Origin of the sequence: Streptomyces sp. NPDC102274, from assembly GCF_044766385.1 — a bacterium.
Lineage (GTDB): Bacteria > Actinomycetota > Actinomycetes > Streptomycetales > Streptomycetaceae > Streptomyces.
On the sequence record NZ_JBIWLW010000045.1, the window covers coordinates 1 to 51,181 of the forward strand.

The following is a 51,181-nucleotide window of genomic DNA, read 5'->3' on the forward strand; positions in this document are numbered from 1 at the left end:
GCCGCCTTGCGAAGCGGCGACACTGAAGGAGCCCGGGGTGTTCTCGACGAGCCAGCCCCGAGCTGCCAGGCGCTTCGCCTTGGACCGCACCCCTTCGATCTTCGCCGGGACCAGTTCGAGGTCCAACGCACTGGCAAGTTGCCGGCAGATCGCCGGCCCTTCGCCGGACCGCTCACGGTCGGCCAGGACGTGCATGATCCGCTGGTAGTCCGGCGACAGCACCGTCACGTCAAGCCCCTCCCGCCGCATCGGGACCGCCGGACGGGACACCGCCCCGGGCGTCGCCGGTTGCGGCTCAATCGGCCGGGCATCCCCGGAAACTTGCACGTCCTTGGGCTCGCCGGACTCGGACAGCACCTGGCTCACCGTCTCCCTCGCGATCACAAGACGATTCTGCGCGGCTTCGGCCTCCTCCAGTTCGGCAACGAGCCGGTCCAGCTCGTCCCGCAGCGACTCCACCCGCTGCCGGGCAGCGACCTCCCGCTCCTCCAGCAACCCCATCACCGATGTCACCGGTCATCTCCGCATCGCCGAGAACGAACTGATCGCCCGAACCCTCCCACCACGACACCAGAACCATGCCTGACCAGCGGAAACTCAACGATCACATCCGGAAAGACAACGACTTCTGAGAGATTCCCAGGTCAGGTACCGAGAAACGGGACTCAAGTACGCCCTCAGATCGAGGACTCACACTCCACCAGCGCACCGCCGGCCGTATCGGAAGCCTCACCCGACTCATCCGCCAAGCCGCCATCACCGCCATCACCGCCATCCGCCAAGCTCACCGCCGACAGGCTCGCGCAGCTGGCTGCCCTTGGCCTGGAGTGGGCGGCATGACGCGGCCGTGGGAGGTGGCGGGCGTCATCGTCGCGACGGTTGCGCTGGGCTATCCGGTCGGGCGTCTGCGGCCCTGGCGGCGACTGGGCGACTGGGCTGTCGATCAGGTCCGCCTCGCCGGATCGTGGGTCCGGGGAGGCCGCGGACGCCAGGCCGTCGTCGTCCTGGTCCACGTCGTGACCTCGCCGTGTACCAGCTGGCGCATCGTGCGCGCCCCGGCCACCGGGACCCGGGCGTCGGCCCCCGTGCGCGATCCGGACTGGGTCACCAACCGCACCCCACGAAACAACGGAGGAGCAGCGTGAACACCGAGCAGCACGACGCGGAAAGAGCTGGCCCGCATCAGCAAGCGCCAGAGCGACGCGGTGACCGCGCGGTTCACGGTGTTCAAGGCCCTGGCCGCTGCCGGGGTCTCAACTGAGCGGGCAGATGAGCTCGTGTCGCAGTTGGAAGAAGGTCCTGCTGGAGGACCTGTCCTTCGCGGTACGCCCGTCCTTGCGCACGTCCCTCCACGCTCAACAGCGCCCGGCTCCGCGGAAGTGTCCACAGGGCCCTTTCCGGCTCCCACCTGCGAGCAGCCCGGATACAACCCTCGCGACCCGTCGCGAGTCAGAGATGCCGCGATGAGGTGAGGACCTTCGCGCAACCGGGCCACAGGAATGGCATACGATGCGCGCGACCCTCATAAAGATCACATAAGAGGATGTACACGTCATGACAGTCCGTGCCCCGTATCGTTCTCGTCGCGGCATATCCGCCGTTGCCGCCCTACTCGCGATCGGCGCGGTGGGATGCTCGGGCGTCTCCGATGCCGTCGACAGCGCCAAGGACGGCGCGAAGAAGGTGGCTCGCCAGCGCTCGGTGTTCTCGCTGGACCTCGGCGACTGCTATAACCCGACCGGCAAGGCCGAGGGGACGGCGTACGCCGTCGAGATCGTGCCCTGCGACGAGGCGCACGAAGGCCAGGTCGTCGGCGAGTTCGCGATCGACAAGGGCGAGGAGTACCCCGGCGACGACGGGGTCTCGACGATCGCGGACAACCGCTGCCCGGCCGAGGCGCAGAAGCACGCCCCGGACACCTGGGCGCTCCCCAAGGGTGTCGCCCTCTTCTACTACACCCCGACCAAGGAGAGCTGGGCGACCGGCGACCGCGCGGTGAGCTGCACCTACACCGCGGAGAAGGGCACGTTCAGCGGCTCGCTGGACACCGCGAAGTCCCTCAAGCCCGAGCAGAACACGTACCTCAAGGGTTCGAACGCGGTCTATGAGGCCCTGTGGGCGAACCAGCCCGAGAAGGACAGCGTCGAGGACGACCTGGCCGGCTACAAGACGCAGGCCAAGGCCGTCGCGGCCGCCCTCGACGCACACGTCAAGGGCCTGGACGGCATCGAGGGCACCGAGGTCCGCAAGCTCCGCGCGACGCTGACGAAGGCGTCGGGGAACTGGAAGAAGGCCGCGAACGCCGCCGACGCCGAGGCGTTCTACATCGCCTACGACCCGGCGTTCAGCGACATCGACCCGAACAAGTCGGTCGCCGCCCGCAAGGAACTGGCCCTGGCCACCACCGTCCCGGCCGACGAGGCCGAGGTCTGGGCGGGCTGACGCTCCGTCGGATCAGCGGGGCCGTGTCCGTCAAGGACCCGGCCCCGCTTCCTAGTTATAGGATCACGAGCGTTGTTGGCACTTGTCGGAGGGGATCGCCGACGCGCTCCGGCTGAGCGGCGGGCCGTGAGTGTGCGGCCTCTCCACCCCCGCTCTGCCTCGATCCACGTCGCACGTGGTCAGCGAGTGATGGTCACGGAGCGAGGCTCGGTGTCCGGCCTGGGCGCCACCGCGCCCCGGAGCCGACCAGGTGCCGGTCGCGGGCAGCGGCATCTCCGTGGCGTACGGGCCAATCCCCCCACGCCCGGCTCACCGCGCCGGGCGGCGCGCGGCGCCTCGGTGGCCGGCGTCGGACGCGCGCCGCCCGCGCACTAGCCGTACGCGATCCGGAGCGACGCCCGAAGCCGCCATCCGGATCACCGCGAGCGGCCCTTCCGGTGATTGCAAGGCCCCTCGTGAGCGAGGTAGCTGCCGCGGGGGTACGGCACCTCAGCACAGGACGGACCCGGAGCCCGCGAGGAGAGCAGCCATGTACGCAGCCGTGCGGCGGTATGAAGGCGTGACCGATCCGCCCGAGGTGGCACGCCTCGTGAAAGAGGGGTTCGTACCGCTCGTGCGCCAGATCCCCGGCTTCGTGGCCTTCTACTGGATCAATGCCGGGAGCGGAGTATTCGTCTCGACCAGCGTCTTCCAGGACCGGGCCGGTGCCGAGGAATCAACCTTGAGGGCATCACACTTCGTGCGGGACAACCTCGCGTCGCGGCTCCCCAACCCACCCCAGGTCATGGCCGGCGAGGTTGGGGCTTCCGCATAGCGGGACTTGCCGGAACCGGCGGCGCCGATCATCGCGATCCGACGCCCACGATGAGCTGGACCAGCCCGGCTGCCAGGACCGGGTCGCCGAAGTAGCAGGCGGGACAGTCCGGCTCCGTCGTGCCCGCCGATGGGACGTCGAACGCACATGGGAGTGGATCATGCACGCCCGCCGACACACACGTGACGGACGAACGATTCATCCAGCACTCCGAAACCCTCATCACCCGGGCCACCGTCACACTCATGACGAGGCGCACCACCCACCGACGGGCCCTCCGTCTTCCCCCGCTGCCCGGCCCCGCATCGCTCCGGATGACCGCTCAACGCGACGGTGTGAGCCTCTGTCATCCCCCAGGGTTGTTTGGCTCACGAACGGCCCAGCAGATGCCGATTGTGAGTGCAGGAGCTCATGGGGGGGCTCCGTTCTGGGAGGAAACACGGACCACGCCGTGACGATTTGTGCTGGCGTGGGCTACACGAGCACCCCGACCACCATCCAGGCCGGTGGAATCGGCGAGCTCAACGGCGCACTGGAGGATTCGACCTCCTCCATCCGCATCCTGGACTAGCGCACCCGCACGCCAGGCGCCGGCTCGGTCACAAGGACAGCCTGCCGCAGTAATGGCCGCGGAAGGGTATCGGCGTCCGGTGAAGTGGCACTGTGACCAACTGGCAAAAGGGCGGGTGGGTCCTGACGTCGAATCGCTGACCCGTACATCCGGGGCCACCTTCGCCGGTGGCCCCGGACCGCGCAGGAGCCGCAGCTCGAGGCAGTGCCGGAAGCCAGGCACGGCCCGGTCTCGAACGGACGATCCGCTGAACCGCACCGGGCCTCCGTCATGTGCGGGACTGTGAAATCGACATCGGCAGAACCTCGCACGAGCTGGGGCACCCGGCCTCAGTCGTTCACCGCAGCGCTCACAGACCCGCCCCGAAGCCTCCCCGGCGTCCTCGGACACCCAGCCAGCCCAAGGCCCAAAACCCCCGGCCACCCCCTCGCCGATGAGCCAACGGTCGACCTCCGGAGACTCTCCGCGGAGGTGTTCGTGGACCTGTCGGCCAAGACAGCCGGACGCGTCCAGTCCGATCTGGCCTTCTCCGCCGCCGGCCTTACCCGCGACGTCGCCTTCGAAGTGACCAACGCGGACTTCCTGGCGCGACTGGTCGGGCAAGGGCTCGGCGTGGCGATGCTCCCCTCCGCGTACGTGGCTCAACTCAGCGGCGTCACCACCATCGAGGCCACCGACGCGCCCGCCCGCGTCGAATACGCCGTCTGGAGCCGCGACAGCCGTACGCCCGCCGCGACCGCCTTCCTCCGCATCCTCGACATCTCCGATGTGACCGACACGCGGTGACACCAACATGCCACGTGTCTCCGTGCGTCGGCTGCCCATAGCCGGAGTCCCTGTCCTGAGCAGGACGGCGACTCCGGTGCTGGGGTGCGGGACCGGCCCCTACCTCAGTAGCGGTAGCGGTCCGGCTTGTACGGGCCGTCGGCCTCGACGCCGATGTAGGCGGGCCTACTCGGGGCGGAGCGTCGTGAACTTGACGCCGAGCGAGTCGAGGTGGGGGCGGGCGACCTTCTCGTCCAGGTGCTCGGGCAGCACATGGACAGCCGTTGCCGCAGAGGCCGCCGTCGAACTCGCCGCCATGGAGAGTGCCGAGTTGGGCGACCCTCAGCGGCCGCGCCCAGCAAGCCGTCGTCCTCAGCCGTGAAGACGCCTCCCCTTTCCAGGTCGCCGCTGACACCGTCCTGCAGCAGGACCCCTTCGTCAGCGAAGAACTCTTCGTCGGCATCGATCCCACCGCCGCGGCCTTCGCCGCCGCCCACCGGCTCGCCGCAGCAGGCGACGTGGCCGACGAAGCATCCGGGCCCGAGGCCACCCAGGTGATCCTCGAAGCCGACAACATCCAGGCACTCCCCCACGAAACGCCGACCTGTGTCCTCGGCCTCATCAACGACGGCGCCACCCCGCACGAAGCCGTCACCAGCCTCGTTCGCCACGCCATGCACATCACCGACGGCCGAGCGCGCAATCATTTCATCCCTTATGTTGGCACTAGATGGCTTTTCGGGTATGTGCAGATGGTCGAGTCCCCCTCGACCAGCCAGAGCGGTCGGCCGTTCCCTGGGCCGCCCGGGGAACGCCACAGGCCGGCCGCCGAGCACAAGAAAGTTGGCTGACCGCGCCAACAACCTGCTGGTCTACTTCCACAACTGCGGCACCTGCCGAATCGGCGTGGACGACCTGGACGTCGTCGACCCGGAGCCGCGGCTACACGGCATCACCGGCCTGCGGGTGGCCGACGCCGCCACCTTCCCCTCCATCCCGTCCGCCAACACCAACGCAACCGCCTACGCCGTCGCGGAACGCGCGGCGGCACTGCTCAAGGCGTAGCCCGCCCGGCCCGCGTGAGCCGGCAGCCCGGCCCTGGAGGCCGCTGCGCCTGGTTACTGGGCTGGATGGCTGTCCGCTCGGGTGAACGTGGCCTCCAGGACGCGTATCGGGCCGTGATCGATGGTCGTGATCAATGGGTGCTCCAGGTGAGGTCTTTGATCCGGATCGCCGAGGGGTTCAGGTGGAGTCCGGCGAGGTAACTGCCCGGGGTCCTGTCGTCGGCGACCCTCTTGACTCTCAGGTCGTTTGAGATCCCATAGCGACGGGTGTGAACGAGCTCTGCTCCCTCGGGGACGTCGCCCGCCGCACGGGCCTGAGCGTGAGCGCGATCAGGTTCTACGCCGACGAGGCGTCGTCACGCCCACCGGCCTCACCGACGGCGGCTTCCGGCAGTATGACGTGACGCCATGGTGCCCGAACGTCTTCTTCCAGGTCGCCGCCGCGTCCTGTTTCTCGGAATGCGCGATGACGAGCACCCCGTCCAGGTCCACGATCAGCTGACCGTCGGCATCCGGGGCCGTCTTGCCTGCCAACGTCCAGACACGTTCGCGAACTTCGGCCCTGGCGGTGCGGATTGCTGCCAAGGCCCGCTTATCGCCTGATCCAGACCGGTCTTGCGGACCGTCTCCATCAGCAGCACGGCCCCCGCCTGCGAGACGACCCCGCGACCGCCGCCCTCGACGCGGACACGCGGGTAGGACCCGATACGCCGCTTCACCTGGAAAGTGCCTCCGGCGCCGGCGGGAACAAGGACCTCGACAATCCTCATTCTCGCTGGTCAGAGGCACTTTCTGTGTTCCTGATCACCAGCCGCCCGGAGGCTGCGGTGTCCAGCTGGCGACGAAGCTCTGCACCGACCGGGTGTGCCACTTTGCCCACCACCCGGGCCCGACGGACGGCCTCACCAGTGCGGCCGCCACGCACGGGGCGTGGCCGGCGCCGACCACCGCCGCATCATCCGCACCGCTCCGCTCATCCTCGGGAGGCAGCATCAGGCCACGCGTACCGCACCGCCCGCGGGCCGCAGTTGCTCCCGAAGGGTGCCAGGCGACGCCGCTCACCCGCCCTCCGATCGAGGAGACACGGTGACCGACTCCTTCGAGCAGGACCTATGGACGCTGCGATTCTCATGCACCGCAAGCGCGGCCGGCCAGGGCTGGGCGCTCCGGCCGGCGCGGGGGCCGCTTGTCGCGCAGGGCCGCCATCGGGGAGATCTTCCCGGCCCGACGGGCCGGAACGTACGCGGTGACAACGGTGACGACGACACCGAGCACCAGCCCGATCGCCGGCGTCGTCCACTTCACCGTCAGATCCCCGGTGGACCAGGCCGGCCGCTCACAGCCCCGGCAGAAGGTCCGCCCCGGCCCAGAAGGTCGACAGCATGACCGCGAACCGGCCCTTCGTCAGGCGCGGGGTCCGCGGTAGCCGGACGGCCAGGAGACGGTCCACTCGATCAGCCGCCTCCGACGCCCTCGGGGAGAGCGCGACGGCCTCCGATGGCTTTGCCGTTTCTTTACAACCCGTTCCGCCGCTGCCTCGTCTCTCCGCTCGATCCGTTACTCAGCCCGCCGAGCCACCGGGCGGGCGGACCAACGAAAGAGAGCGAGTTATGCGCCGCACCATCCTGAGCGCCACGGCACTTGCGTGCACCGCCGTACTGGCGAGCACCGTGCCCGCGTTCGCCGACGGAACGCCCCCCTCCCAGACGCCCCGACCGGCCACCACAGCCCCGGCCCCGGCCCCGACCCCGGAGCCGGCTCGGACTCCGGCCCAGGACGCCGGGCCGGCTGAGGTTCCGGCCCGGGACCAGGTGTCCGTCGTACCGAGCGGAGCGCCCGACACCGGTGTGGCGCTCGTATCCACGCGGTCCGGATCCGACACCGGGCTGATCGGCGGGGGCGCCGCCGCGGTGCTCGTCGCGGGCGGTGCGGCGGTCTTCGTCCTACGCCGCCGGAGGACGACCGGGGCATGAACTCGCCCTCCAGGCGCGCGTTCATCACCGTGGCGACGGCCTCGCTGGTCGTGAGCTGCGGCGGTCTTGGGGCGGGCCAGGGCACAACGGCCCGCCCCAGCAGCGCGCCACCGCCTTCACGTTCCTCCGGGTCCCCCGCAACGGCGGCGCATGCCCTCGGGCGTTCGGTCCCGGTCGCGTTGCGGATCCCGGCCATCGGGGTCGACACCCCGGTCATGGAACTGGGGCTGGCGCCGGACGGCAGTGTGCAGGTGCCACCGATCACGGCTCACGACCGGGCGGGCTGGTACCGGCACTCGCCTACGCCGGGTCAGGTCGGCCCCTCGGTGATCCTGGGCCATGTCACGGTCGGCGCCTACGGGGACGGGGTCTTCCGGCACCTCGCGCGGCTGCACCGGGGCGACCGGATCGTGGCGCGTCTGAGGAACGGCACGGAGGCGCTGTTCGCTGTCAGCGCCGTACGGACGGTCGCCAAGGCCGACTTCCCGACGGACGACGTATACGGGGACGTGGGCCGTCCGGAGCTGCGGCTCATCACGTGTGGCGGCCCCCGTGCCGGTGGCGAGTACCTCGACAACGTGATCGTCTTCGCCGCACTGAGCTCGGCAAGTCCCTGACTCGCCACCCGATCCTGGGTCGTTGGAACCGTATGCCAACGGCCCGGGATCCTTTCTTACGAGTGCGTCACGACCATGGAGAGCGTTGAAACGGTCCCGCGAGAAGGCAGCGTCCGAGCTGTTCGGCGCCCTCTACCCGCGCCTCGCGGGCTGGTGCCGCCGTCTCGTCGACGACGACGGGACGGCCCACGAGATCGCCTCCGAGGCGTTCACCAGGCTCTGGGCCCGCTGGACATCCGTGGAGGAGCCCCGCGGTTTCCTCTACGTCACCGCGGCCAACCTCGTCCGAGACCACTGGCGCAAACTGGAGCGCGAGCGGAAAGCCATGCACCGCGCCACCACCGAAGCCGCCGTCCGCCCCCACCCCGAACAGGAGGACCCATCGGTACGCCTGCTCGTGCAGTCACTGCCGGAACGACTGCGTGTTGCGATCCTGCTGCACTACTACGCCGACATGCCGATCCGGGAGGTGTCCGTACTGACCGGGCGCAAGGAAGGAACCGTCAAGGCCGACCTCCACGCGGCCCGAGAACTGCTCCGCGCCCACCTGAGGAGAAGCCTTGACCACACGCTGTGACGACGGCCCGGAGTTCGAGCCCGATGACCCCCTCGCGGTGATCCTGCGGCCCTCCTCCGGCAACCTCGGCCCGCCCGCCGGCCGATACGAAGCGATCCGCCGCGCCGCGGTCCGCCGCCGACTGCTGCGCACCGCGGCCAGGGCCGGCATGGTATGCGTGGTCGCCGCCCTCATCGTCCTTCCGCTCCGCCTGGCCGCACCGGGGTCACCCGCGTCCCCGACGGTCCCCCTCGCCCCACCGCCCATGCGCAGCCCCTCGCCCTCACCGCCCCCACCGACGCCGCCCGCCCTCGTCACTCCCAGCCCCGCCACCACGGCCGCGCAATCCGCCGGGCCGCCGTCAGAGCGAAACGGCCGCGACGCTACCCCTCGAAGCCGCCACCCGGCCGAAGTCACCCGCTCTTCTTCCCCCGCCGCTTACGGCCCCGGGGGAAATTGACGTCGGGGCGGGAGTGTCATGAACTACATGCGGGACCAAGACCCGCGAGAGCGGCCGGGACCATCGCGACGACACCGCATTCAACGAGGTCAAACCCGTCAAGCTGGGCGGCGACCACGGCGGGCGCGGCCTGATCATTGTGACCCTCACCGGCCCGTGGCTGGTCGAGTACCTGCGCAAGCTCGACTACGAAGCCCACGATGGACCGATGGCGAATGCGGATGACGGCCCTGTGGCCCGGCGCATGTGCACCGCGCTTGCCCCGGTCATGGACCGCATCAAAGCGGACCAGGCACCTCCGGATGTTCCCCGCCGCGTCGTCGACGACGCGGCGGTGTCCGCCGGCTCGACACCCTCGCCCGACCTGACCGCGAAGAGCTGACCCGGTCCCGGCCCCCGGCGCTCGCGGGGGCCCACACTCGTGGCCAAGTCACGCATACCGTACGAGACAGGGGGCAGGGCGTCGCAGGCGTCTTCGGCCGGCACCGTGCGAAGAGGCGGGCGTTTCGCGGCTCGGCAGTAGCCCTCTCCGTCCAGGTATCCGGCGAGAGCGTCTTCGGTGGCGATACTTACACGGCGTCTTCTGCGACAGGCAGCGCGTAGTCCCACAACCTGTCCGCAGCGGCCGGGTCGATCGACCACTCGGCGACGCCCGACATTGTCATTTCGGGACCACCAACGACGACCTCGGACTCGTGATTGTCTTCGAAGTGACGCCCGGTGACACCGTCGAGGAGCGGTGACGCGGCGAGCAGGACAGGGGTGGCAGCTCCCTGTTCGGGGGTCTTGAAGTAGTCGGGAGTGAGGAGGTTCCCCTCGTCGTCCATGGCCCCCATGGCCTGCATCGTCGCCTTGTCCATGTGGCGCGACAGGTTGGTGTGGATCCATCCCGGCTCGCAGGAATTCGCGATGATCCCCTCCGCAGCCCACCGGCGGCTGATCCCGACCGCGAGCAGCACGTCAGCCGTCTTCGACTGAACGTAGGCAGCCATGGGGTCATACGGCCGCCGTTCGAACTGCGGGTCGTCGAAGTCGAAGCCTCCCAGGCGCTGCGCGCCCGAACTGACGACAACGACCCGCGGCTTCTCAGCGGCCTGGAGGGCGCTGTGCAGTCCGAGCACCAGGGCGAAGTGGCCGAGATAGTTGATGGCGAGCTGCATTTCCCAGCCCTGTGCGGTGACCTCGCGGGTGGGCAGCATCATCACTCCGGCATTCGCGACCACCGCGTCAACCGGCCCCTCCCAGCCCTCGCAGAAGGCCCGCACGGAGCCCAGGTCCCCGAGGTCGACTGCTACGGCCTCGGTGTTGGGGAACTCCTCAAGAAGCGGCTTGGCGATGGCGGGGTTACGTGTTGCGATCGTGACGTGGGCTCCCGCACCGGCAAGAGCACGAACCGTCTCGGCCCCGATGCCCGAGGCCCCTCCCGTGACAATCATGCGCCGCCCGGCCAGGCCGACATCGGCCAGGACCTCTGCGGCCGTGGTGCGCATACCAAAAGGCGTACTGAAGAGTGTCATACCTGTTCCAACGGGACCGACCGCCAATGAGTTCACGCCACAACGTATTCAGGGATTCTCGTCACAGTCGGTAACTACCAGCCTCGCCCACGATCACTCCCCTCCGGAACGGATCCACCTCGCCGTCGCCGCCACCGGCGTCATGTACCTGGAAGCCTCCGGCATCACCCCGACATCGCCACCCTCCTGCGCACCTGGTCCCCGAGCCGACAGAACACCACGCAAAGCCGAACGCAGCCGAACGCACAGGACAAGCTGCCCCGCACGTCCCGCTGAGCGGAGAGCGGCTGCCGTACACCGCACATGAGAGCCACGCCTCATGGACGGTGTACGGACGGTGTGTACGGTGTTCCGTACGACCAGGCCCGGGCGGCGAGAATCAGCGCTGCGGGACGAGGTTGGAGATCTTCCAGAGCGAGCCCGTGCCGGTCACCTGGGTGGTGTAGGCGTTGCCGTTCCGGTCCAGCTTGAAGGCGAAGAAGCTGAGGCCGCGCACACTGGCGACCGGTGTGCCCACACCCGTGTCCGGGTCGAGGCGCGTGACCTCGTTGCCGACGGCGAAGTAGACCTGGCCGTCCGCCGCCACGGAGATGGACGTGGGCTCGTAGAACTGGGTGGCGACAGTTTTCGTCGCCCCGGTGGTGAGGTCCGTCCGCAGGATCCGGCCCGTGAACATGTCGGCGATGTACGCGCCGCCGCGTCCGTCCACCGCGATGCCCTGGGACAGGCCGAGGCCGGACGCGACGACACGCACCGCACCGCTCTCCTTCACCTCGTACAGCTTGCCGCTGCCACCGGTGGCGTAGATGGTGTTGCCGCTGCGGGCGATGGCGTGCAGCGCGCCGAGCCCGGAGGCGAGAGGCGCTGCTGTCCGGTGGCGAGATCGACCTCGCGCAGGTTGCCGTCAAAGTCTCCGACGTACGCGCTGCCGGTGCCGTCGAGGGCGATGCCGCGCAGATTGCCCAGGCCCCCGGCGACGGTGGAGCGCGCGCCGGTCACCAGGTTCACCTTGCGCAGTTCGCCGTTCTGGTACGTGAGGTAGGCGTTGTTGCCCGTGTCGTACGCGGCGTCGACGGGCTCGCCGAGGCCGGTCACCAGGCTCGTGCAGGAGGACGAGGGACAGGTGACCACGGGCACGGCAGCCGCTGAGGCTGATGTTCCCGCCAAGCCCGCGACGGTCAGCGCCGTCAGGAGTACGGCTGCGGTACGGGTGCGCCAGGAGGCGGCAGAAGTCACGGCGAGTTCTCCAATCGAGTACGACGGATCTGGCCCGGCCCGTCCCGGATCCGGGTAGGGGCTGGGCCACTTGTGAGTACGGAGCACGGCCAGGCACGTGTTCAACGCGCGACAAACTTGGCCTGAACGCGCCCCGGGCCGTGACGTCACGCCGCCGCGTGAATGCCGTGCTCTGGGCTATGACGCCGGGTATGCGCACCGCACCAGGGCATTCACGAACCTGGTCGACCGGGCGGCAGAGGCAGGCCCTCGCGCAGTGGGTGGAGCGGGAAGGCGCCGACCGGCCGTTGCGCCGGACCGTACGAGGCCGGTACCGGGGCCAGGCCCACGTGCCCTGGGAGCGGGCGAGGTCGGTGGCGGGCCGGCGGGCCGGAGTGGAGTGGACGCTGCTCTGGATCGAGAACACCGCCGGTGGGCCGGGCGGGCGAGCCGAAGTGGGATGGTTCTCCAGACGCTCGGATGTGTACCATGCCGGTTATTCCGTTGCCCCATAAGGTCGCACCTGTGATGATCAGCGGATGCTTTCGACTGTTCCCGACGGGCGCGCAGGAATCGACGTAGCCCTGGTGAAACGGCTGATCACCACGCAGTTCCCGCAATGGGGGCGTCTGCCGGTCGTCCCGGTGGCGGTGGACGGCTGGGACAACCGCACCTACCGCCTCGGTGAGGACATGACAGTCCGTCTGCCCACCGCCGCCGGCTACGCCCCCGCTGTCGACAAGGAATGCGACTGGCTGCCCCGCCTGGCCCCCTCTCTGCCGACGGCTGTGCCCACCGTCCTGGCCAAGGGGGCCCCGGGCGAGGGATATCCCTACTCCTGGTCGGTACGCCGCTGGCTGCCCGGCGAGACGGCCTCCCCCGAACGCATCGACGACATGTCCCAGTTCGCCGCCGACGTGGCCCGGTTCATTCTCGCCCTGCAGCGCTGCGACGCCACCGATGGCCCCCTGGCGGGGGCACACAGCTTCTACCGCGGCGCATCACCCGCCCACTATGACGACGAAACACACCGGTGCATCGCCGCCCTGGGCGGCCGCATCGACAAGGGGCGTGCCACCGAGGTCTGGCAGGCGGCACTCGCCGCCGAATGGCGGGGGAAGCCGCTGTGGTTCCACGGCGACGTCGGCGGCAACAACCTGCTCGTCGACGGCGGCAAGCTGTCGGCCGTCATCGACTTCGGCACCTCGGGCGTCGGCGATCCGGCCTGCGACCTCACTATCGCCTGGACCATGTTCCATGAGGACAGCCGTGAGGCGTTCCGCCAAGCGGTCGCACAGGACGACGGCACGTGGGCCAGAGCCAGGGGCTGGGCACTGTGGAAGTCCGCGCTGACTGTGGCCGAGTGCCCGGATCCCCGAGACGGACGGGTTGCCATCCATCTTCGTGTGATCGACGCAGTACTGGCCGACTACGAACGCTTCGCGTAATCGGGCCCAGGCACCAGCGCCGTCCTTCACACCCGCAGCACTCACCTGCCGATTCCGTGTCTCGTGAGACACACTGCTGTCTGGAGAGGACGCGTTCCGGGCACTGGTCTCCCCCGACGTGGGCCGGGTTGAGCCGTGCATGTCCGCCTCCCGTGGCGATCAGGCCGAAGCCGTGCTGATAGGCGCCGCCGAGGCTGGAGGACGGGACAGAGGTCAAGCTCGGATTGTTCCTGTCGAACAGCAAGAACCGACGCGCCAAGCTCACTGCCGACAGGCGCCAGGCGCTGGCCATGCTCGGACATGGAGTGGGCGGCGTGACCCGGGTGAGCGGGGCTCGTTGAGTGGTGACGCGGAGCATGGGACATGCCTCCGGGGCCGGTTGGCCCCGGAGGCATCGTCGTTCCCGCCGTCGGCCCTGTCCGCGCGGTACGAGCCCCGGGTGAACCGGTGAACCGGCCATGCTCGGTGGGGCGACACGTCTGTGCGGGGTGCTTGGAGAAGGCGAGCGGATCGCAGAGTCCGGTCTGTGTTCGCCGATCGCTGACAGCCTCCACTACTCGGTGATACCGTATAGTGGTACTCGGCAGTACGGAGTACCGATAGGACCGAGGAGGACTCGCGGTGGACGACCTGACGGAGATGCTGAAGGGCACGCTCGAAGGGTGCGTGCTCGAAATCATCGGCAGCGAGGAGACCTACGGGTACGCCATCACGCGTCGGCTGAACGAGCTCGGCTTCGCCGACGTCGTCGAGGGGACGGTCTACACCATCTTGCTGCGACTGGAGAGGAACGGACTCGTCCAGGTGACGAAACGACCATCCGGCGTCGGTCCGCCGCGCAAGTTCTACGCGCTCAACGACGCCGGACGCGAGGAACTCGCGAAGTTCTGGACGAAATGGCAGTACCTCTCATCACGCATCGACAGGCTCAAGGAGGGCGGGAGATGAACTTCTGGGAGACCATCACCGGCAGCGATCTCACCAGGGAATGGAAGGCGTTCGAAGCCCGGGCCGAGGCCCTGCCCGACGACTACCGGGCGGCGTGGGAACAGATCAAGGCCGGCCTCTTTCCCCATGGGGACTTCACCGGCCGCAACCTGATGCCGATCCTCGACGCAGCCCTGGGGCTGCTCGAAGAAACAGCGGCGGACGGGCAGCGCGTCCACGAGGTGCTCGGCGACGACATCCGAGGCTTTTGCACGGCGCTGGCCGGCGGAGAAGGGGCTCGAACCTATCGCGACCGGTGGCGCGAGCAGTTGAACAGGAACGTCGCAAGGAAACTGAGCCGGCTGGGAGGCTGACGTGGGCATCCAGGACATCATCGAAGGCAAGAAGCAGTGGCGGGCGCACATGGCCCGGGTCAAGGCGCTCCCGCCGGACTACCAGATCGTCTACAAGGAGATACAGAAGTACCTGTTCAAGGTCGGACCGGTCGACCTGCCCGACGGGCCCCTGCTCCCCGGGATCGTCGACTTCTTCGAGGAGGGCGTCGCCACGGGCAAGGGAGTCCTGGAACTCATCGGCAACGACGTCGCCGCGTTCTGCGACGACCTGGTCAAGGACTCACGCACCTACGCGGACATCTATCAGGAGTCCATCAGCGGGAAACCCGGCACGGCCGAGAAGTAGCACCCGTCGCCTCATGCCAGTGGGCATAGCCCGCACGCGCGGTTCGTTCGCCTCGGAGCAGCGCGAACAGGCGACGGGCCGACCCGGCCACCAGAAGCCGCCGCAGACTCTGTCCACCGAGGTGGCCGAGCCGGCCGCCGGAGACCTGGCCCGGCCCTGCCAATGCCCGCGGCGAGCAGGTCTCCGGCGGCGGGCCGCTCGACACCATTCCCCAAGACGACACGAGTGGCGTGTAGTCGCGGACGTTCACTCAATCCGAGTTCCGAGACAGCTCCCACTCCCCCTGTGTCTTCAGCCTTCGGAAGGAAGTCACCATGCCTTCATCTGTCATGCCCACGTCCAGCACAGGTGACGGTCACCCGTCGCCGACCGCGGTTTCCGCCGTCGGTCTGCGCAAGTCATACGGCGAAAAGGTCGTCCTCGACGGTATCGATCTGCGCATCTCGGCCGGGTCTGTGTTCGCGCTGCTCGGCCCGAACGGCGCCGGCAAGACCACCGCCGTGAAGATCCTGTCCACGCTCATCACCGCCGACGCCGGTGACCTGCACGTCGGCGGACACGACCTGGCCGCCGACCCACAGGCGGTCCGTGCCGCGATCGGTGTCACCGGGCAGTTCTCCGCCATCGACGGCCTGATCACCGGCGAAGAGAACATGCTCCTCATGGCGGACCTGCACCACCTGTCCAAGAGCGAGGGGCGGCGGGTCGGCGTCGAGCTCCTGGAGCGCTTCGACCTGGTGGAGGCCGCGAAGAAGCCCGCCTCGACCTACTCCGGCGGCATGAAGCGCCGCCTCGACCTCGCGATGACGCTGGTCGGCGGCCCGCGGATCATCTTCCTCGACGAGCCGACGACAGGGCTCGACCCGCGCTCCCGCCACAACATGTGGGGCATCATCCGCGGCCTCGTCTCCGACGGCGTGACCGTCTTCCTCACCACTCAATACCTGGAGGAGGCCGATGAACTCGCTGACCGCATCGCCGTGTTGAACGACGGCAAGATCGCCGCAGAGGGCACCGCCGAGGAGCTCAAGCGGCTCATCCCGGGCGGGCACATCCGGCTCCGCTTCACCGACCCGCTCATGTACCAGTCCGCCGCTGACGCCCTGCGCGAGGTCACCCGGGACGACGAGGCACTGTCACTGTCCATCCCCAGCGACGGCAGTCAGCGCGAACTGCGCTCCATTCTCGACTGGCTCGACTCCGCCGGCATCGAGGCGGACGAACTGACCGTCCATACCCCCGACCTCGACGACGTGTTCTTCGCCCTGACCGGCCCAGCCAGCGTCCCCAACCAGCCCAAGGAGACCGTCCGATGAGCGCCCTCTCCCTCGCCGTCCGCGACTCGAACACGATGCTGCGCCGCAACCTGCTGCACGCGCGGCGCTACCCGTCAGGGACCCTGAACCTGCTGCTCACGCCGATCATGATGCTGCTGCTCTTCGTCTACGTCTTCGGCGACGTGATGAGCGCGGGCATCGGCGGCGGCGGCGCCGACCGCTCCGACTACATCGCCTACATCGTCCCGGGCTTGCTGCTGATGACCATCGGCAGCACCGTAATCGGGGCCGCGGTGTACGTCTCCATGGATATGACCGAGGGCCTCATCGCCCGCTTCCGCACGATGGCGGTCTACCGCCCTTCGGTACTCATCGGGCACGTCCTCGGCAGCGTGCTGCAATCCGTCATGAGCGTGGTCCTCGTCGGCGCCGTCGGCGTGGCCATCGGCTTCCGCTCCACCGATGCCACCGCCCTGGAGTGGCTGGCAGCATTCGGGCTCATCGTGCTCTTCGCCCTGGCGCTGACCTGGATCGCGGTCGGCATGGGCCTGGCCAGCCCGAACCCCGAGGCGGCCAGCAACATGGCCATGCCGCTGATCCTCCTCCCCCTCATCTCCAGCGCCTTCATCCCGGCCGACACCATGCCCGGCTGGTTCCAGCCGATCGCCGAGTACCAGCCCTTCACCCCTGCCATCGAAACCCTCCGCGGCCTCCTCCTCGGCACCGAGATCGGCAACAACGGCTGGATCGCGATCGCCTGGTGCGTCGGCCTGATCGCGCTCGGCTACCGCTGGTCGACGGCGCAGTTCAACCGCGACCCGAAGTAGACACGACCTACCACGCCGGCCGCCTCCCGCAACTCGTCCCACCCCGTCCGCGTGCGGATCCGCACCCGTATGCCCGGCCGGAGGCGCGGCTGATCGACATAGCCCATGGCGGGCTGGCTCTGGCCCGCTCCCGCCACACCGACGGTCGTGAAGCTCGGCGCATGGGTCTCCAACACCAAATCGAGGCAGGACAAGGATGAGCGTTCTGGCCCCGGACGATGCATTGGTAAGGCCCGCCACGTACGAATGGGGTGCGCATGTCGGCCTCGTTGATCCCGCACGCCCGCCTGATGAGCATCGACGCCCGGCTGGAGCACGCCGCGGCCAAGCCGGTGATCGTCCCGGACACGATCGTCGTCGACCGCAGGAAGGCCTTCGTCTCCGGCACCTTCATCGCGGCCTGCCGGTCGCTGGGCATCTCGGTCCAGCCCGCGCGGCCGGCCACCCCGACCGACAAGGGTGTGGTCGAGCGCACCTTCTCCTCGATCAACACCCTGTTCTGCCAGCACGTCGCCGGCTACGTCGGCTCCAACGTCACCCGGCGCGGCCAGGACGTCGAAGCCGTCTGGACGATCGCGGAACGCGCCGACCTCTTCCAGGAGTGGGTTATCGCCTGTTGGCAGACCCCGCCTCACGACGGGTTGCGCAGTCCGTTCCTGCCCGGCCGGGCGCTGTCGCCGAACGACGTCTACGCGCTGCTGGTGTCCCGCTCGGGACATCTGCCGGTCTGCCTGAGCGGGGACGACTACATCGAGCTGCTGCCGGTGGAGTGGCGGAAGATCAACGACTACGCGATCACCCTCGACCACCGCACCCACGACTGCCGGGAGTTGGGCCCCTACCGGCGTCAGCCGTCCGGTGTCGACGTCGAGGGCAATCTCTGGGAGATCCATCACGACCCCTACGACCTCTCCCACGCCTGGGTACGCGACACCCGGGCCGGAGGATGGATCACCGTCCCGTGGACCCGGCTGGGCACGGTCTCGGCCCCGTTCGCCGAGGCTTGCGAGGAGCTTCGCCTGATGTCGGCCGCCAAGCAGGGGAAGGTGGGTCGGGTCCGGGCTCGCGGTCTCGGAGCGGAAGGTCTGCCGGCCAATGTCCTCTCGATCTTGAATGATCTCGCGACCGAGCTGGATGAGGTTGGCCCCGACGCAAACGCCACTGGCGCGCCCAAGTCGTCGCCCAGCCCGCCTCACGCGCCTGGAGAATCGCCATCCGACCGCCAGTGGCGGGCCGAGCCGCACCACGGCTACCCGGCACGTGCTCCCGATCCGGAGGGAACACGGCGTCGGCGCCGACGGCTGCGCCGCCCGCCAGGGCCGGAAGACCGAGGACCGCTGCATCTGATGCGGCTGTTCGGCGCGAGCGACGGCACCGTCATGCGCTACATCACTGCTGCTCATCCCGATCACACAGCGAAGCTGCCCCGGTAGCCACCCCGCCCCTGACGGGGTGTGCCTCATCCGCTCCCGGGCGTTCGAACTGGGTGCGGTACAGCTCCTCGTACCGGCCGCCGGTGGCCAGGAGTTCGGTGTGGGTTCCGCGCTGGACGACCCGGCCCCTCTCGACAACCAGGATCAGGTCGGCTGCCCGCACGGTCGAGAGCCGGTGGGCGATGACCACGACGGTACGGCCCTCGAGTGCTTCCCCCAGGGCTTCTTGTACGGCCGCCTCGGAGGTGGAGTCGAGGTGGGCGGTCGCCTCGTCGAGGATGACGACTCGCTGGCGGGCCAGGAGCAGCCGGGCGATGGTCAGCCGCTGGCGCTCGCCGCCGGAGAGCCGATAGCCGCGCTCGCCGACCACGGTGTCCAGGCCGTCGGGCAGCGAGGTCATCAGTTCGGCCAGGCGGGATCGGCGCAGAGCGTCCCAGATCTCCTCCTCGGTGGCCCCGGGCCGGGCAAGGAGCAGGTTGGCGCGCACGGATTCGTGGAAGAGGTGGCCGTCCTGGGTGACCATGCCGATCGTCTCGCGGATCGAGTCCGCGGTCAGGTCGCGTACGTCGATGCCGTTCAGCCGTACGGAACCGGCGTCGGTGTCGTACAGGCGCGGCATGAGTTGCGCGATCGTGGACTTGCCCGCGCCGGATGAGCCGACCAGCGCGACCATCCGCCCGGGTTCGGCACGGAAGGAGATGTCGTGCAGTACCTCTGTGCCGCCGCGGGAGTCGAGGGTGGCGACCTCTTCGAGAGAGGCGAGTGAGATCTTGTCGGCGGAGGGGTAGCCGAAGCGGACCCCGTCGAACTCCACGGACACCGGCCCGTCCGGCACCCGGCGGGCGTCCTGCTTCTCGGCGATCAGTGGTTTCAGATCGAGGATCTCGAAGACTCGCTCGAAACTGACCAGGGCGCTCATCACCTCGACACGGGCGCTGGCCAGTGCGGTCAGCGGGGCATAGAGGCGAGTGAGGAGCAGGGCGAGGGCGACGACGGCTCCCGGGTCCAGGCTGCCCCGCAACGCGTAGTAGCCGCCCAGTCCGTACACCAGGGCCAGGGCAGAGACCAGGGTGAGGGCGGTGATGAAAACGGACTGGATCATGGCCCTACGGATGCCGATGTCGCGCACCCGGCGGGCACGGGCGGCGAATTCGGCGGATTCCTCGGCGGGCCGTCCGAAGAGCTTGACGAGGGTCGCGCCGGGGGCGGAGAACCGTTCGGTCATCCGGGTGCCCATGGCGGCGTTGTGATTGGCGGCCTCACGCTGCAGCCCGGCCATGCGGGACCCCATCCGGCGGGCGGGGATGACGAACACCGGCAGCAGCACGAGAGCGAGCAGGGTGATCTGCCAGGAGACGCTCAGCATTACGGCAAGCGTCATCAGCAGGGTGACGATGTTGGAGACAACGCCGGACAGGGTGTTGCTGAAGGCCCGCTGGGCCCCGATGACATCATTGTTGAGCCGGCTGACGAGTGCGCCGGTACGGGTGCGGGTGAAGAAGGCGACCGGCATCCGCTGGACGTGGTCGAAGACCACCGTGCGGAGATCGAGGATCAGCCCCTCGCCGAGGGTGGCCGACAGCCAGCGGGTGAGCAGACCCAGCCCCGCCTCGGCGATGGCGATGACAGCGATCAGCAGCGAGCCGGATGACCGTACCGGTCGCCTGGCCCTTGACGGTCGCGTCGACGACGCGACCGGCGAGTACAGGTGTGGCCACGGCGAGCAGGGCTGTGACCACACTGAGCAGGAGGAAGCGGTACAGCTCCCTGCGGTGCGGCCGGGCGAAGGAAGCGATGCGACGGAGGGTGGCCCGCGAGAATGGCCTCCGGTCCTGCTTGGCGTAGTCCAGCGTGTCAGACGCGGCCCACGGCACATCCAGTACCGCAGTCACCGCATAGACGGCTGCCTCGCCGAGACCGGCCTGACCATCCAACCCGCCTGAGCAAACGGCACGACAGCACCAGTCAAACCTCAGTAGCCATTGTAAATGCCCTCTCAGAGCGCAACTCCTCTCCCAGGGAGGGCAGTCGGGATTGCTGAGCTTCAAAGTTTCAGCCGTTGCTACGGTGGGCGAATGCCGATACGAAGACATGAGGACGAAGCCCTTGCTGAGGCATGGGAGGCTCTCACCCGTTGGTTGGCGGAACATGCTCCTACGTCGTATGCCTCCCTGCTACCGCCGGCGCCGGACGAGGACATCGCCGCGGCGGATGATCAGCTAAGGCAACACCTCGGGTACGGGCTGCCTGCCGAGTTGAAGGCGCTGTGGCGGCTTTGCGGTGGGGTGGAGCACCAGGAAATCGAAGGCGACGAGGAGGGGGAGGTCGGTTCGGGGGCCTTCCTGCCCGGCGGAATCATTTTCACTCCGGAGCAGGCCATGTCTGCGGTGCTTCTCGGCGGCAGCAGTGGGTGGGGCGCACCGATTGTTCCCTGGCTCACACGGGACGAAGCCGGGCCTGAGTCCGGCCACTACGCAGGCCCTGACGGTGTTGGCTCCTGGGAGCTCCCTGAGGGGATCGACGATCCGCGGTATCCGTCGATCGCCGCCTACCTGGAGGCCGTTCACCGCACCCTGACGGCGGGGCCCGCTGATTTGATGGGCTCGTCCGGCGTGCCAGGCATCGTCTATCGCTGCCTGATCTGGGATGACCCGCAGAGCTCGTGGCTGACGGATGCCGCCGAAGACTGGGCACCGCTTCACTGAATGCAGCTGGTCGGCACCAGGCCAGGGCCCGGTGCCGACCAGCGTAGTGCTTAGGGCTTGGCCATCGTGCAGACGAGGTCAGCCGTGGTGGTGTCGCAGCCCTTGAACCAGGCATCGCCCGGGTCGAGGGTGTACCTGTCCTTGTCGATGATCCGGAACTTCTTCAGGAACGCTTCGTAGAAGTTGTCCAGGCTCATCGAACCGGAGTTGACCTTCAGCGACATGGACGACCGGCCGCAGTTCTCGTTGAACGTCGGTGCGTCGTATCGAGTGTCGTCCAGAAGGTGTTCGCTGCCGTCGTCGGTCTTGGCCGCAACGGTCTGGATACACTCGCCGCCGCCGTTTGCACCGGCTGGGTTCTGTCCGTCGTTCGCCGCCGGAACTCCCGGGGACTGGTAGGTGGAGGAGAACGGGAACTCGTCACAGGACACCGACTCGGAGGCCCCTTCGGTGATCTCCAGGTGCAGAGCCGTCCACGGGTGCTTGAGGAACGGCTTGTTCGGGACCCAGCCGTCGGTCCGCTTGGAGCGCGACTTGGGGCACATCACCTTATCCCGGTTGTCTTTTCGCTCATACAACGACTCGTTGCGCTCCTTCCTCGGAAGGTACTGCAGCGCATCAGAGCGGGTCTTACCACTCCCCTTGACCTTCGACTTGTTCTGGATCAGCCAGGCATGCGCCGCAGCCGACGGGTACTTGGCGGTGTTGAACTTGTACTCGGGGAAGTACTGCGGCAGTACACAGCCGGCATCCGGACCGTTCGCCGCGACCTTGTCGCACCGCACATCAATGGCGGGGGATCGCCACGGTCCGCTGTCCTGGTCCTTGTCGCCCTTGCCGTCCGGCGGGCCCGACTCGGTGACGAAGTGGCCCACGAACCACACCGGGAGCTTCTTCGACAGATCGATGTCACGTGCACCCCCGGCGCTATTGACGCTGCCATTCCACTTGTGGTCGGCGGTGCCGGTGGCCATGTGCCCGTCTGTCGGATCGTGCTCACCGCCGCCCTTCCAGCTCAGGTCATTGAAGAAGTCGAAGTTCTTCGCTCCCGATCCGCCTTCACAACCGTCGCTGTAGCACATGGAGTCGATGAAGGCGTCCTCGCCGCCGTCACCGAGCAGCACGGCCCGATCGTCCGGAGGGAAGTCGTTATAGACCGGGTTGATCTCGATCCAGGTTTTGACCTCAGCCGTCTTCGGGTCGGTTTTGACCTGGAAGGCGAACTCGAAGTCAGCGCGGTATGTGGCAACCGGGAGCCCCAGGTAGGTGTACGTCACCTGGTAGCCCATGTCGTAAAACAGGCACGCCTCGTTACGGGTGATCAGCGACTTCTGCGCCTCACCGAACAGCGATGGCTGGCACCATGAGCCCTTGATGATCGGGTCGGGGTAGGACGGCGCCCTGGTGCGCATGGCCTGAGCCGCCTTACGGGTGCCCTCCAGGGACCGTTCCATCTTGGGCGTGACGGTGACCTTCGTGCCGCCCTTGGTGAAGGTGCGGGGCTCCCAGCCCTTCCAGCCGGAAGCATCGGCGCCGGGTTTCGGCGGCGCCTGCGGTGTGTCGGTCTGGACCGGCGGTGCGGTGTTCGGATCCAGTTTCGGGATCGCAATGTCGATTTTCTGCTTGCGGTTGTAGTCCCGGGTCCCGGAGGTGAATCCGTAGTCCTTGATCGGCCCCACATTGCCTGCCCGGTCGACCGTGCGGGTCTGCACTGCGTGGTTGCCGTCTGCCGCCGGAGTCAAGGTGTACGTGGCATCCGGAGCCGCGGCCCTCGCCGTTCCGGTGGTGGTGGGCACCGATTGCCAGCCGTAGTCGGCCGCGTCGTCCTCGTACGGGTCGAGGCGGAACTGGACCTCGTTGGCATCCGGGGCACCGGTAGTGACGTCGAAGGTGCCCGCGACGCCGGAGGCGCCGCCCCAGTTCTCCGGATAGGTCTGGGAGCTGACGCTCTGCGGCTCACCGGGTGCGGTGGTGTCGACGACGAACTGGGTCCAGGGCGACCAGGAGAGGTTGTAGTGGGTGCCGTCGTAGGCGTTGGTGCGGAACTTGTAGGTCTTGCCGTCCTTGAGCTGTCCGGCCGGGACGTTCACGGACGCCGGCTGACCCGAGGCGACGAAGCCCGACACGAGCAGGCCCTCGCCCGCCGGGGTGGTGATGGGGGTGTCGGTGGCGGCGTCGTAGACCTGGAAGGTGCCGTTGACGGTGTCGCCGTCGGGGTCGGTGAAGGTGTCCCGCAGGGTCGGGGTGGTGGTGTTGACCGCCCACACGCCCGCGTACGACTTGAACGGCGCGCCGGCCTGCCGGTTCGTACCGTCCGAGGGGCGGTAGTTGTAGGTGACGGACAGTTTGGGCTGGTTGGCCGCGTTGTTCGCGGAGTTGACCCGCTTCCAGGCCTTGACGTCATCGGTGGCGGCGCGCAGGCCCATGTGGCCGCGGGTCGCCTTGGCGGACGCCCAGGACTGGACGAGTGCGTCGACGTCGGCGTTGATCCAGCCGTCCGGCTGGGTGGCGGCGCAGTCCGGGTTGCCCTTGGTTTCGGTGGAGGAGTGGTACTGCTGGTTCCACGTGGGCTGGGACGCCCATCGTGAGGCGGTGGAGGGGGCGCTGGTGTCCCAGACGGTCCAGGACTGGGCGGCGCAGTCGGTGTTGCCGGAGTGGAAGTTCCACAGCGCCAGGTTGGTGTCGACGATCAGCGCGTCCTGGATCGGCGTGGTGTTCCAGGTGATGAAGGAGCGCGCGGTGCGCGGGGTGCCGTCGGCGTTCTTCGTTCCCGGATTACCGAGGTCGAGCTCCACGTCGCTGGACCAGTCGACGGTCTCGCCCTGCTGTACGTAGGTGTCGAAGGTGTTCGACAGCGCGGAGGTGGATGGGTCGACGGTGACCGGGTACCGCGTATCGGGGTCGGCGAGGAAGCCGGCGTCGGGGGTGACGACCAGGTCGACCTGGCCGGCGCCCTTGTCGACGACCTTCATGTCGACGCGGACCCGGTTGGTGTGTTCGCCGGAGGTCTTGTCGACGGCCGCGTCCCACATGACCGGAGCGGGCATCGTGGCCCGCACGGCATGGGTCTTCACGTCGGTGAAGGTGACCGAACCGTCCTTGTTCGCCTTGGCCTTGAGGCCCTTGGCCTGGACCGGGAGGGTGTAGGAGTAGGCACCGACGGGCCGCTCGGCGATCTCGACGAACTGCTCGAAGCCGGTACGAGTCGCCTCCACGATGACGTCCGCCCCGGGCACGGCGTTCTTGTAGCGGGCGCGGGTGCCGTCCAGTTCGGGCCGCGGCAGACCGCCCTTCCACTGGAGGGTCACCGTGCTGTCGCCGCTGCCCAGGGTGACCAGGTCACGGGCCGTGTCATCCTGCGCGGCGCGCAGCGACGTCGGCAGCGCGCCGCCCTTACCGCCCAGGCGCAGGCCGTTGGGGTGCGCCTGGGAGACGATGCTTCCGTCGGCGGCTTCGGCGAGGGTGGCGTCGGCCTTCCGCCAAGTGCCGTTCTTCCAGACCCGTTCGGGGCCGGCGGTGAGTTCGGTGGTGAGGGTGCCGTCCGAGTTGGCGACGGTGTAGGTCGTCTCGGTGGTCTCGTCGGTGACGACGACCTTCTTGCCGGTCCTCTCCGCCTGGGTGATAGCCCACGCCTTGGAGCCCTTCGCGTGCTTGGCCGCCCAGGCGAGATCCGACTTGAGGATGTCAGTCTTCGACGGCTGGACTACCTTCGCGGCGCCGGGTTCCGGCGCGGGCGCTGCGCTGGTCGGCAGCGAGGCCCCGGCTATGAGTGCGGCCTCGGCGACCAGGAGCAGTGCGGCCCCGGCCGCGAAGCGCGCCCGGCGCCGTGACGCTTGTTGTCTGTGTGAAGACACGAAAGCGTGTGTCCTTCCCTGTAGAGAAATGCGACACATGTGCGAGCGCAGGACGCTACTCAGACACAGCGGGCAGGCACAAACAGTTATCGGCCGTGGCTCACATCTACCCCCAGCGGACCGCTGAAATGAGGCGGGATTCTGCCTCCAAACGCGTTAATGATCACACCAGCCGTCCCCACGACGGCTCGGGAGATCGACACCATCGCATCCCCGGGGGCCGTGCGCCGTGGTGCCGCGAAGGAGACGGGGCTCGCCACCGCGTATGCGGCAGCCCGCGACGAAGCCGAAACCCACGGTGTCGCGAGCGAACTCGCCATCAGCCAGGCCCAGCGTGCCTTCGTCCTCGGCTTCACCCACCCCCGGCCGCGCCGACAACGAACCCCACCTCGCCCAGCACCTGCTGACCGGACTCGATCTGCGCCACCACGCTCACCGCCCGCATCGCCGCCCCGGTACGCGACGTCGGCACCACCGGAAACCTGCTTGACCGCCTCAGTCTGCTGAGCACAGAGATCAGCATCGCCGGGCTGGCCTCCATGGAAGGCACCCTTGAGCTGGCCAAATGCTTCCACCACGCCGTCCGAGGGGCACACGAGGACGTGGCACCGACTGGACCCGGGATCCGTGATCCTCGTGACGCCACCGCCAAGGCACCGCCGCTTGCCAGGAGGCGACTGCCTCAGCGACGGTGTCCGCACCGCTTGGACCGCCCACTCGGCATGTCCATCATGATGGATCTCCGGATTTCAAGATCCCCGACAGCGTCAGCTTCTTACGCGAACGGGAACTCTTCCACGACCTCCCACGTGTAGTACCCCGCTGCTGGGTCCCGCTTCTTGGCACGGAGCCCTGCACAGCGCACACGCCTCCGGCGACCGCGACCTCGGCGCCGACATCATGTCCGACTGGCCTACCAGGTCACCTGGCTGAAGGATCCGAAGACCGCGGCGAAGATCCACGAAGGCGCCGTCCTGCGTACCCACCACCCCACCATCGCCCACCGGTAGATCAACGACAGGATGCTCATGTGCCGGCCCCACGTCGTCGCCGCGAACCGGGCCTTCAGCGGACCCGCCGCCCGGTGCTCGGCGTACCGGCTCAGCCCCGCCTTCAAGCGCTCCCGTGAGTCGAACAGCCCCACCCCATGCTCGGCCAGGAACTCCATCCACTCCTTGACCGCCCGTGCGTAGTTCTCCCACGAGCTCGGCGCCGGCGCCCCGCTGGCCGGGAGCTCACGCAGCCACCGGTTCACCACCGCCGCCGGACGCGGCGCAGCTGGGCCGTCCTCGAAGCACAGGTCGTCGTCGGTGAGCACGGGCATCCCCTCGGGAATCAACGGCCGATGCTCGATGTCCCAGGACTGCCAGCCCCGAGACGAGAAGAAGTTCAGGATCATGAGCGCTGACAGTAGAAACACCACACAACCGAGCGCAAAGCCCAAACACCCTGGTCAACTGCTCAGTCGGAGTCAATCACCACACGGAAACCAAGCAGAGACAAAATGGCGGTACTCGTGCAGGTACCAGCCCGTCCCGGGCCCACGCACGGCCGTGTGCTCGTCCAACAGCGCACGGGCCTGCCCGTACGACAAGCGGGCGAACCCGGTGTCCGGGCAGACGTCGCGCGGGCTGACGACCTTGCCGGGGCCGGGCTTCCGGTGGGTGACGGCCGGCCTCCGGCATCGAGGTGCTCAGCGGTGCAGGGTGGTCTCTCGCTCGATATACGACAGCTTTTCGGGGTTGCGTACGGCGTAGAGGCCGGTGATGAGGCCGTCGTCGATGCGCACCGCGATGACGTTGTCGAGCTCGCCGTTGAGCCGGACGATCAGTGCCGGGCAGCCGTTGACCTGTGCCGGCTGCAGCACCGCGTCGGCGATCCCGCGCAGCACGTCGGCCACCGTGCCGGCCCCCGCAATGGGCGCCAGCGCGGCCTGCTTGACGCCGCCACCGTCGGTCAGCAGGACGACGTCCGGCGCGAGGATGTCGAGCAGGCCCTGCATGTCACCTGTATTGACCGCCCGCTGGAACGCCTCGAGCGCGTCTCGGGTCTCGGCCGCCGAAACGACCCCGCGCGGCCGGCGCGCCGCGACGTGAGCCCGCGCCCGGTGCGCGATCTGACGAACCGCCGCCGGGCTCTTGTCGACCGCCTCGGCGATCTCGTCATAGGCCAGATCGAACACCTCGCGCAGCACGAACACCGCTCGCTCGGTCGGCGCGAGCGTCTCGAGCACCATCAGCATCGCCATCGAGACACTGTCGGCCAACTCGACGTCCTCGGCCACATCGGGCGCGGTCAGCAGCGGCTCGGGCAACCAGGGGCCGACGTAGGACTCCTTGCGCCGGCCGAGCGTACGCAACCGGCCCAGCGCCTGCCGGGTGGTGATCCTGACCAGGTACGCACGCGATTCCCGCACCGTCTCGAGATCGACGCCCACCCACCGCAGCCAGGTCTCCTGAAGGACGTCTTCGGCGTCGGCGGCCGAGCCGAGCATCTCGTAGGCAACGGTGAACAGCAGATTGCGGTGGGCGACGAAAGCCTCGGTGGCCGAATCCATGCGGCCGCCACGAACGGGCGGCGCGGGTGTGTCCGTCGTCGTCTCGCTGTGGTCGTTTATGGCCGGCTCCTGCCTGTTGGTTCCCGATCGTGTCACGCGTACAAGATGCCGGTCGCCGCCGTGTTGTGACACCCGTGATCGGTGGCGTACGTCACGGTGCCGCGCTGTCACGCGGATCGGGCCGTCGGCATCTCGTGTTCGTCAACGCCACGCGAACGAGCCGCGGCACGCCAACGAGTGAGGACCACGTCATGGAACCCCGTTTCGACCTGATGACCAACGAGCTCGGCGCCAAGATCGCCAAGCGTGTCTACAACGTCGCCGTGCTGATCGAGAAATCGCCGCTGCCCAAGGCCACCCAAGATCTGGTGATGCTGCGCGCCAGTCAGATCAACGGCTGCGGCTTCTGCGTCGACTACCACACCAAGGACGCCGCGGTGGCCGGCGAAGCCGCGGTCCGGATCAATCTGGTCGCCGCCTGGCGCGAATCCACCGTGTTCACCGACGCCGAGCGTGCCGCGCTGGCGCTCGCCGAGGAGGGCACCCGGATCGCCGACGCCCACCACGGCGTGTCGGACGAGACCTGGGCCCAGGTCCGCAAGCACTACGACGGCGACCAGATCGCCGCGCTGGTCTCCCTGATCGCCATGATCAACGCGACCAACCGGCTCAACGTCATCGTGCGCCTGCCGGGAGGTTCCTACCAGCCCGGCCAGTTCGCCAGCATGGCGAACTGATCGACATTCAAACCGTCACCACACAAGGAGTGCATTATGGAACCCCGTTTGAACCTCTTCGGCAGCCCGGTCGTCGCCAAGGCCCTGGGCCACTACGGCGCAGCGGCCCCAGTACTCATCAAGGAGTCGACGGTGCCGACCGCGACCCAGAACCTGGTGATGCTCCGCGCGAGCCAGATCAACGGCGACGGCTACGCCACCGACGTCCACGGCAAAAACGCCGCGCACGCCGGTGAGACCGCCACCCGCCTCAACCTGGTCGCCGCCTGGCGCGAGGCAACTGTGTTCACCGCCGCCGAGCGCGCCGTCCTGGAGCTGACCGAGCAGGGCACCCGCATCGCCGACGGCGCTGGCGGTGTCACCGACGAAGCCTGGGCGAACGCCGCTGAGCACTACGACGAGGATCAGCTCACCGCCCTGGTCGCGTTCATCGCCCTCATCAACGCCACCAACCGCTTTGCCGTCATCAACCGGCAGCGCGGCGGCGACTACCAGCCCACCCATGCCGGATAACCAGATTCAGCAAGATCGGTGTGGGTCGTGGCGTGTTGTACACGTCCACGGCCCACGCCGACACCATGCATTACGTGGTCGGCAGTAGAGCTGGTGGGATGCGATCCGCGGCACTAGCCGCAGTGTTCGCGATGGAGAGATCCGAACCGTGTTCGTGCTTGCCCCAGGGTCAGGCCGTCGGCGTTCGCCTTCGACGACACGCGGATCTGTCAGACGGGCTCCGGCTGGCTCGTGCGGCGTCTGGAGCCGGCCCCCGGAAGCTGGCGCTCACCCGGCACCGCCGGGAGAGGCCGGCTGCGCGAACAGCCGGACGAACTCGCCCCCGTCCGGGACGCGTTCCATTCCCGGAAGCCGGGGGCGGACCCCTACGTACTCGAATTGTTCCGCTACGACGACCCCACCGTGGAGGACCGGCGCATCCGGACGGAGCTGGCACGGCTGCTGTCCCTGTACGGCATCACGCTGTCATACGACGACGCGCCTGTACTCGCCCTGATCGCGGACCTGAGCATGTAGCACCAGACAGGGCTCCCGGCGCCACGACCGGATGAGTGCTGTCGAGCGGGCGGGGCCGCTGCGGTTGCATCAGCCGGGTCGCACGTCGCGGAAGTTCTCGCAGAAGCGGCGCGTTGGAGCGGCGCGTTCTGCAGGGGGGCGGCGGACAGTCGTCAGCGAACCCGGCACCCCCGCGTCACGAGTCGACAGGGTCGGCTTCCCCTCTGAGATCGTCATCAACGCCAATAGTCGGGATCGGTATCGATCTCGTACCGGGCATCGAGCAGGATCTCCACAAGCGACTGCGGCATCACAGTGTCGTCCATGCTGTCCAACCCTGCACTGCCGATCCGTTGACCCACCGACCGACACCGTGCCCCTCAACGGAGCGGAGCGGAAACGGCGGCCGGTCGTCACCGACGGCCCCTACCTGGAGGCCAAGGAGTTCCTGGGCGGCTACTACCTGGTCGACGTCGTGAGCAGGGACCGCGCGCTGGAGCTGGCCGCGATGATCCCGGACGCCCGGTTCAACGGCCTGGGCATCGAGGTCCGCCAGGTGATCTTCTCCGGCGGCCCGTCCGCGTGAGCGCCGACCGCGCCACCGTCGAGGGCCTGCTGCGCGCGCTGGCGCCGCAGGCTCTCGGCGCGCTGGTGCGCCGGTACGGGCAGTTCGACCTGAGCGAGGACGCCGTGCAGGAGGCGCTGCTCGCCGCGGCGACACACTGGCCGGCCGAGGGCGTCCCCGACAATCCGCGAGGCTGGCTGACCACGGTCGCCGGCCGCCGCCTGGTCGACCGGATTCGCAGCGAACAGGCCCGGCGCCGGCGCGAGGACGAGGTGGCCGCCCTGGAACCGGATCTGTCCTCGCCCGGCCCGGGCGAGGACACCCCGGTCCACCGGGACGACACGCTGACCCTGCTGTTCCTGTGCTGCCACCCGGCGCTGAGCCCGGCCTCGCAGGTCGCGCTGACGCTGCGTGCGGTCGGCGGCCTGACGACCGTGGAGATCGCCCGCGCCTACTTCGTGCCGGAATCGACCATGGCGGCCCGGATCAGCCGGGCCAAGCAGCGGATCAGGGCCGCCGGCAGCGAGTTCACCATGCCGGTCGGGCAGGACCGGGCGGAGCGACTGCGGGTCGTGCTGCACGTGCTGTACGTGATCTTCAACGAGGGCTACACCGCCAGCTCCGGCGACCGGCTGCGGCGCGACGACCTGGCCGCCGAGGCGATCCGGCTGACCCGCCTGCTGCACCGGCTGCTGCCGGACGACGGCGCGGTGGCCGGCCTGCTGGCCCTGATGCTGCTCACCGACGCCCGCCGGGCCGCCCGCACCGGCCCGCACGGCGAGCTGATCCCGCTCGACGAGCAGGACCGCTCGCGCTGGGACCGCGGTCGCATCGCCGAGGGCGTCGCTCTGGTCACCGACGCGATGACCCGGACACTCGGCCCCTACCAGTTGCAGGCCGCCATCGCCGCGTTGCACGACGAGGCGCCCAGCACCGGCGAGACCGACTGGCGTCAGATCAACACGCTGTACAAGATCCTGGAGCGGATCTCGCCGAACCCGATGGCCAGCCTGAACCGGGCGGTGGTGGTAGCCATGATCGACGGACCGCGGGCCGGCCTGGCCCTGCTGGACGAACTGGCCGCGGACGACAGGATCACCGACCACCACCGGCTGCACGCGGTCCGCGCACACCTGCTGAAGATGGCCGGCGACCACCCGGCTGCCCGGGAGTACTACCACCGCGCCGCCCACGGCACCACCAGCCCGACCGAGCGCCGCTACCTGGAAACCGCCGCCGCCCGACTGGCACCACGCCCCGCCTCCGGCTGACCCTTCCCGCGCCGCCCCGGCCCGGCGTCGCGGCCCCGCGCACCCGAAGCCGCGTGAAGCGACAGGTAGCTTCGCGTGACGAGCGCCACGGGGTGTATCCGCGAGCGGAGCACCGCCGCCGTTCGTCCCGCCGGCATGGAGGTCGCACCGTCGTCCGGTGCGCAGCCGGCGTGGGTGAGGGCGATCAGCCCGTCCGGATGAGGAATCGCTGGTCGGCCGCGCCGGTACATGGTTCCTGGACGGCCTCGGCCCCTTCGGCGGTGTCGTTGTCGGTGATGCCGACGCACCGGCTGCCGTGGGCCGGGCGAAGCCGGAAACCCCCGGCGCTGTCAGTGGCGGTGGGTTCCAGGCGGAAGAGGGTGGCCCGGGCACAGTCGTTCCGGGGTTCGAGCATGTCCTTGACCGGGCCGGCGGTCATGACCGTCAGGCATCCTTTCCCTTCCTGGGGGTGGTGCCACTGGATGCGGTAGAGACCCTCGCCGGCCGGTTCGAGGTAGGTGCGCGGCACGGTGGCCTGGGCGCAGGGGAGTTGGACGGCGACGGCGCTGGCGTAGGCGCCGTCGCGATCGCGTCCGTCGGTCAGGCAGAGGTCGGGCGTGCGGGCGGGGCGGACCGTTACCCAGCCGCCGGCAGGAGCAGCCTGTGCGCCCGGATCACCGGAGTCGTCGGAGAGAAGCCACCACGCGGCCAGGGCGAGTAGCGGGACCATGAGCGCGGTGGCGAGCGCGATGGTGCGGCCCGTGAGTCGGCGGGGCCGCGGGCCCGTGCCTTCATCGGTCCGAGGCCGCGTCTCGGCTTCGGGGTTGGGCGTTGTGGCGGGTACGGCGGCGAGGTGCGCGGCGATTCGGTCTCTGGCGTCCAGCCAGGCGTCGACCCGCTGCGTGTCCCCGCAGGCGCGGACGAACGCGGCCAGTAGTTCGGGGCGCGGCAGGTTCGTTCGTTTGAGGATGTCGGCCAGCGTGCTGCGTGCCAGCACGTCGCCGTTTCGGGCAGCCTGCTCCTCCAGTTCGCGATATGTCAGCCCTGAACGCTCCTTGAGCTGCTGCATCGACTCGATGAAACCGGCAGCGTCCCGGGCTTCGTATGGCGACAGCTTCCCCGCGTTCCCCATGAACGTCATCTTGCTGCGGCTTCGGCCGGAGGGGCAACGGCGGATTCCGCCATGCCCGGCTGTCCGGGGCGCGATCCGGACAAGGTCCTGACCAGTCCGGACAGCATGCTTCTGTGCAGGAAAGGGCGAAGCCAGGAGTGCTCGGGCCAAGCACGACCGGGCACCGCGCGCCGCGCGGACACGGCGTACCTGTCGGAGGAGCGTCACATCATGCGTCAACGTCCGTGGAGGTGAACAGCGTTACTCTCGGCCGGCCTCTTCCGCCGGGACCAGCCCTTAGGACCGGACGGGGCCTGGAACGCTCGGTCATATGCGGGTTCGGGTGTGTCCTCACGGCTGTTCGGGGACCTACAGGTCGAACTCGATGTGCTCCAGGTCGGTGTACTCGACGAGAAGCCCGGCGGCGCGGCGGCCGCCGTCCTTGAAGTAGATCTCCTGGAGTGCTTCGGCGGCGATCTGCCGCAACTGCTGGTCGGGGGCGCCTTGTTCCTGGGCGGTGAAGAGGCGGGCGGCGTAGGCGGGTGGGAGAGCGACGGTGAGGTGTCGGAGGCGGGCGTCGTCGGTGCTGCCGGGGGCGGCGGTGTAGCCGAAGCGGGCGCGGGTGTCGATGACGATGCCGCCGCTGGTGGCCGCCGTCTGCTTGGCCTTCGCCCTGATCTGCGGCTGCCAGCGCTTGGCCACCTCGCGCTCCAGGCGGGTTGCGAGGTCCTTGCGGGGTTTTCTGATCTGTTCCTTCACATACCGCTCGACGGTGCGCTGGGAGACTCCGAGCAGTCCGGCGACCGCGCGGGTGCCTTTGAGCTGTTTGACGAGGTAGCGCATCCTGGCGCCGGCTGTTTTGGGGATGGGGCGGGTGAAGGCGCGTTGGACGGCTTTGTCGAGGCCGTCTGCGAACATGCTCATCGGCTACTCCCCGTTGTCCTCGGCGGTGATGCGGCCGTCCTTGATGTAGCGGGCGAGGTTGAGTTCGTCTCCGTGCTCCTCGCGTACGCCTTCGGCCCACAGGGTGGTCTGGGTGCCCTCGTGCTTGACCATCCCCGGGCTCACGCCGAGGCGGAAGCCGCCCGGCAGGGGCTTGCCGCCGCTGTAGGGCAGGAAGTCCAGCGGGGACGGTCCGTCGGCCGTGTACACCGCGCAGTCGGAGAGGACCGCGACGGGGAACTGGCCTGTGGCGGCGGCGTGTTTGAGCATTTTGCGGTGCATGTTGACCCGGGTCCTGGAGATGACGGCGGCGCGGATGTCGGGGCGCCAGGTCGGGCGTTTGAGGGCGGGCCAGGGCTCGCCGGGGCGCCAGCCGCCGCCGCGGGGGCGCTCGCGGAGCTTGCCGATACCGCCCTTCACCGTCGCCTTCACCGCCGACAGGACGATCGCCAGGTGCGGGTCGCGCTGCCGGCAGCCGTCCATCGCCGTCAGGAAGTCGGCCGGGGCGAGGTCGGTGGTGACGCCGAGGTCGGCCATCGTCGCGACGTACGCGTCGCGCAGCCGCTGGTACCAGCCGTCCAGGAAGCGGCCGTTCTCGTACCGGACGTATGCCTCGGCCGGTACGACGTCGTAGCCGAGCTCCACCGCGTACGCCACCGTCGGCGTCGCGTACCAGGCCGGGCCCTCGGGCCGGTTGCCGCGAGGCGTGAACGGTGACGGCAGGCGCGGGTCGAGCTCGATGTGGGAGAGGTCGACCCGCCAGGAGCCGGGCAGCTTCGGGTCGAATGCGGGGCGCTGGACGTGTGCCGGGGCGCCGAGGCCGACGATCGCGCCGTTCGCACCCGCGGCGAAGGCCATGTTGACGTCGATGCCCACCAGGTAGCGCTGGAGGCACTCGTCATCGGTGAGCGGGCGGGCCCAGTCGTACGCCTCCTCGGCCAGCATCTCGGCCGGGGTGCGCTGATGGAAGCGCGGCAGGCGGGCGAGGAGCGGGTGCCCGTCCGGCGCCTCGCACGGCGCGCACTCCACCGGCTGCTTACCGAGGGAGCCGGGGTTGTGCTCGCTGTGGCGTGTACCCGTCGCGTCCGGCTCGCTCGCCCGCGTGGGCGGGTGCAGTGATGTCATCAGCTCCAGGCCGGTCACGGCGGTGGAGCCGCAGGGAGTCACGACGCGGGTGGCGTAGGTGCCCAGCAGGCGGGCGAGTTCGGCCGGCGGCAGCAGGGCGGCGTTGCCCCAGTGCCGGGTGTCGAGCGCGTTCCACGAGGGGATACACAGCTGGACGCACGCGCGCCGGGCGCCTTGTGCCGGCCGGTAGATCCTCGCCCACGGCCCGAAGCCCCGCTTCGTGAGCTGCCAGTCCGCCCGCGTCAGCCGCTTGTGGACCGTGTGCCCCTCCGGCAGCCGGCCGGACAGGCGCTCCTCGTCACTCAGCCGTACCGGCAGCCCGTACCGCTCGCACGCGGACTCGGTGAGCACGATCAGCGGATCGGCGTCGCGTCCGTTGACATGGAGCCGGGGCGCACCGAGCCGCGACTCGGTGAGAGCCCAGCCGACCAGGGCCGGGAGGGACTTGGCGGGTACGTCCAGGACCAGGCCGCCGACGCAGTACGCCGACACCTGCCCGTCCTCGGCATCGATGACGGCGAGCGGCCCGTTCTCGAACCGCGGATCCACGGCGGCGGGCGGCGCGGCCGGCTTCGCCGTGGTCTTCCTCCCGGCCGGGCGACGCGACGTCGGGGACGGACCCGCCGTGCTCGTGGGACGGGACAGAGCAGCGGTCGCCGCGGGGCGCACAGCGGTGACGGGGTCGCAGGTGGCGGCCGTCGGGGCAGGTGCCGGGCCGGGTACGGTGCGGGAGGCGGGCTCGGCTGTCGGCGGGAGCGCAGTACCGGGGGTGGTGCCGGGCCCTGACTTCACCGGGTCCGGTGCGGGGGCGGGGGGGTACAGCTCGGCGAGCTTGTTCAGCAGCCGGGCGTAGGCCTCGCGCTGCGGCGGGCGCGGTTCCGTCCTGCCGTTCTCCCAACTCACCACGGTCGCGCGACGCACGTCCAGCGCGGAGGCGACCTGTTCCTGGGTCAGGCCGTGTGCCTTGCGCAGCCGTTCGCGCTCCCCCGGAGGCGGCAAAGGAGCGTGACCCGCGATGAGGGCATCGACGGCATCGAACAGCTCGGACATGGAAGACCTCCCCGATCACGCATCGACCCTACCCCCGGCCACCCGGCGAACCTTACTTTCCGAGTTCTCCGTCAGATCTTTTCGCGTACTTTCTCGCTTGGGGACGGACCCGGGGAGGTCGTGGGTGATGGCGCCTGCGGCGGCCCCGGCGGTGTCGTCGATACGTCACATCTTCGAGTCGGGCATATGCGGTATTTGACCTGGAGCGCGCTCCAGGGGGCACGCTGGGACTCATGAACGAGCTGATCGTCCCGGAGGTCCCGGTCGAGGTACCGGACGAGGGGCTGTCCATCGGCGAGGCCGCGGCGGCCTGCGGGCTGAGTATCGACACGCTGCGCTACTACGAGCGAGAAGGACTGACGCTGTCCCCGGCTCCGCGCAACGCTTCCGGACAACGCCGCTACGGCGCGCACGATATCCGGTGGCTGGCCGGTCTGGTCATGCTGCGCGGCACCGGCATGCAGATCAGCGGGATCAGACGCTATACCGAGCTGGCCCGGCATCCCGGCACCGAGGCCGAGCGCATGCAGATCCTGGAGCAGCACCGCGAGCGCGTCATCGCACAGATGGAGCAGACCCGCACCCACCTGGCGGCCATCGATCGCAAGATCGCCGCCTACCGGGAGACCAGCACCCCCACAGGCAAGGAGCGAGAGCAATGAGAGCCGTCACTCTGGGCAACCAGGGACTTACCGTATCCGCGCAGGGTTTCGGCGCGATGGGCATGAGCGCCTACTACGGCAGCGCCGACGAGACCCAATCGGTCGCGACACTGAACCGGGCCGTGGATCTCGGTGTCACCCTGATCGACACCGCCGAGGCGTACGGGCCCTTCGAGAACGAGAAGCTCATCGCCCGCGCGCTCGGGAGCCGCCGTGACGAGGTCACCCTCGCCACCAAGTTCGTCACCGAGTTCGACGACGACGGCACTCCGCACGGGCTGAACGGCAGCCCGGCCTACGTGCGACGTGCCGCCGAACGCTCACTGCGTCATCTGGGCACCGACGTCATCGACCTCTACTACCTCCACCGGGTCGACCCGGCCGTCCCGATCGAGGAGACGGTCGGCGCCATGTCCGAGCTGGTGCAGGCCGGCAAGGTCCGCCACCTCGGCCTGTCGGAGGCGTCCGCCCGGACGATCCGGCGCGCGCACGCCGTCCACCCCCTCACGGCCGTGCAGTCCGAACTGTCCCTGTTCAGCCAGGACCTGCTCACCAATGGCATCAAAGCCACGCTCGACGAGCTGGGCATCGGCCTGGTGGCGTTCTCCCCGATAGGCCGCGGATTCCTGACCGGGGCCATCCGCGGCGTCGACGACCTCGAACGGGGCGACGCCCGGAGAACCCTCCCCCGGTTCTCCGCCGAGAACATCGCCGCGAACCTCGTCCTGGTCGACAAGGTCAAGGACCTGGCCACCGCCCGGGGAGCGACGGCCGGCCAGATCGCCCTCGCGTGGGTCGCGGCCCAGGGCGCGGTCCCGATCCCCGGAACCAAGCGGCGCAGCTACCTGGAGGAGAACGCCGCCGCCGACGCCATCGACCTCACCCCCGCCGAACTGCGCACGCTCAACGAAGCGGTGCCCGCCCACGCGGTCACCGGAGCCCGCGACACCGAGGCAGGACTGGCCGCCACCAACCGCTGACCCCACCCGGAACGGAGCAGGACTTCGGCGGCGATCTGCAGGATGCCGGCGAGGAGCCGGTGGTGGAGTTCGCCGGGGGCGTCCTGCTGTCCGCCGGCCGGGACGGCGGTGGCGGATCATGCGCGGCCGAGCCCGATCCGCGCTTTCTTCCCCGGCGGCCCGCCGCTGCCGGCCGCCGGGGAAGACCCGCACGTCCTGGAGCCGCGCGGCGCCGGACCCCGGCGGTACGGAGCGCTGAGCGGTCCGCGGCAGGTGCGTGCGGGGCATCCCGGTGTGTCCGGGCCGGCCGCCTCCCTGATTCCCGCATGGTCTCCTCAAGCGGGATTCAAGCGGGATTCAAGTGAAATTGAAGCGGGTTCGGACTCGGCCTCCAGTGTTCTTGGAGCGGGTTTCGGGAAATAATTCGGGGTTCCGTGATCCCGCCCCGGGAATTGTCATGCCATCAGGCGTGGAAAAGGGGCTTTCCGTATCGGCCGGTCAGCCGGTCTTCCGCCGGATGTACCGCTTCTTGCCCGCCGGACCGCTCATGCCCTTGACCTTCATACGGCCCTCTTCGTGGGCGTGTTGGGACTGGGGCGTGTTGTTCTTGCGTTCGAGCGCCTCACGGAATTTGTCGCGGGCCGACCCCTCGTCGGCGTTGTTCGCCGGTGTCTCCGTCATATGTATCTCCTTAGTTGTCGGGCGTCGGAACCAGCCTGACGCAAAATAACGGATCGGGCGAGGCCGGGTTTCGGACGGAAAGGAGCCTGCGCTTCCCGGTCCGGGATGCCGAAGAAGTCGGCGTCGAACTCCGGGGTCGTGCACGAACCCGCCCACGAGAGGGTCGGCGGCCGGGTCGGCCGGGCCGTGGTCGTAGAGCCGGCCGGTGTCCCGGCCTCGGTCGGCGGGGAAACGGTCCGATGGCGTCCCGGCTCTCGTCGACCAGCTGCCAGAGGTCCTCCGGTGAACGCACCCCGCCGGGGCCCGGCCGGTGGAGCGGTGACCTGGTGCGGCCCGGCGCCGGGCCGCGGACGAAGGCCACCGTCAACGAGAAAGGGACATCGGAAACGCGAGGGGGAGCCCCGATCCGGTGGCTCCGGCATGGGTCATGGACACGTACGCCCGGTGTGCGACCCGTCATGCCCGCGACGCGCGGGACTCCCGGCCCGGCCGCGCCGCCTCAAGCGCCGCTATGGAGTGTCTCGTGCGCTGTTGCCGAGGAGGCGTCCGGACAGTTCGTCGATCAGTTCGCCCGCCGAACCGGAGAGGACGTCGGGCACGGTGAGATCGTCCACGATCATTCCGTGCACCGCGAGGTACATCAGAATGATGGTGACGCGGTCGCCGGGCAGGCCCGCGTCCTGGTGGAAACGGACATTGTCCTCCAGCTCCGCGCTGAGGATCTTGTTGAGGTCGGCGCCGAGTTCGGGGCGGCGGGTGCCTTCCAGCCGCAGTTCCAGCATGGCGAGGTAGCTGCTGCGGTCCGCGTCCATGCGCTGATGGACCTGGCGCAGCAGGAGTGCCACCAGCTCCGGGGAGGGCGTGGCGGCCATGGTCGCGGCGAGCGCGGCGGGATCCGGCGTCAGACGCTCGCGCGTGCGCCGCATGATCTGCCGCAGCAGTTCGGCGCGGTTGAAGAAGTAGTTGGAGGAGGTGCCCACGGGCACCTGGGCCTCGGCATCGACGGCGCGCAGCGTCAGTCCGCGTGAGCCCTCGCGGGCGAGGACTTCGATGGCCGCGTCGAGCAGCGCGGTGCGGCGGGCCGGATTCTGTCGCACGGGAGAACCTCCACAGACATTGACACCACTTCAGGTGAAGCACTACATTCAAAGCACTGCACCAGAGTACATCGCAGCGACAGATGGGAGTCAACATGCGAGCCCGTACAGCGACTGGGCGCCGTTCCGGCGCGTTCACCGAGTTCAAGCGTGGCGGCCGCGGCATCCAGCCGCCGAAGCCCCGTTCCGTCCCCCGTCCCCGGCCGCTTCCCAAGCCCGGCACCCGACGGTGACCCCGGCGGGGCCCGCGACGGACCCTGTATCGGCCGCGGTGAGCAACCCACCCCGGGTGAGGTCTTCTTCGGCCGACGGGTCCGCACGGGCGCATGGCGCCACGGCACATGCCGCTGATGGCCGGCGTCGGCGTACGCGTCGCACGCCAGGCGCGTCGTCCGGAAGGACGCCGTTCCATCCGCGGCATCCGTGGCATCCGCCGGCCCCCGTCGCCGGCGGGCCGGCGGCGGTCTGCGCACCTCTTGCGCGGCACCGTTCACCATCTGGCTGACGCCGCACATGGCTCGCCGCCCTCCGCGCGTCGGCGCTCAACGACCCCCGAACCTGTATCCCCGATGGCTCGGAGCCGTCGGCCTCCCGCGCGCAGGACCCGTCCGCGCCGCATCCCGCGGTCTCGCGGCGCGGGTGGCGGTGACGACGCGGACCGGCGCACCCCGGAAGGCCGCTCGGAGAAGGCCGTTCAGCCGCGACCGGCCGGCGGTCATCCGGTGCGTCGGGCCGCGGCTTCGAGCAGCCGTGCGAAGTCGTCGGCGTCGGTCGAGGCGGCGGCGAGTACCAGGAGCGGTGGCCGGCCGCCGGCCGCCATGATGAGCCGGGCGGTCTCGTACGCGGTTTCTCCGCAGCCGGAGAAACCGGCGAGCACGAGGTGCCCGCCCACGTCGGCCAGGGGCCGGAGGGCGGTGTACATGGCGCGGGGATCCCGGGGGAGGGAGCCCAGCAGCACGAGTGCCTCCGGCCCTCGGTACGAGCGGGCGAGCAGGTCGTAGCAGCGGCGGGGGTTGTGGTGTGACGGGAGCAAGCAGACGATACCGGCGCCGCTGTCGCGGGCGGGGCGCAGGGTGATGACCGGGAACACCCCCTCCTCCTGGGTGGCGTCGGTGTCCGCGCGGGCGCCGGCGTCGCGGGCGGAGTCCGCATGGGCGGCGTCGCCGTCGGCCATGAGCTCCAGTACTCCGGCGATGCTCGTCGACTCGTCCGCGACACGCGGGAGTTCCCGCATCAGCCGTCCGAGGTGCCCCAGAACATCGGTGACGCCGGTGAACCGGGCACGGTCGTAGGAGACGTTCACGACCAGCCCGCCGTCATCATGGTGATGGGCGACGAGGGTGACGGGGAACGCCGTCCGGGCCCCGCGGGTCTCCGGGAGAGCCACGCGGACTCCCTGAGCGGCGAGTTCCGTCACCACGCCCTCCAGCAGCCTCGGCCGGCTCTCGAAGACGACAAGGCTGCCCGGCGGGCCGGGCGGCCGGTCCGGGGCCTCGGTCCAGGCGCGGATCTGGCCCGCCGAGACCCATTCGTAGGCCGCCATGTCCAGCAGCCGGTCACGCAGCGCGGTGAGCAGCCGCGGCACGCTGGAGCGGGGGTCGACGACGACGGACATGGGCAGCGGGTTGCGCAGGGCGCCGGGCAGGCGCTCCGCCCCCTCCATCAGGATGCCGCGCCCGGACAGAGCCACGCTGAAGCGGACCGCTTCCGCGTCGGCGGACCCGGTCGCCCGGTACAGCAGCAGCGCCCAGGCGGCCTGGAGCGCACCGCTCTCGGTGCTGCCCCAGGTTGCCGCCCAGGCGCTGAGTCGCGCTGTCTGGGCGGCGGTGAGCCGCAGCCGGGCACGGCCGGTTACGGCTCCCGTGCCGCCCGGAGCGAGAACGGCGGTGGTGGCGGTGGCCTCAGCCGCCGGCAGGGGCGAGTGTGCCGCGTCGGGCGGCGGCGCGGCCCATGACCAGAACTCCCTTGCCGCAGCGGTGTCCTGGCCCGCGATCCAGTGCGCGTGGTCGCCCAGGTCGGGGCGCCGTTCGCCGCCCGGCAGCCTGCCGTCGGCCAGATAGGCACGGCAGAACCCCCGCAGAAGCAGGCGGGCGCTGAAGTCGTCGAGCAGGGCGTGGTGGTAGGTGAGCAGTACCCGCGTGGGCGGAGCGGTTACGGACCCGGCAGGCCCGCCGCCCAGGACGGTCACGCGCAGCGGACCGGGCCGGCGCGGGTCCAGGCCGCGTCGCCGGTCGCGTTCGACGAGTGCGGCCCAGTCGTCGGTGCCGTGCGGCAGCCGCACGACGTCCGCCTCGACGTGGTCGTGCAGGACGATCCGGGGCTCGGGGCTGTCGGCGAAGGCGGCGCGCAGCACGCTCTCCCGGTCGAAGAGGGCCTGCCAGGCCGCCGTGAAGCGTTCGGGGTCGAGCGGCCCGTGCCACACCCAGGTGAGCTGTTCGACGTGGCGGCCGGTGCCCGGGTGGGCGTCGGCGTCGGCCATCAGCTCGCGCTGGAGCGGGCTCGGTGTGAGCGTGCGTATGACGGTGCCGACCGGGAGCAGGTCGGTGAGCAGGTCGGCCAGCAGACCCACCGGGACGTCGCCGGGGGTGCCGGTGGTGAGCCGCACGGTGTGGTGGCCCGGCCCGTGGTACGTGATCCGGTGCTGCCAGCGCGGGCCGTCCGGCAGGCGCGCGGCGATCCGGTCCAGAGCGGCTTCGAGACGGCCGGTGTCCATGGCGCCTCGCAGTTCCAGGACGGCCGGGGTGTCGTAGGGGGGTTCTCCGGGGTCGACGACGACGGTCATCGGCTCGTCAGGAGACGTGTGCGAGGAGTGACTGGCGGTCATGGCGTGTGCGGGGCGCGCCCCCTCCCTCCCCTCTCTGCGGGTACGGAACGAGTGTGCGAGGCCGGCCTGTACGGGCCGGATCCGGCGCCGGCACGGCGTCGGCCGGGAGATTCCGGCCGGGCGCGGGGCGGCACGGAGCGGTCTCAGCGGGGTCCACGCGGCGTCGTTCCGGCCGCGTGGATCACCGCGTGCGCGCGATGGCGCGGTTCGCCGAGCAGATGTCCCCGTGGCCGTGAGGGGGACGCCGCGGCCGCGCGCCCGGCGGCGAGTGGCATGCCGCCGGGAAGCATCTGAAGGGTGGCGCGGCGTGCCGCGAGCGCCGGGAGGTCTCGTTCTCTCACGGCAGCCTCCTCGTCCTCGCGTCCTCGTCGGTTTCCGCTTCCGTCCGGCACGATAGCCGCGCGTGGGGGGCGGGATCCGGTTTCTGCAGCGGCTCTGGACGGATGTGCGAACCGCTCTGAAGTGGCGGCCGCGGCGGACCGGTCAGGCGTCGGCTCCCGTGGATCCCTCATCCGGCCGGCCGGGTTCTGCCGCGCCGCCGGTGACCTGCGTCCGCGGGACGGCCGGACGGCCACCGCGGGGCCCTGCCGGGCAAGTCGGCGGCCCGCCCGCGGCGCCGGATGCGTCAACGGCCGGGCCCTGGGCGGGGAGGGCGTCAGCCGGGGCCGAGCAGTCCGGCGATGGTCCCCATGAATCCCTCGTCGAGCATGGTCCGTGCGGCGGTGTCGCGTGAGGTGTCCAGTCCGGAGTCGTGGCAGGCCACGCTGACCAGATAGCGGCCCAGTACGCGGCGGGTCGTGAAGGACCATTCGCCCCGCATGGCGGGGGTGCCGTCGGGCGCGAGCAGTCCGCCCGATCCGGCGTCGAAGCCGAACTCGGTGAAGCCGAGCCGCAGTCCCTGGCCGAGCGCTTTGGTGTAGGCCTCCTTCAGGGTCCACAGTCTCAGCAGTCCGGCCGTCCGCTCCGCCTCGGGCCGCGCCGCGAGATCCGCGTGCTCGGCGGGTGTGCACACATGGCGCTGGAAGAGTTCGAACGGCATGTGCCGGTCGGTGGGTTCGGCGTCGACCCCGATCCTGCCGTTGCGGCTGATGCCGACGGCGATCAGGTCGTCGGTGTGGGTGAGGCTCACGTCTATCTGGCCGAAGCCCCGCAGGTAGGGCCGTCCGCCTATCTTGTACGCGAGGTCGAGATCGGCGGGTCTCACACCCAGCACGGCCGCGGCCGTGCACTTGGTGGCCAGCCGGGAGGCGACGAAGCGGTAGCGGACCGCGGGATCGGAGGTCTGGCGGTAGCGCTGCCAGTCCCGGCCGAGCAGCGGGCGCAGCGAGGGATCGGCGACGGCTCCGGTGAGCCACTCCCCCCAGGTGGTGTGCACCACGGCGTTGCCGCGCAGGTCCATTCCCTCGCGTACCAGGTCCCACGGCCCGTCGGGGCCGCTGACGTGGAGGGGCTCGGTGATGCGCTCCGCGCCGCTGCCGTTGCCGGTCGTCGGCTCTGTCCGCGTCAATGGTCGTTCCTGCCCTGTGTCACTGCCTGCCTCACCGCGAGAGGGGGACGGCGTCCAGGTCGCAGCTGCGGCCTGTCCTGTAACGGCGGACCAGTTCGTCCAGTACGTGTTCCAGACAGCCATCGGGCAGATCGGGGACCGGGATGCCGAGCCGCTCGCCGAACCGGGACAGGGCGAGCACGGCCCAGGCCGGCTCGGCGAGGAAAGGGTCGGTGCCGTCCTGGCTTTCCCACACGCCGAGCACCGCGGCGGCGGCGACGATCAGGCTGTAGCGGTCGCTCAGTACGCACACGGCGGGGTCGGTGAGCGCCGTGGTGCCGTACGCGGGCAGCCGGCGGCACTCCTCGCGCAGCGCGCGCAGTTCGGTGACGAACCCCCCGGCCAGCTCGGCGAGAGCGGGGAGCCGGCCGCCGGCGCCCCGGGACGCGGCGAGCCGGGCGGCGGAGCCGACGAGGGAGGCCGCCATGAAGTCCCCGCCGCCCGCGATGCCCAGCGACCGGTAGTCCAGGACGGGGAGTTCGCCTCCCTGCCGGAACAGTGCGGGCGGCGGATCCTCCTCGGCGAACCAGGAGCGTTCGGCGAGGCCGCGCAGCTGCGGGACGATCACGGCCTGGCAGGAGGCGGTCCCGGCGTGGCCGAGTCCGGCGACCGGAAGGTCCCGCATCAGCTTGTCGAGTGCGCCGTACCGCGGGTTGTCGTGCTCGTAGCCGCGTGCGCCGAGGACGGTGGCGAGCTCCTCCAGGTTCTCGCGCAGCAGGTCGGGCACCACGTACTTGACGGCGGCAGCGAAGAGATGGGCCCGGTCGGGCAGCAGGCTCAGCGCGCGCAGGACGACGGTGGCCATGCTGTCGCAGGCCAGGATGTCGGCGAAGACACCGGTCAGGGGCTTGTGCCAGCGACGCGCGACGGGAGCGCTACGGCCGGTGGTCGCGGCCCGTACGGCGGAGCGCAGGACGGTCTCGGCAGCCGCGGTCACCACGCCGCAGATCAGGCCGTGGTTGACCTGTGACGTGCGCAGGGCGAGGGCGACGCCTCCTCCCGTCGTGCCGACGAGGGCCTCGCCGGGGACGGCGTAGTCGGTGAACTCCAGCCCGGAGAAGAGCGCTCCCCGCATGCCGGGGGTGGTGACGCGCGGCAGGTGCCGTACGGCCGGGGCCTCCTGCTGTCCGGGGTCGAGCAGCAGCACCGAGTGGCTGCGCGGTCCGCGGTCCGGATCGGTGCGGGCGTAGACGACCTGGGCGTGAGCACGCGAGGCGTTGGTGATCACGTCCTTGCGGCCGTCCAGCAGGTAGCCGCCGTCGGGCATGGTGCGGGCGGTGAACTCGTCCCGCAGGAGCGCGTTGGCGTGGGCCAGTTCGTGGTGGAGGATCGTCGCCCGGCCGCCGCCGAGCAGGAGGTCGGCGACGTGCCGGCGCTGTCCGGGCGCGCCGGCCGCCCAGACGGCGCCGGCGGCGAACAGCGAGGTGATGCCGGAGCCGAAGCCGAGAGCGACGTCACGGCGGAAGACGGGGCGCAGGACGCGTGCGAGCAGATCGGCCCGGATGAGCCGGCCACCGTACTCGGCCGGCACGAACTCGGCGCCCAGGCCCTCCTCGACGAGCAGGCTCTCGGTCTCGGCAGGCGGCGTACGCCGGTCGTCGGCAGCGAACAGGGCCCGCAGTCCATGCGGGTTGGCGGGTTCCAGCGGGTCGCCGAGCAGGGCCTCGAGCCGGGCGGCGCGCTGCTGGGCTTCGGCCTCCCACCGGCTGCGAGCGGTGGCCGTCGTCCCGGTGCTCTCGGTGGTGAGGGTCATGGCGGCGGGGATCAGCTCCATCGTCGCGGGATGCGCGGCGCGTCTGGCGCCCGTACGCACGACTTTGAGGGCGAGCGGTCGGGTTCCGGTGGAGAAATACTGGACACGCCGTCCGCGGCGATGGCGTCTGCCGGCTTCCGCGGGTACTTCCGTGGTATTCGCGAGTGTCGGCCGAGCCGCTTCCGGGCGGAATCCCAGGACGCCTTCAGCGGGTTTTCGTGCCGGAACGAAGAAGGCTGCCGCGAGCCTCCGTTCCGGAGGTTCGCGGCAGCCCGGGATCTTTCCCCGGGCAAGCGGGATCGCCCGGTGTCACCGGTCTTGCGGCAAAGCAGCGTGTCTGTCCGGCCGGGCCGTTCATCGCCTTGGCCGGCCCGGGAGCGACAGCCGTGTCCGGCGGGCTTTCCACCGGTCGCGGGAATTGGGATGCGCCCTATGCCACGTCGGGGACGAGACGCTCGACGACGGCCTCGTTGTTCTCGTTGCGGGCGGAGTCGGCCCCGGCGGCCGCCGGCCTGCTCGGGGGCAGCAGGGGGGCGAGGGCGGCGGTCAGCAGGAACGCGGCGACGTTGTACCAGAGGGTCAGGGCGACGCCGGAGCTGAAGTCGGCCGCCCGGACTGCGGTGGATCCCGTGGTGTCCGTGCCGACGAGCCCGAAGAAGACCGCTCCGACGACCGCGATACCGACGGCGGAGCCGAACTGCGTCGTGGCGTTGACCACTCCGGATCCCGTGCCGGCGTCCTCGGCGGGGAGGTCTCCCAGGACGGACGTGGCGAGGATCGGCGTGCTCAGCCCCATCCCCAGTCCCATGAGGAGCGCCGTGGCCGCTACGTACGGCCAGGTCAGTTCCGCCCCCTTGGCGTGCACGGCCCCGATCGTGGCCAGCACACCGAGGGCCATGAGGATCGCTCCCCCGGCGACGAACAGACGTCCGTGAGTGGGCCCGAAGCGCCAGCCGAACTGGAACGTCAGGACGACGCCGAGCGGCCAGGCGGCGAGGGCGAGGGCCGTGTCCAGCGCCGACCAGCCCAGGCCGAACTGGAGGTGATACGTCAGTACGAAGGAGAACGAGGAGACCCCGGTGAAGGCGAGCAGCGTCACCACGAGGCCGGCCGAGAAGGAACGTTGGCGGAACAGCGCGGGCGGCACCAGGGCGGATCCGTCCAGCGCCTGCCGCCTGCGCTGGTGGACGACGAACACGATCAGCAGCGGCACGGCGGCGGCCATGAGCACGAACATCCAGGCCGGCCAGCCCTGTTCCCTGCCCTGGACGAGCGGGAACATCAGCCCGAGCGACGCCGCCGTCAGCAGCAGCACGCCCGGCAGATCCAGCCGGGGACGCTCACCGGCCCGGAAGGAGGGCAGTGTCCTGGAGCCGATGAGCAGGGCGAGGATTCCGATGGGTACGTTGATGAAGAAGACGGTGCGCCACCCGAGACCCATCAGATCGAGGTCGGAGAGCAGACCGCCCAGCAACGGCCCGCCGATGCTGCCGACGCTGAGCAGAGCGCCCACCAGGCCGGCCGCCAGGGCCCACTCCTTGCGGTCGAAAGTCCTGACGATGATGGCCATGACCTGGGGCAGCATCAGGGCGGCCATCAGTCCCTGAGCAAACCTCCCCGCCACCAGCATCGCCGGCGAAACCGCCAGCCCGCACAGGACAGAGGCCACGGTGAACAGGGCGACCCCCGTCAGGAAGACCCGCTTGGCTCCGAGGATGTCGCCCAGCCGCCCACCAGTGATCAGGAACATGGAGAAGGCCAGGGCGTAACCGGCCATGGTCCACTGCGCGGTGGTGAATCCGATGTCCATGTCCCGCTGGATGCTGGGCAGCGCCACGGTGACGATGTTCGCATCGAGTCCGTCGAGGAAGGACGCGATGCCCAGTACCCCCAGTGCCACCCAGCGGCCACGCGGGGGCTGAGATGTCTCTGTCACTTGATCATCTCCTGTGCGGGGGGTGGGGAGGAGGCGATCCCGGTGCGGATCGGCTGGACGGTCGTGACGCCTGATACCGGTGAAGCACGCCGGGCTCGTACCGCGAAGCGCGAACGCCCGGCGGATGCCGCGTCCGGCCTCGGCCGGAGGCGGCATGGTCGTCCCCGGCCGCCCGGGCAGCGGTTCCTTCGTCATCTTCGCGACCGGCGCTCGATTGACGCTTGAGTGTCACCGCATCGCTGTGCGCGGCCGTTGGACAGGTCACGGAGCGTCTCGTCACAGCGCTCCCAGTACGGCGTCGAGCGCCTTGTCCATCTCCTCGGCCGTCAGTTCCCCGGCCGTCTGCAGTGCCACGACGGTGTCGCTCGGGGACGGGGCCTGTTCGGGGCGCGCGAGTTCCAGCAGCCTGTCGAGCAGCCCGCTCTGCCGCAGTTGATCGGGGGTGACGCGGGCCAGCGCCCACTGGGCGGCCAGCGCCGGGTCCTGGGGCGGTGTCCCCTCGTGTGCGGACTCCTCGAAGGACAGCCGCCCGTGCAGGAAGTCGGCGATGGCCCGTGGCGTCGGATAGTCGAACGCCAGGGTGCTCCCCACGGCGACCTGCGTGTACTTGGCGATGCGGTTCTTCAGCTCGACCGCCATCAGCGAGTCCCAGCCGAACTCCCGCATGGGTTTGTCCAGCGGTACGTCTCCGGTGCCGGACAGTCCCAGCACCGCGGTGACCTCCTGCTGGACGAACTTGCGCAGCGAGACGATCCGTTCCTCGTCGGGCAGCGCGGCCAGCCGGTCGCGGAACGCGGAGGCCTGCTCGACGGACTGGCCGGCCCGCTTCGGCTTCGGCCGCACCAGCACTCGCAGCAGCGCGGGCAGCAGCTGTTCCTCACCCGACCGCTGGAGCCGGCCAAGGTCCAGCTTGACCGGCACCAGGTACGGCTCGGGCCGGCGCAGTGCCGCGTCGAGGAGCCCCAGGCCCTCTGTCACGGTCATCGCCTGGGCGCCCTGACGGCGCATGCGGGCGACCTCGGCGTCACCGAGCTGTGCGGTCATGCCCGCCCCGCCCTGTGCCCACAGGCCCCAGGCGAGGCTGGTCGCGGCCAGTCCCCGCTTGTGCCGATGGACGGCAAGGGCGTCCAGGAAGGCATTGGCCGCACCGTAATTGCCCTGGCCGGGTGAGCCGAACGTGCCGGCCACGGACGAGAAGAGCACGAAGGCCGCCAGGTCCATGTCCCGGGTCAGCTCGTGCAGGTGCCAGGCACCCGTCAGCTTGGGGGCCAGTACCCGCTCGAACCGCTCCGGTGTCTGGTTGCCCACGACTCCGTCGTCGATCACGGCGGCGAGGTGCACCACGCCGGTCAGCGGATGCTCGCGGCCGGCCTCGGCCACGGCCTCGGCGGCCTCCTCGCGGCTGGAGATGTCGCAGGCCACGAGGCGCACAGAGGCGGCGCCCGCCGCCTCGAGCTCCGTCACCAGCTCCGCGGAGCCCGGCGCCGCCGGTCCCTGACGGGACGTCAGGACCAGGTGGCGTACGCCGTGTCCGGCGACCAGATGGCGGGCGACCTGCCGGCCCAGCTCCCCCGTACCGCCGCTGACCAGCACTGTGCCGTGCGGGTCGAGCGCACGCGGGGTCGTGAGCACGATCTTGCCGGTGTGCCGCCCCGACGCCATGTAACGGAACGCGGCGGGCGCCTCACGCACGTCGTACGAGAGATACGGCAGTGGCTCGATCGTGCCTTGCCCGAGCAGCCCGGACAGCTCCGTCAGCATCCGGTGCAGACGGGCCGGCTCCAGCGACAGGAGGTCGAACGCGCTGTAGACCACTCCCGGGTGGGCCTCGGCGACCTCGCGAGGATCGCGGATGTCCGTCTTGCCCATCTCCAGGAACCGGCCGCCGCCCGGCAGCAGCCGCAGCGAGGCGTCCGTGAACTCCCCGGCCAGCGAGTTGAGCACCACGTCCACCCCCGTGCCGCCGGTGCCGGTCAGCCACCGCTCCTCGAAGAGCGTGTCGCGCGAGGAGGCGATCCGCTCCTCGGGCAGTCCGAGTCCGCGCAGCGTCGGCCACTTGGCCCGGCCGGCCGTGCCGTACACCACGGCGCCCATGTGGTGGGCGAGCTGCACGGCGGCCATGCCCACACCACCCGCCGCCGCGTGCACGAGCAGCTTCTCCCCCGCCTTGAGATCGCCCAACTCGGTGAGCGCGTAGTAGGCGGTGAGGAAGGCGAGCGGAATCGTCGCACCCTGCTCGAAGGTCAGCGAGTCGGGCAGCCTCACCGTCAGGTGCGCGTCGCCGCGCACCTCCGTACCGAACGCGCCGAGTGCCAGACCCATCACCCGGTCACCGGGCCTCACATGCGTCACACCCGCGCCCGCCTCCAGGACGACACCCGCGAACTCAAGACCCAGCTTGGGCGTGGCGACCATGCCGAGCGCGTTGAGGACATCACGAAAGTTCATTCCGGCGGCGCGCACCGCGATCCGCACCTCGCCGTCGCCGAGCGGCTCCGAACGGTCCACGGGGACCAGTTCGAGACTGTCGATGCTGCCCTTCTCACGGATGTCCAGATGCCAGGGCCCGTCCGCGGCGGGCGGGTTGAGGGTGCCGCCGGTCCTGGCCGGCTCGTTCGACGTGCGGACGAGACGCGGCGCGTACCCGCTCGTGCCGCGCAGCGCCAGCTCCGGCTCGCCGCCGAGGGCGAGCGCCCCCGCCAGCAGACCGGGCAGCGCGCCCGGTTCCGGCTCGGCGCCGGCCAGATCGACGAGGCGCAACGTCCGGTCCGGGTGCTCGCCCCGCACCGCCCGGACCAGGCCCCAGAGCGGGGAGCCGGCAAGCGCGCCGACGGCGTCCTCCGGCCTGGCGGCGAGCGCGTCCCGGGTCACCCAGACGAGCTCGGCGCCCTCCAGGCTCTCCTCGGCCAGCAGCCCCCGCAGTACTCCGAGCGCGTCGAGCGTGCCGGACCGCGCCTGTGTGCCCTGGTCTCCGGCGTCCGTGGTGCCGGTCGTGTCGATGACAATCCGGCGCGGACGGTCCCCGGCGGCGGCCAGCAGAGCGTCGAAGTCCGCGAAGTGCGGGACATCCAGGGCCGGGGCCACCAGACCGCCGACGCCGAGCACGACCGTTCCGGCCTCCGCCGCCGCGGTATCGGGCAGGTTCACCGGCTGGAAGTCGACACTGTAGAGGTGGTCGGCAGCCGACGGGCCGGTGACGCGCAGCTGCGCCGCGCTCGCTTGCTGGATCTCCAGCCCGGCCGCGTACAGGACCGGCTTCCCGGCCGGGTCGGTGGCGAGCACCGTCACGGTACGACCGCCGGAGCCGCCCGCGGCGGACTCGTGCAGTTCGACGCGGACGCGCAGTTCGGTGGCGCCCGTCGCGTGCAGGGTCACATCCGTCCAGGCGAACGGCAGCAGCACCGTGTCCTCGGGCCGCTCGCCCGTGTCCACGCCCGCGAGAACGTGCAGGGCCGCGTCGAGCAGTGCCGGGTGGATCCCGAAGCCCTCGATGTCCTTGTGCTGCGGCTCGGGCAACACCACCCGCCCGTACGCGACACCGTCGCGGCGCGCGAGAGCGGTCAGACCGCGGAAGGCGGGGCCGTACTCCAGTCCCTGGCCGTCCAGTGTCTCGTAGAAGCCGTCGACCGGGAGCGGCTCGGCGCCGGCCACCGGCCACCGCAGGAGGTCGGCCTGCTGATCCGGGGTGACCTCTCGCGTGTCGTCGGCGAGCTGGCCGGTCGCGTGCATCGTCCAGGAGCCCGGTTCCGGGGAGGTCTCGGGCTGGCTGTATATCCCGATCGGACGCTGCCCTTGGTCGTCCGGCGCGCCGACCTTCACCTGGATCCGTACGGGGGCGTTCTCACCGAGGACGAGTGGCTGGGCGAGGGTGAGTTCACCGACACGCGCCGAGCCGGCCGCTCGGGCGGCGGCGAGCGCGAGGTCGAGCAGTCCGGTGCCGGGGACGAGGACGGTGCCGAACACGGCGTGGTCCCGCAGCCACGGCTGTTCGGTCAGCGACAGACGGCCGGACAGCAGGTGGCCCTCGCCGTCGGCGAGCTCCGTGACGGCCGCGAGCCACGGGTGTTCGGCCGATACGAGCCCTGAGTGCCGGGCGTCGCGGCCGGCGTTTCTGGCCGGTTCGATCCAGTAGTGGCGGCGTTGGAAGGCGTAGGTGGGCAGGTCGACGGGTGTCCCGCCGTCCAGGACTCGGTCCCAGGCAATGTCCTGGC

The 51,181-nt window shown here is 70.0% G+C and carries 43 protein-coding genes and 7 pseudogenes; 27 read left to right on the forward strand and 23 right to left on the reverse strand.

Translation table 11 applies throughout. The annotated features are described in order from the left end of the window. Positions 1 to 513: hypothetical protein (locus tag ACIRQP_RS36885; RefSeq protein WP_403898604.1), on the reverse strand; the 513-nt coding region annotated here is incomplete at its 3' end. A 182-nt stretch (positions 514 to 695) separates the two neighbouring features. Between ACIRQP_RS36885 and ACIRQP_RS36890 the strand changes: the two are divergent. From ACIRQP_RS36890 to ACIRQP_RS36910, 5 genes and pseudogenes are all read left to right on the forward strand, one after another. Next, positions 696 to 770 (forward strand): annotated as a pseudogene (locus ACIRQP_RS36890) (ATP/GTP-binding protein); the annotation flags it as partial. Positions 771 to 836: 66 nt separating this feature from the next. Beyond that, entirely contained in the window at positions 837 to 1,145 is a 309-nt protein-coding gene (locus ACIRQP_RS36895) for a hypothetical protein (protein WP_403898606.1), read from the forward strand. A 409-nt stretch (positions 1,146 to 1,554) separates the two neighbouring features. Then, a complete protein-coding gene (locus ACIRQP_RS36900; protein ID WP_403898609.1) occupies positions 1,555 to 2,442 on the forward strand; it encodes a septum formation family protein in 888 nt (295 codons plus the stop codon). Between the two features lie 529 nt (positions 2,443 to 2,971). Beyond that, positions 2,972 to 3,256: a hypothetical protein gene (locus tag ACIRQP_RS36905; RefSeq protein ID WP_403898612.1), complete on the forward strand. Its 285-nt coding sequence runs from the start codon at positions 2,972 to 2,974 to the stop codon at positions 3,254 to 3,256. Between the two features lie 952 nt (positions 3,257 to 4,208). Beyond that, a pseudogene (locus tag ACIRQP_RS36910) lies at positions 4,209 to 4,613 on the forward strand (LysR substrate-binding domain-containing protein); the annotation flags it as partial. A 104-nt stretch (positions 4,614 to 4,717) separates the two neighbouring features. Here ACIRQP_RS36910 and ACIRQP_RS36915 read toward each other — a convergent pair. Further along, a pseudogene (locus tag ACIRQP_RS36915) lies at positions 4,718 to 4,877 on the reverse strand (adenosylhomocysteinase); the annotation flags it as partial. 38 nt (positions 4,878 to 4,915) lie between these two features. Between ACIRQP_RS36915 and ACIRQP_RS36920 the strand changes: the two are divergent. Together ACIRQP_RS36920 and ACIRQP_RS36925 are read left to right on the forward strand one after the other, a co-directional pair. Continuing rightward, complete coding sequence (locus ACIRQP_RS36920) at positions 4,916 to 5,443, forward strand: hypothetical protein (protein WP_403898615.1); 528 nt, start codon at positions 4,916 to 4,918, stop codon at positions 5,441 to 5,443. After that, positions 5,436 to 5,657, forward strand: a complete 222-nt coding sequence (locus ACIRQP_RS36925) for a GMC oxidoreductase (RefSeq protein WP_403898618.1) — start codon at positions 5,436 to 5,438, stop codon at positions 5,655 to 5,657. Before ACIRQP_RS36920 ends, ACIRQP_RS36925 begins: the two co-directional genes overlap by 8 nt. Positions 5,658 to 6,034: 377 nt before the next feature. Here ACIRQP_RS36925 and ACIRQP_RS36930 read toward each other — a convergent pair. Further along, positions 6,035 to 6,375 (reverse strand): annotated as a pseudogene (locus ACIRQP_RS36930) (IS1380 family transposase); the annotation flags it as partial. Positions 6,376 to 6,784: 409 nt separating this feature from the next. Next, the gene (locus ACIRQP_RS36935; protein WP_403898621.1) at positions 6,785 to 6,961 is read right to left on the reverse strand and encodes a hypothetical protein; all 177 of its coding nucleotides are present in this window, start codon (positions 6,959 to 6,961) and stop codon (positions 6,785 to 6,787) included. 305 nt (positions 6,962 to 7,266) lie between these two features. Here ACIRQP_RS36935 and ACIRQP_RS36940 point away from each other — a divergent pair, with 305 nt between their 5' ends. The 4 genes from ACIRQP_RS36940 to ACIRQP_RS36955 all read left to right on the forward strand — a co-directional run bounded on the left by ACIRQP_RS36940 (position 7,267) and on the right by ACIRQP_RS36955 (position 9,644). Then, positions 7,267 to 7,629: a sortase-dependent protein gene (locus ACIRQP_RS36940; RefSeq protein WP_403898624.1), complete on the forward strand. Its 363-nt coding sequence runs from the start codon at positions 7,267 to 7,269 to the stop codon at positions 7,627 to 7,629. Then, positions 7,626 to 8,246 carry a class F sortase gene (locus ACIRQP_RS36945; protein WP_403898627.1) on the forward strand — a complete coding sequence of 207 codons (621 nt, stop codon included), beginning with the start codon at positions 7,626 to 7,628 and terminating at the stop codon, positions 8,244 to 8,246. Before ACIRQP_RS36940 ends, ACIRQP_RS36945 begins: the two co-directional genes overlap by 4 nt. Positions 8,247 to 8,331: 85 nt before the next feature. Beyond that, entirely contained in the window at positions 8,332 to 8,823 is a 492-nt protein-coding gene (locus ACIRQP_RS36950; RefSeq protein ID WP_403898630.1) for an RNA polymerase sigma factor, read from the forward strand. Between the two features lie 578 nt (positions 8,824 to 9,401). Next, positions 9,402 to 9,644, forward strand: a complete 243-nt coding sequence (locus ACIRQP_RS36955; protein ID WP_403898632.1) for a hypothetical protein — start codon at positions 9,402 to 9,404, stop codon at positions 9,642 to 9,644. A 187-nt stretch (positions 9,645 to 9,831) separates the two neighbouring features. Here the strand turns inward: ACIRQP_RS36955 and ACIRQP_RS36960 are convergent, their stop codons facing one another. From ACIRQP_RS36960 to ACIRQP_RS36970, 3 genes are all read right to left on the reverse strand, one after another. Continuing rightward, on the reverse strand, positions 9,832 to 10,752 hold the full coding sequence (locus ACIRQP_RS36960; protein ID WP_403898634.1) for an SDR family NAD(P)-dependent oxidoreductase: 921 nt from the start codon (positions 10,750 to 10,752) through the stop codon (positions 9,832 to 9,834). A 406-nt stretch (positions 10,753 to 11,158) separates the two neighbouring features. Next, the gene (locus ACIRQP_RS36965) at positions 11,159 to 11,551 is read right to left on the reverse strand and encodes a hypothetical protein (RefSeq protein ID WP_403898637.1); all 393 of its coding nucleotides are present in this window, start codon (positions 11,549 to 11,551) and stop codon (positions 11,159 to 11,161) included. Next, a complete protein-coding gene (locus ACIRQP_RS36970) occupies positions 11,548 to 12,015 on the reverse strand; it encodes a hypothetical protein (protein ID WP_403898639.1) in 468 nt (155 codons plus the stop codon). Before ACIRQP_RS36970 ends, ACIRQP_RS36965 begins: the two co-directional genes overlap by 4 nt. A 518-nt stretch (positions 12,016 to 12,533) precedes the next feature. Between ACIRQP_RS36970 and ACIRQP_RS36975 the strand changes: the two genes are divergently transcribed. The 7 genes from ACIRQP_RS36975 (at position 12,534) to ACIRQP_RS37005 (ending at position 18,608) form a co-directional block, all read left to right on the forward strand. Further along, positions 12,534 to 13,442 (forward strand): aminoglycoside phosphotransferase family protein, encoded by a 909-nt coding sequence (locus ACIRQP_RS36975; RefSeq protein WP_403898642.1) that lies wholly within the window; start codon positions 12,534 to 12,536, stop codon positions 13,440 to 13,442. 621 nt (positions 13,443 to 14,063) lie between these two features. Further along, positions 14,064 to 14,390, forward strand: coding sequence for a PadR family transcriptional regulator (locus tag ACIRQP_RS36980; protein ID WP_403898644.1), 327 nt, complete (start codon positions 14,064 to 14,066; stop codon positions 14,388 to 14,390). Beyond that, positions 14,387 to 14,743 carry a DUF1048 domain-containing protein gene (locus tag ACIRQP_RS36985; protein ID WP_403898645.1) on the forward strand — a complete coding sequence of 119 codons (357 nt, stop codon included), beginning with the start codon at positions 14,387 to 14,389 and terminating at the stop codon, positions 14,741 to 14,743. The genes ACIRQP_RS36980 and ACIRQP_RS36985 overlap by 4 nt, the downstream gene beginning before the upstream one ends. Before the next feature lies 1 nt (position 14,744). Continuing rightward, positions 14,745 to 15,071 (forward strand): DUF1048 domain-containing protein, encoded by a 327-nt coding sequence (locus ACIRQP_RS36990; RefSeq protein WP_403898648.1) that lies wholly within the window; start codon positions 14,745 to 14,747, stop codon positions 15,069 to 15,071. Positions 15,072 to 15,385: 314 nt separating this feature from the next. Next, a complete protein-coding gene (locus ACIRQP_RS36995) occupies positions 15,386 to 16,387 on the forward strand; it encodes an ATP-binding cassette domain-containing protein (RefSeq protein ID WP_403898650.1) in 1,002 nt (333 codons plus the stop codon). Beyond that, the gene (locus ACIRQP_RS37000) at positions 16,384 to 17,175 is read left to right on the forward strand and encodes an ABC transporter permease (protein ID WP_403898653.1); all 792 of its coding nucleotides are present in this window, start codon (positions 16,384 to 16,386) and stop codon (positions 17,173 to 17,175) included. The genes ACIRQP_RS36995 and ACIRQP_RS37000 overlap by 4 nt, the downstream gene beginning before the upstream one ends. A gap of 257 nt (positions 17,176 to 17,432) precedes the next feature. Further along, on the forward strand, positions 17,433 to 18,608 hold the full coding sequence (locus ACIRQP_RS37005; protein ID WP_403898656.1) for a hypothetical protein: 1,176 nt from the start codon (positions 17,433 to 17,435) through the stop codon (positions 18,606 to 18,608). On the opposite strand, the pseudogene ACIRQP_RS37010 reads toward ACIRQP_RS37005, so the two are convergent. Then, a pseudogene (locus ACIRQP_RS37010) lies at positions 18,565 to 20,488 on the reverse strand (ABC transporter ATP-binding protein). The gene ACIRQP_RS37005 and the pseudogene ACIRQP_RS37010 overlap by 44 nt on opposite strands. On the opposite strand from ACIRQP_RS37010, the pseudogene ACIRQP_RS37015 reads away from it, so the two are divergent. Both ACIRQP_RS37015 and ACIRQP_RS37020 read left to right on the forward strand, forming a co-directional pair. Continuing rightward, positions 20,450 to 20,551 (forward strand): annotated as a pseudogene (locus ACIRQP_RS37015) (IS630 family transposase); the annotation flags it as partial. The pseudogenes ACIRQP_RS37010 and ACIRQP_RS37015 sit on opposite strands and share 39 nt — an antisense overlap. 132 nt (positions 20,552 to 20,683) lie before the next feature. Further along, positions 20,684 to 21,313 (forward strand): hypothetical protein, encoded by a 630-nt coding sequence (locus ACIRQP_RS37020; protein ID WP_403898658.1) that lies wholly within the window; start codon positions 20,684 to 20,686, stop codon positions 21,311 to 21,313. A gap of 50 nt (positions 21,314 to 21,363) precedes the next feature. Here the strand turns inward: ACIRQP_RS37020 and ACIRQP_RS37025 are convergent, their stop codons facing one another. The 4 genes and pseudogenes from ACIRQP_RS37025 to ACIRQP_RS37040 form a co-directional block, all read right to left on the reverse strand. Continuing rightward, positions 21,364 to 25,167, reverse strand: coding sequence for a DNRLRE domain-containing protein (locus ACIRQP_RS37025; protein WP_403898661.1), 3,804 nt, complete (start codon positions 25,165 to 25,167; stop codon positions 21,364 to 21,366). A 913-nt stretch (positions 25,168 to 26,080) separates the two neighbouring features. Further along, on the reverse strand, positions 26,081 to 26,566 hold the full coding sequence (locus ACIRQP_RS37030) for a site-specific integrase (protein ID WP_403898664.1): 486 nt from the start codon (positions 26,564 to 26,566) through the stop codon (positions 26,081 to 26,083). Between the two features lie 105 nt (positions 26,567 to 26,671). Continuing rightward, positions 26,672 to 26,854: pseudogene (locus tag ACIRQP_RS37035) on the reverse strand (site-specific integrase); the annotation flags it as partial. 6 nt (positions 26,855 to 26,860) lie between these two features. Then, on the reverse strand, positions 26,861 to 27,724 hold the full coding sequence (locus tag ACIRQP_RS37040; RefSeq protein WP_403898667.1) for an RNA polymerase sigma-70 factor: 864 nt from the start codon (positions 27,722 to 27,724) through the stop codon (positions 26,861 to 26,863). Positions 27,725 to 27,975: 251 nt separating this feature from the next. Here ACIRQP_RS37040 and ACIRQP_RS37045 point away from each other — a divergent pair, with 251 nt between their 5' ends. From ACIRQP_RS37045 to ACIRQP_RS37065, 5 genes are all read left to right on the forward strand, one after another. Further along, positions 27,976 to 28,461, forward strand: a complete 486-nt coding sequence (locus ACIRQP_RS37045) for a carboxymuconolactone decarboxylase family protein (RefSeq protein ID WP_403898670.1) — start codon at positions 27,976 to 27,978, stop codon at positions 28,459 to 28,461. A gap of 36 nt (positions 28,462 to 28,497) precedes the next feature. Further along, on the forward strand, positions 28,498 to 28,974 hold the full coding sequence (locus ACIRQP_RS37050; RefSeq protein WP_403898673.1) for a carboxymuconolactone decarboxylase family protein: 477 nt from the start codon (positions 28,498 to 28,500) through the stop codon (positions 28,972 to 28,974). A gap of 231 nt (positions 28,975 to 29,205) precedes the next feature. Beyond that, positions 29,206 to 29,490: a hypothetical protein gene (locus ACIRQP_RS37055; RefSeq protein ID WP_403898676.1), complete on the forward strand. Its 285-nt coding sequence runs from the start codon at positions 29,206 to 29,208 to the stop codon at positions 29,488 to 29,490. Between the two features lie 352 nt (positions 29,491 to 29,842). Next, positions 29,843 to 30,055, forward strand: coding sequence for a YciI family protein (locus ACIRQP_RS37060; protein WP_403898678.1), 213 nt, complete (start codon positions 29,843 to 29,845; stop codon positions 30,053 to 30,055). Then, entirely contained in the window at positions 30,052 to 31,305 is a 1,254-nt protein-coding gene (locus ACIRQP_RS37065) for an RNA polymerase sigma factor (protein ID WP_403898681.1), read from the forward strand. Before ACIRQP_RS37060 ends, ACIRQP_RS37065 begins: the two co-directional genes overlap by 4 nt. Before the next feature lie 184 nt (positions 31,306 to 31,489). Here the strand turns inward: ACIRQP_RS37065 and ACIRQP_RS37070 are convergent, their stop codons facing one another. The 3 genes from ACIRQP_RS37070 to tap form a co-directional block, all read right to left on the reverse strand. Then, on the reverse strand, positions 31,490 to 32,416 hold the full coding sequence (locus ACIRQP_RS37070) for an RICIN domain-containing protein (RefSeq protein ID WP_403898683.1): 927 nt from the start codon (positions 32,414 to 32,416) through the stop codon (positions 31,490 to 31,492). Positions 32,417 to 32,764: 348 nt separating this feature from the next. Then, complete coding sequence (gene tpg, locus ACIRQP_RS37075; RefSeq protein ID WP_403898686.1) at positions 32,765 to 33,319, reverse strand: telomere-protecting terminal protein Tpg; 555 nt, start codon at positions 33,317 to 33,319, stop codon at positions 32,765 to 32,767. A gap of 3 nt (positions 33,320 to 33,322) precedes the next feature. Beyond that, positions 33,323 to 35,512 carry a telomere-associated protein Tap gene (gene tap, locus ACIRQP_RS37080; protein ID WP_403898688.1) on the reverse strand — a complete coding sequence of 730 codons (2,190 nt, stop codon included), beginning with the start codon at positions 35,510 to 35,512 and terminating at the stop codon, positions 33,323 to 33,325. Between the two features lie 233 nt (positions 35,513 to 35,745). Between tap and ACIRQP_RS37085 the strand changes: the two genes are divergently transcribed. Both ACIRQP_RS37085 and ACIRQP_RS37090 read left to right on the forward strand, forming a co-directional pair. Beyond that, the gene (locus ACIRQP_RS37085) at positions 35,746 to 36,174 is read left to right on the forward strand and encodes a MerR family transcriptional regulator (protein ID WP_403898690.1); all 429 of its coding nucleotides are present in this window, start codon (positions 35,746 to 35,748) and stop codon (positions 36,172 to 36,174) included. Next, positions 36,171 to 37,154, forward strand: a complete 984-nt coding sequence (locus ACIRQP_RS37090) for an aldo/keto reductase (RefSeq protein ID WP_403898692.1) — start codon at positions 36,171 to 36,173, stop codon at positions 37,152 to 37,154. Before ACIRQP_RS37085 ends, ACIRQP_RS37090 begins: the two co-directional genes overlap by 4 nt. A 477-nt stretch (positions 37,155 to 37,631) precedes the next feature. Here the strand turns inward: ACIRQP_RS37090 and ACIRQP_RS37095 are convergent, their stop codons facing one another. The 8 genes from ACIRQP_RS37095 to ACIRQP_RS37130 form a co-directional block, all read right to left on the reverse strand. Then, the gene (locus ACIRQP_RS37095; protein ID WP_403898694.1) at positions 37,632 to 37,814 is read right to left on the reverse strand and encodes a DUF5302 domain-containing protein; all 183 of its coding nucleotides are present in this window, start codon (positions 37,812 to 37,814) and stop codon (positions 37,632 to 37,634) included. A 509-nt stretch (positions 37,815 to 38,323) separates the two neighbouring features. After that, complete coding sequence (locus tag ACIRQP_RS37100) at positions 38,324 to 38,911, reverse strand: TetR/AcrR family transcriptional regulator (RefSeq protein ID WP_403898696.1); 588 nt, start codon at positions 38,909 to 38,911, stop codon at positions 38,324 to 38,326. A gap of 715 nt (positions 38,912 to 39,626) precedes the next feature. Next, complete coding sequence (locus ACIRQP_RS37105; protein WP_403898699.1) at positions 39,627 to 41,735, reverse strand: condensation domain-containing protein; 2,109 nt, start codon at positions 41,733 to 41,735, stop codon at positions 39,627 to 39,629. A gap of 143 nt (positions 41,736 to 41,878) precedes the next feature. Beyond that, a complete protein-coding gene (locus tag ACIRQP_RS37110) occupies positions 41,879 to 42,076 on the reverse strand; it encodes a hypothetical protein (protein ID WP_403898701.1) in 198 nt (65 codons plus the stop codon). A gap of 314 nt (positions 42,077 to 42,390) precedes the next feature. Continuing rightward, positions 42,391 to 43,242 carry a 4'-phosphopantetheinyl transferase family protein gene (locus tag ACIRQP_RS37115; RefSeq protein WP_403898704.1) on the reverse strand — a complete coding sequence of 284 codons (852 nt, stop codon included), beginning with the start codon at positions 43,240 to 43,242 and terminating at the stop codon, positions 42,391 to 42,393. Positions 43,243 to 43,273: 31 nt separating this feature from the next. After that, on the reverse strand, positions 43,274 to 45,094 hold the full coding sequence (locus ACIRQP_RS37120; protein WP_403898707.1) for an acyl-CoA dehydrogenase: 1,821 nt from the start codon (positions 45,092 to 45,094) through the stop codon (positions 43,274 to 43,276). 370 nt (positions 45,095 to 45,464) lie between these two features. Then, the gene (locus tag ACIRQP_RS37125) at positions 45,465 to 46,970 is read right to left on the reverse strand and encodes an MFS transporter (RefSeq protein ID WP_403898710.1); all 1,506 of its coding nucleotides are present in this window, start codon (positions 46,968 to 46,970) and stop codon (positions 45,465 to 45,467) included. A 276-nt stretch (positions 46,971 to 47,246) separates the two neighbouring features. Further along, the coding region (locus tag ACIRQP_RS37130) for an SDR family NAD(P)-dependent oxidoreductase (RefSeq protein WP_403898713.1) at positions 47,247 to 51,181 on the reverse strand (3,935 nt) is incomplete at its 5' end.

Bases quoted from the DNA above. Each gene is read 5' to 3' on its own strand.
- ACIRQP_RS36895 (WP_403898606.1), top strand. From the start codon at position 837: ATGACGCGGCCGTGGGAGGTGGCGGGCGTCATCGTCGCGACGGTTGCG.
- ACIRQP_RS36900 (WP_403898609.1), top strand. From the start codon at position 1,555: ATGACAGTCCGTGCCCCGTATCGTTCTCGTCGCGGCATATCCGCCGTT.
- ACIRQP_RS36905 (WP_403898612.1), top strand. From the start codon at position 2,972: ATGTACGCAGCCGTGCGGCGGTATGAAGGCGTGACCGATCCGCCCGAG.
- ACIRQP_RS36940 (WP_403898624.1), top strand. From the start codon at position 7,267: ATGCGCCGCACCATCCTGAGCGCCACGGCACTTGCGTGCACCGCCGTA.
- ACIRQP_RS36945 (WP_403898627.1), top strand. From the start codon at position 7,626: ATGAACTCGCCCTCCAGGCGCGCGTTCATCACCGTGGCGACGGCCTCG.
- ACIRQP_RS36960 (WP_403898634.1), bottom strand. From the start codon at position 10,752: ATGCGCACCACGGCCGCAGAGGTCCTGGCCGATGTCGGCCTGGCCGGG.
- ACIRQP_RS36975 (WP_403898642.1), top strand. From the start codon at position 12,534: ATGCTTTCGACTGTTCCCGACGGGCGCGCAGGAATCGACGTAGCCCTG.
- ACIRQP_RS36985 (WP_403898645.1), top strand. From the start codon at position 14,387: ATGAACTTCTGGGAGACCATCACCGGCAGCGATCTCACCAGGGAATGG.
- ACIRQP_RS36995 (WP_403898650.1), top strand. From the start codon at position 15,386: ATGCCTTCATCTGTCATGCCCACGTCCAGCACAGGTGACGGTCACCCG.
- ACIRQP_RS37000 (WP_403898653.1), top strand. From the start codon at position 16,384: ATGAGCGCCCTCTCCCTCGCCGTCCGCGACTCGAACACGATGCTGCGC.
- ACIRQP_RS37005 (WP_403898656.1), top strand. From the start codon at position 17,433: ATGTCGGCCTCGTTGATCCCGCACGCCCGCCTGATGAGCATCGACGCC.
- ACIRQP_RS37020 (WP_403898658.1), top strand. From the start codon at position 20,684: ATGCCGATACGAAGACATGAGGACGAAGCCCTTGCTGAGGCATGGGAG.
- ACIRQP_RS37030 (WP_403898664.1), bottom strand. From the start codon at position 26,566: ATGATCCTGAACTTCTTCTCGTCTCGGGGCTGGCAGTCCTGGGACATC.
- ACIRQP_RS37040 (WP_403898667.1), bottom strand. From the start codon at position 27,724: ATGGATTCGGCCACCGAGGCTTTCGTCGCCCACCGCAATCTGCTGTTC.
- ACIRQP_RS37045 (WP_403898670.1), top strand. From the start codon at position 27,976: ATGGAACCCCGTTTCGACCTGATGACCAACGAGCTCGGCGCCAAGATC.
- ACIRQP_RS37050 (WP_403898673.1), top strand. From the start codon at position 28,498: ATGGAACCCCGTTTGAACCTCTTCGGCAGCCCGGTCGTCGCCAAGGCC.
- ACIRQP_RS37070 (WP_403898683.1), bottom strand. From the start codon at position 32,416: ATGGGGAACGCGGGGAAGCTGTCGCCATACGAAGCCCGGGACGCTGCC.
- tpg (WP_403898686.1), bottom strand. From the start codon at position 33,319: ATGAGCATGTTCGCAGACGGCCTCGACAAAGCCGTCCAACGCGCCTTC.
- tap (WP_403898688.1), bottom strand. From the start codon at position 35,512: ATGTCCGAGCTGTTCGATGCCGTCGATGCCCTCATCGCGGGTCACGCT.
- ACIRQP_RS37085 (WP_403898690.1), top strand. From the start codon at position 35,746: ATGAACGAGCTGATCGTCCCGGAGGTCCCGGTCGAGGTACCGGACGAG.
- ACIRQP_RS37090 (WP_403898692.1), top strand. From the start codon at position 36,171: ATGAGAGCCGTCACTCTGGGCAACCAGGGACTTACCGTATCCGCGCAG.
- ACIRQP_RS37095 (WP_403898694.1), bottom strand. From the start codon at position 37,814: ATGACGGAGACACCGGCGAACAACGCCGACGAGGGGTCGGCCCGCGAC.
- ACIRQP_RS37105 (WP_403898699.1), bottom strand. From the start codon at position 41,735: ATGACCGCCAGTCACTCCTCGCACACGTCTCCTGACGAGCCGATGACC.